The following is a 54,937-nucleotide window of genomic DNA, read 5'->3' as shown; positions in this document are numbered from 1 at the left end:
CGTCACGGCGCTCGAAGGGCAAGGAGCCGGCCGGCTGGATGGGGTGCGCTATGTCAGCGGCGGCCGGGCGGCGCATCTGGCCTGCGAGACGCTGCTGCTTCACCAGGGCGTGATCCCGAGCGTCAACCTCGCCAGCGCGGCAGGCTGCGCGCTCGCCTTCGATACCGATCAGCATGCCTTCGCTCCACGGATCGACGAGTGGTTCGCCTCATCCTTGCCGGGCATCGCCATCGCCGGTGACGGGGCCGGCATCGGCGGCGCCGAGAGCGCGGCGCTGCGGGGCGAAATCGCGGCCTTCGGCGCAGCCTGCCGGCTCGAGCGGTTGAGCCCCAGCCGGCGTGACCGGGAATCGGCCGGTTTACGCGCCGCTCTCGCGCGAAGCCTGCGGGGCCGGCGCTTCCTCGATCGGCTCTACAAGCCAGCGCCGCAGTTCCTCGCGCCGCCGGATGACGCCACGATCGCCTGCCGCTGCGAGGAGGTCACCGCGGGCCAGGTCCGCGATGCCGCAACCCGCCTCGGCGTCACCGGCCCCAACCAGATGAAGGCCTTCCTGCGCTGCGGCATGGGGCCCTGCCAGGGCAGGCTCTGCGGGCCGACCGTGGTCGAGCTGATCGCGCAGGCGCGCGGCACGACGCCCGCCGAAACGGGCTATTACCGGCTGCGCACGCCGGTGAAACCGGTGACGCTCGCTGAGCTCGCCGCGCTGCCCGCGACCGAGGAGGCGGTGAAGGCGGTGGCGCGCTGAGCGCCACCAAGCTGCGCCGGAGGTTTCCTGGCGGCCTCAGAAGCGCTGCTCGGCCAGATCGCGGGCGCGGGCTTCGGCCGAGCGCTCGGAGGCGGGGCCGTAGCCGCCGGCGCCCGGCGTGATGATCGCCACGATCTGACCCGGCTCCAGCGAGCCGTCGCCCTTCACGAAGGGTTCGACGCCCTCGCTGAAGACATAGGAGCCGCCCTGCCCTTCCCCGCCGCCAGCGATACCCCAGGGGCGCGATTGCAGACGGGAATTGTCGACGTTAAGCCGGCACGGCGCCTCGGCGCGGTAGACGCGGCGCAGACCCATGCCGCCGCGATGGCGGCCCTCGCCGCCCGAGCCATCGACGAGCTCGTAGCGCAGCAGGGTCAGCGGGTATTCCAGTTCCAGAGCCTCGACCGGCAGGTTCGAGGTGTTGGTCATGTGGACATGCACGCCGTCGAGCCCGTCCTTGGTGGCGCGCGCGCCGGAGCCGCCGCCGATGGTTTCCAGATAAACCCAGAGCTCTCCCGTACCCGGCTGGGCGCCGGCGAAGGTCATGGCCGTCGCCGTACCGCAGCAGGCCGCGATGACGCGATCGGGGACCGCCTGGGCGAGGGCGCCATGGATGAGATCGACCACGCGCTGGCAGGAGGCGATGCGGCCGTTGACGGCTGCCGGATGGACGCAGTTCAGGACCGTGCCCTCCTTCGCGACGACCGTCAGCGGCCGGGCCAGGCCGGAATTGGGCGGGATCGTCGGATCGGAAACCGTCTTCACCGCATAATACACCGTCGAAAGCAGCGCGGTGTAGACCATGTTGAAGCCGGCCCGCGCCTGCGGCGGCGAGTCGAAGGCGAGCCGCATCTCGTCGCCGGCGACGGTGATCTCGACGGAGAATTTCAGCGGCGTCTCGATCTCGGGATTGTCGAAGAAATCGCTGAAGCGGTAGGTGCCGTCCGGGATCGAGGCGATGCCGGCGCGCATCTTGCGCTCGGCGTAGTCCTGAAGCGCCTTGCCGGCGGCGAGCACCGTGGCCTGGCTGTATTTGTCGCAGAGCGCCCGCACCCGCTCGACGCCGAGGCGGTTGGCCGCCATCTGGGCGCGCAAATCGGACAGGCGCTCGCGCGGGACCTGGCAGTTCAGCAGGATCAGTTCCTGCACGTCCTTCATCAGCACGCCGCCGTCATAGAGGCGGATCGGCGGGATGCGCAGGCCCTCCTGATAGATATGGGCGTGGCCGCGGTCGGCGAAATCCGAGTGATGGGCGGTGTTGACCGCCCAGGCGACCATCCGGCCGTCATGGAAAACCGGCTCGGCCAGCACGATGTCGGGCAGATGGGTGCCGCCGCCCTCATAGGCGTCGTTGCCGATGAAAACGTCGCCCGGCTTCATCTCCTCGACCTTATGCCGCTTCAGGATATGCGGGATGATGCCGATGAAGGAACCGAGATGCATCGGGATGTGCTCGGCCTGGCAGAGCGTCTGGCCGTCGATGTCGAAGAGCGCGGTCGAGCAGTCGCGGCGCTCCTTGATGTTGGTCGAATAGCTCGCCTTGACCAGCGCCTCGCCCATCTCCTCGGTGATCGAGGCGAAGGAGGAGCCGATGACCTCGACGGTGATCGGATCGATGGTGACGGGGGTGACCGCGTTCATCACGGCGTCTCCAGGATCAGGTTGAGATAGGGCTCGACGGTCGCGATCATGCCCGGCAGCAGCACGGTGGTGGAATCCATCTGCTCGATGATCGCCGGGCCCTCGATGCGATTGCCGGCCTTCAGCCTGTCGCGCTCATAGATCTTGCAGTCGACGAAACCACCCGCTTCCGGAAACCAGACCTCGCGGCTGCCGATGATCGCATGGTCGGAGGCCGGGCCGGCATCGGGCTGCGGCCGAAACTGCGCCTTCGGCACGAGGCCGATCGCCTCGACGCGATAGGTCACCAGCTGCACGGTCTCGCCTTCGGCGACGAAGCCATAGAGCCGTCGATGGGCCTCGGCGAAGCCTTCGGCGAGCGCCGCGATGGTTGCGGGGCCGATCGGGCCTGCCGGCACGTCGATGGCGAGCTCGTAATTCTGGCCCTGGTAGCGCAGATCCGCCGTGCGGCGCAGGCGCCGGTCGCCAGCGGCGACGCTCTCCTCGGCGAACCAGTGCTCGGCCTGCGCTTCGAGGCCCGCGAAGGCCTCCGCCATGGTGGGGACGAGCGCGTCGGAGAGCGGCGCCAATCGCGTCGTCGCGAAATTGGCGCGCAGATCGGTCAGCAGCAGGCCGAGCGCGCAGCCGATGCCGGGATTGCGCGGCACGATGATGCGCTTCATCTCCAGCTCGCGCGCCAGACGCGCGGCATGCAGCGGCCCTGCCCCGCCGAAGGCGACGAGCGCGTAATCGCGCGGATCATGCCCGCGCTGCACGCTGATGACGCGGATCGCCTTGGCCATGTTCGCGGTGACGACCGAAATGATTCCCTGTGCCGTCGCCATCAGGTCGAGGCCGAGCTGTTCGGCGATCCTGCCGATGGCCTGCTTGGACAGCGACTGGTCGATCGGCATGCGCCCGCCGAGGAGATGGGTGGGGTTGAGCGTCTGGAGCACGACGTTTGCGTCGGTGACGGCGGGTTCCGTCGCGCCGCGCCCGTAGCAGACGGGTCCCGGATCGGCGCCGGCCGAGCGCGGGCCGACCTTGAGCAGCCCGCCGGAATCGATCGCGGCGAGCGAGCCGCCGCCGGCACCGACGGTGTGGATGCCCAGCATCGGCGCCTTGATGGGATAGCCGTGGACGATCGCGTCGCTCGCCGATTTCGCCTCGCCGCCCCGCAGCAGCGCGACATCCGAAGAGGTGCCGCCCATGTCGAAGGTGATGACGTTCTCGATGCCCGTCATGGCACCGATGGCCTGCGCCGCGACGACGCCGGTGGAGGGGCCCGAGAGCACGGTGCGAACGGGGAGGCGCGCGGCCATGTCGAAGCCGATCACGCCACCATTGGACTGGGTGAGATGCGGGGTCGCCTTGAGGCCCAGCTCCTTCAGCCGCTCGGCGAGGCGGCGGATATAACCCTGCATCACGGGGCCGAGATAGGCGTTCACGGCGGCGGTCGAGATACGCTCGTACTCGCGGAATTCCGGCGCGACTTCATGCGAGCAGCAGATGAACGCCTCGGGAAACTCCTCCTCGACGATGCGCTTGGCGGCCTGCTCGTGCTCGGGACGCACGAAGCCGTAGAGAAAGCCGATGGCGACGGCCTTCACGCCCGCCGCCTTGAGCGCGCGGGCGGCCTCGCGCACGCCGGCCTCGTCGAGCGGGATCTCGACGGAGCCGTCATGGCGCACCCGCTCCTTCACGCCGAAGCGCAGATCGCGGGTGACCAACGGCGGCGCCTTGTCGACCTGCAAGTCATAAAGATCGGGCCGCTTCTGCCGGCCGATCTCGAGCAGATCGCGGAAGCCGTCCGTGGTGATGAGCCCCGCCTTGACGCCGCGATGCTGGATCAGCGCATTGGTGCCGACGGTCGTGCCATGGCCGAAGAAGGTAACTTCGGAGGGCTGGGCGCCGACGCGCTCGGTGCCCTCCTGCGTGCCGCGGGCGATGGCGCGGGATGGATCGTCCGGCGTCGAGGGCACCTTCCAGACCGCGACCTCGCCACTGGCGTCGTCGAAGAGACAGACATCGGTGAAGGTTCCCCCGGAGTCGATCCCGATCCGCCAAGCCATTCCCGTTCTCCTGCCATGGACCGCCATGCGGCCGGGCTTTCGCGCCCTCCGGGAGCGCTGCCGAAACGAGCCGCCCAGCCGCAGGATCGACGGCCTCGCCGGATGGCCGCTTTCAGCGGTTGAATTGGTATACACCAATCACCTATACCAATGGCTGTCAACCGCGCCCGATCCGCCCTTTCGGCCTGATCGACCGGGCGCTAACAAGGATGGAGATGCGCCCCTGAGCGAGCCGAGCGAGATGGCCGACCCCGGAAATGCCCGCAAGCCGATCTATGTCGAGGTGCAGGATTTCCTCCTCGACCTGATCAACGGGCCCGATTACGGCCCGGGCGACCGCATTCCCTCGGAGCGGGCGCTGGCCGATACGCTCGGCATCAACCGGATGACCGTGCGCAAGGCGATCGACAGGCTGGTCGATCGGCATGTGCTGGAGCGCAACGGCACCAGCGGGACGCGCGTGCCGCTGGTGCAGGTGACGCGCCCGGTCGAGCTGCGGCCCAGCCTCGGGATCACGCGGCTGGTGCGCCATGCAGGCGCCAATCCGGGCACGCGGCTGCTGCATTTCGCCGAGGAGCCCGCCAATGAGAGCGTGGCGCGGCGCCTCGCCGTTCCGACGGGTACGACGCTGGTGATGGTCAGGCGGCTGCGCAGCGTCAATGACGAGCCCTTCTGCCTTGAAACCAGCTATCTGCCGGCCGAGCGCGTGCCGAGGCTGGTCGCGGAGGATCTCATCGCCGGTCCGTCGCTGCACGATCTGCTGCGCGAGCGCTACGGGCTCGCCATTGCGATGGATGAGCGCGAGATCTCGGTGGGGACGGCGACGGAGATGGAAGCGCGCCAGCTCGCGCTGAAGCCGGGCTCGCCCACGCTGGTGCTGCGCCTCGTGGCGCATGACGCCGAAGGGCGGCCGATCGAATACATGAAATCGGTCAACCATCCGAATCATGTCGTGTTTCGCAGCAGCGGCGCGCCGCAGGCGGAGCACGCGCCGGAAACGCATCTGGAGCAGGGGGACGACTGATGGGCATCACCATCGAGACGATCGAGCCCGATGAGAGCCTGCCCGCAGCCAGCGAGGTGGTCGTCATCGGCGGCGGCATCATCGGCATCACCACCGCGCTGTTCCTGGCGCGCGAGGGCATCCGCGTCACCGTCTGCGAGAAAGGCGAGATCGGGCACGAACAATCCGGCCGCAACTGGGGCTGGGTGCGGGTGATGGGGCGCGATCCCGGCGAAATTCCCCTGGGCATCGAGAGCATGCGGCTCTGGGAGGAGATGGACCGGCTGGTTGGCGGCGAAACCGGCTTCACCCGCTCCGGTATCGTCTATGTCGCCGATACACCGGCCAAGCTCGCCGAGCACGAGGCGTGGCTGGAGCATGCCAAACAGTACCAACTCGATTCGCGGCTGCTGAGCGCGCGCGAGATCGAAGCCGTGCTGCCCGGCGGCAGACGAGCCTTCGCCGGCGCGCTCTTCACGCCGAGCGACGCGCGCGCCGAGCCGCAGAAGGCCGTGCCGGCCATGGCGCGGGCGCTGCGCCGGCAGGGCGGAACCGTGCTGACGCGCTGCGCGGTGCGCGGGATCGAGACGGCGGCGGGTCGCGTCAGCGCCGTGGTCACGGAACGGGGCCCCATCCCCTGCCAGCGCGTCGTGCTGGCAGGGGGCGCCTGGTCACGGCTGTTTCTCGGCAATCTCGGCATCGACCTGCCCTCGCTCAAGGTGCTCGGCTCGGTGTTTCGCACGAAGCCGCTGGAGGGGCCGCCGGTCCATGCCGTCGGTGCCTCCGACTTCGCCTTCCGCAAGCGGCAGGATGGCGGCTACAGCATCGCCCATCGCGGGGCGAGCGTGGCGGAAATCGTGCCGGACAGCGTCCGGCTGATGCGCGATTTTCTGCCCTCGCTGCTGCGCCAGCGGCACGAATTGCGGCTCAGTCTCGGGCAGCGCTTTCTCACCGAGGCGCGCACGCCGAAACGCTGGAGCCTCGACGAGACGACGCCGTTCGAGCGCGAGCGCATCCTCGATCCGGCCCCCTCGCAATCCATCCTCGACGAGGCCAAAGCCCATCTCGTCGCTGCCTTCCCGGCCTTCGCAGGGCTCGAAGTGGCGCAGGCCTGGGGCGGGCTGATCGACGCCACGCCGGATGCGGTGCCGGTGATCGGCGAAGTGCCGCGACTGCCGGGGCTGTTCCTCGCCTGCGGCTTCTCGGGCCATGGTTTCGGCATCGGCCCTGGTGCGGGCCGGCTGGTCGCCGATCTGGTCTCCGGCCGGACGCCGCTGACCGATCCCGCGCCCTTCCGGCTGGACCGTTTCGAGCGTCTGCGCCGCACGACGGCGGCTTGAGCGCTTCGTCCTGCTCAGGCTCTGCCCGCGCTTCTAAAAGATAGAATTTCGGGTCGCAGCGTCGCTCCGGGATCCATCGTAGAGCTCCAGCGCCCATGGATGGATCCCGGGGCAAGCCCGGGATGACGACCCGTTTCCGTGCAGACCGCGTCCCGTCCGGCTCAAGCCAGCGCGGTCTCCTCCATCGAATAGGCGGAGAAGAAGTTGGTGCTGCCGGGATAGCTCTTGAAGCCGGTCACGCCCTTCACCATGCCATAGCCCTGCGAGCGCCAGGCCAGGCCCACCAGCGGCGCCTGCTGGAGCGCGAGGGTCTCGAGCTCGGCATAGATCGCCTTGCGCTTGGCCGGGTCGAACTCGGCCCGGCCCTTGGCGAAGAGGGTATGGATTTCGGGCGTGGGCAGCTGCCAGCTGCGATTCATGTTCGGGGCGAGGTCGCCGTCGAGCAGCGGAGCGAGGCCGTCCGGGTCGTTGTTGTCGGCGGTCGTGCCCTGCACCATGAATTCGTAGCGGCCCTGGCCCGCCGCGTCGACGCGGCCGGCCCAGTCCGGCAGATTGAGCTTCACCTCGATCCCGATCTCCGAGAGATGCGCCTGGACGATCTCGGCCGTGGATTTATGCATTCCGTATTGGGCGGTGGAGAGCAGCGTGCAAGAGAAGCCGTTGGCGACGCCGGCCTCGGCCATCAGCTTCCTGGCCTTGTCCTTGTCATAAGCCCAGTATTTCGCACGTCCCTCGTCGGACCACGGGCTGCCGGGAGAGATCGGAATTCCTTCGAGCTTGCTGCCGCGCCCGAAGAACGCCGCCTGCACGATCTCCTCGCGGCGAATGGCATGGGCCACGGCCTGGCGCAGGCGCACATCTTTGAACGGCCCGCTGCCGCCATTGAAGTTCAGTCCCATGAACGGGCCGTCCGAGGCCACCAGAGCAAGGCGCGGATCCTTTTCGATCGCGCTCATATGCTGCCAGGGCACATATTCGATGAGGTCGACATCGCCCGCCTGCAGCGCCGCGACGCGCAGGTTTTCGTCGGCATAGGCGGTGAGCTTGACGCCGGCGAGCTTCGGCAGGCCGGGCTTGTAGTATTTGTCGAATTTGGCGACCTCGATCGAGACGCCGCGCTCCTGGGTCTTCAACGTGAACGGCCCGGCGCCGATGCCGAGGCCCGCCCGCCCCTCGATCGAATCCTTGGCGACGATCGGCATGTGCGGGCTCGCCAGCCAGATCGGCAGCGTGACCGTGGGCTCCTTCATGACGATGCGGACGGTGCGCGGATCGGGCGTCTCGATCTTGTCGACGCCGCCGAACTCGGCCTTCATGAAAGCGGTCGAATTGGGAGCCGCGACCTGCTCCAGCGTCCACTTCACATCCTCGGCCGTGACCGGCTTGCCGTTGTGGAAAGTGGCCTCGCGCAGTTTGAACACCCAGCCTGTCGGCCCGTCCTGCGTCCAGCTCTCGGCCAGCTCCGGGCGCACCTCGCCCTTTTCGTCGAAACCGGTCAGGCCGCGGAAGATCAGCAGCTTGACGGTCAGCGCGGCCGTGCCGGTGTGCATCCAGGGCTGCATGCTTGGCGGGAAGCTCGACAAGGCGAAGCGCAGCACCTTGCCGGAGGCCTGCGCGCCGGCACGCATGTTCAGCAGCGGCAGGCCGGCGGCGGCGGCCAGCAGACTGCGACGAGAAATCGAAACCATCTGATACCCCTCGTTATGATGGCGGCTCTCATGGCCGATGGGGCAGCATCGTTTGGTATATACCACCTTGTCAACGGCTGCCGCACCCGCCCGATCGGCCTCCGGCACAGCTTGCAAAACCCTTGCCGCCAGCCGAGCTGTCACGGCCGATTTTGCCGTGCCAAGCATCAAAGATGCGCCGATTGCAGCCGGAGAATGCTTGACAGGGCGATGCCGCCCCAATGGTATACTCCAGACAGTCGCCCTTCGGCCGTTGCGGCCCGCGAAAAACGCGCCCTTCGGCCCACTCCGATGGACGCGAATGTTCGGGAGCGATCCGCCCGCAGGCGGGAGGCGACGCAGGTCCAAGCCCGGCCGATCCGGGCTTTCGGGCCATGATCAGGAGTTCTGGACCATGTTGTCTCCCGCCGGGCGCGTCATCCTGGTTTCCGGCGCCAATCGCGGCATCGGCCGAGCGGTGGCGGAGCGGCTGCATCGCGAGGGCTACGACCTCAGCCTCGGCGGGCGCGACCTCCCTTCCCTGCGCGCGATGACGGCGGGATGGGACGCGGCGCGCGTCCACCTCGCCCGCTACGACGCTGCGGACTGGGCGAGCCATCGCGCCTGGCTGGAGGCTGCGGCGCAGCGCTTCGGGCGGGTCGACGGACTCGTCAACAATGCGGGGATGCACAGCGCGATGACCTTGCGTGCGCCGGACGAAGCGGCTCTGGACGCGATCTGGGCGGCGAATTGCAAGGGGCCGTTCCACCTCATCCATTGCGCGCTTCCTCATCTGGAAGCTTGCGGGAGCGGGCGCATCGTCAATGTCGCCTCGCTTTCGGGCAAGCGGGTGCGCAACGACCATGTCGCCTACAACATGACCAAGCATGCCATGGTCGCACTGAGTCATGCGGCGCGGCGCATCGGCTGGGACAAGGGCGTGCGCGCGACGGCGCTCTGCCCCTCCTTCGTGCGCACGGACATGACCGCGACGAGCACCGCACTGGCGCCCGGCGCCATGTCCCAGCCGGCCGATCTGGCGGAACTCGTCGCCACGCTGCTGGCACTGCCGAATACCGCCAGCATCGCCGAACTCCTCGTGAATTGCCGGCTGGAGGACATGTTCTAAAGCGGATTTACCCCGGGCCTCGAGGCGGGAGGAGCACGCCGGAGCCGATCAGCGGGGCGGGGGCGCCCGTGTTTACCATGACCCTAGGTGATCCCGGAATTTACGCAAAGTCAGCGATCGTTTTAAGATTGCCGAAACGACACAACTCTTAGCTGGCAGCGGTCTACCCACTGCGCGGCACCATGTCATGATCGCTCGTATCCTCGGGCTGCTCTCCCGCTTTCAAAGCCATGAGCGCGGCAACGTCCTGATGCTTTTCGCCTTTGCGCTCATCCCGATCCTGGGGGTCGTTGGCGTGGCGATCGATTACGGGCGGGCCAGCCAACTGCGCACCGAGCTCAACGCCGCGGCCGACGCCGCCGCCTTGAGCGCGACGTCGAACACCGCGATCCTCAAGCCCGTCGCCGAGGCCAAGGCCGCTGCAGAGAAGCTGTTCGACGATAATGCGGCGGCGCTCGGCGCCACAGGGGCCAGTCGCACGGTGACGGTGACCGAGAACGGCCTGATACGCACCGCCGTGGTATCCTACAAGACCACCTACCAGACCAGCCTGCTGCCCCTTCTCGGCTTCAGCGCCATCGACCTCGCCAACTCCGTGACCGCCACCGGCTCACGTGCGCCCTATATCGATTTCTATCTGCTGCTGGACAATACGCCGTCCATGGGCGTGGCGGCGACGCAGGCCGAGATCACACGCATGGAAGAGGCGACGAAGAACACGCGCCGCTGCGCCTTCGCCTGTCACGATCTGAACAATCCGAACAATTTCTACAATCTCGCGAAGAAGATCGGCATTCAGATGCGGATCGACGTCGTGCGCAAGGCCTCTCAGGAACTGATGGATACGGCCTCGAAATCGGCCAAGGTGCCGGGCCAGTACCGCATGGCGAGCTATACGATGGGGGCCTCCTGCCAGGGCGCGAAGCTGACCGAGGTCGGCAGCCTGACCGAGAACATGGCGACGGCCAAACAGAAGGCCGAGGCGATCGACCTCATGACCATCCCCTACGATCAGTACAACTCCGACATGTGTACGAACTTCAACGCCGCGCTCGACGCCCTGAACGCGGTCATCCCCGGCGCCGGCGCGGGCGCCGACAAGGACCGTCCGCAGAAGGTCGTCTATTTCGTCTCCGACGGAGTGACCGATTACTCCAATGCCAATGGCTGCGCGAAGCCCGTGGCCGGCTCCGTCCGCTGCCAGGAGCCGATCAACACGAAATACTGCGAGGCGCTGAAGCAGCGCGGCATCAAGGTCGCGGTGCTCTACACCACCTATCTGCCACTGCCCTCGGATGGCTGGTACAATAGCTGGATCAAGCCCTTCGCCAGCCAGATCCCGACGAACATGCAGAGCTGCGCCTCGCCGGGCCTCTACTTCGAGGTGGGGATGAATGGCGGCATCTCGGACGCGATGACCGCGCTCTTCCAGAAGATCGTGCTGAACTCGTACCTCTCGCAGTGAGGCCCCGGCAAGCGAATCAGGCGCCTGCGCCATGACCGCGCCAGCATGCCACACGGCGATATCGACGGGAGCACCAGGCGGGTGTTCGGCTCTACAGCCCGAACGGCCGGCTCTGTCAGGCTGTCGGACTTGAGATCGGCGAGGCGACTCGATAGGTCATCGCCACGCTCGCCGCCTCACCCTCCATCGGTGCCGCGAGGATCGAAAGCGGGATCGACAGCAGGATGACAGATCCGCACATGGAGCAGCAGGAGGTCCGCGCCTGCGCGGGCGTCGTGCTGTACAAACCGGATATCGGGCTGTTGGCCCGGCAGGCTGCCGGCCTCGGCGGCCGCACGCTCTTCGCCTTCGCCAACGGGCCTCTCGATGACCAGGCCCTCGCTGCGCTTGCGACCGTGGACCTTCGCCTGATCCGGAGCCCTGCGAATGTCGGTCTCGGCGTCGGCCTCAATGCGGTGACGCAAGCGGCCGCGCGCGACGGCTTCAGCCATATCATGCTGCTCGATCAGGACAGCGAACCCTCTGCAGCTCTGCTGGACAGGCTGACGGCCCGCTGTCTTGCGCGCGAGGCCACCCAGCCCGTCGCGGTGCTCGCTCCTCTGCTCGTCCCGCCTGCGGAAGGGTTCTACAAGCCGATCCGCTATGAGCGCCGTGGGCCGAGCGAAGACGGGCTGGTCCCACTCGATTTCGCGCCGACCTCCGGCTCCCTGCTCCCGCTCGCGGCCTTCGCTGCGGTCGGTCCGTTTCGGGAGGATTTCTTCATCGCCGGGATCGATGTCGAATGGGGCTTCCGTGCCTGGTCGCTGGGCTGGGCCTCCTATCTCGCCGCCGATCTGCACATGCCGCATCGCTGGGGCGAGGCTGTCAGCGGGGAGGAACTCGGCAAGCCGCAGATCCTGCGCCATTCAGCGCTGCGCAACTACTATTACGCCCGCAATGTCATCGCGACCGCGCGGCTCGGCCATGTGCCGTGGCGATGGCGCCTGAAATCCTGCCTTGCCCTCGCCGCTCAGAGTGCCGTGCTGGCGTTGCGGGGCGAAGGCGGCTCGCTCGCACCGGTGCAAGCCGGGCTCATGGACGGGCTGGGCGGTCGGCTAGGCCCTGCGCCCGCCCACTGGACGCGCTGATCCGGCCGATCCACCACGCCTTCACATCAGGCGGCCATCGAGATCGCGCACGCTGAAGCCGTCCGCCCAGGCCGCGATGGTAAAGCAGCGCTCGATCGCGTGATGCAGCGTTCCGTCGAGCTGGCCCGCCTCCGGCTCGAAATCCTCCCATGACAGGCGCAGATCACGCAGCCTGGCCAAAGCCGTGGGCCTGAACCAGAACATCGACCCCTCGAAAAAGCCTAGGCGCAGTTGCGCGGCCGGAACGCCCATGCGTTCCGCGATCACCCTGACGCGGGCTTCGTTGCCCATCCAGTAGGGCGGTGCTTGCCGATAACAGGCCTCCCAACCCACCAAGCCGGTCTGCGGATTCTCGAAGGAGGCCAGGAGCCGCCGCGTCGCATGGGGCTCTCCGGCCAGCATCGTGAACAGCAGCCTGCGGCGGATTTCGCCGTCCAGCAGATGTGGGCTGCGCTTGGTGTGGAGCTTCAGCACCGCATCATAGGGTTCGAACACCCCGGCATTGAGCAGGGCCACGAAGGGCCCGATATCACGGCCCCGGTTCCGGCTGGGGTGGAGGACCACCTCCGGCGTCTCCCCGACGGCCTGCCGTGCCTGCTCGATCCGATCCTCCGGCACCGTGAGATGCAGCCGGCTGCCGGCCGGCAATTGCGCCCGGCACTCCAGGATCTCGGGCAGAAGATCGATATAATAGAGATGGGCGACAAGGCCGAGCTTCAAAGCAGGCGGCGGAGCCGGGCGGCGAAACCGCGCCAGGCTTCGGCGGATCGCGCGGCCGGGCTCCGAGACGAACACCGCCCCCAGCGTCAATGCGGCGATCTTCTGCCAGACGTGGCGGGCAAAAGCGCGGGAACGAGGGCCCAAACGGCCGGCGGCCTTCAAGCGCGCGGGTAAAGCCATGGGCCTGACCTTGTGGCAGATGAAAAATGGCGCGCCCGAGGGTGCGGCACCGGTTCGATAATCAGATTTACGTAGAAATTCCAAGGATGGCTGCGACCGAGCCCTGCCGACGGCCGGCCGGGCGCAGAATGGCGAGGCGCCTCATGGCGGCGGATAGGCATGGCGCCGGCCGTGCCTGTCTTCCACCTGCGCCTCCACGCCGGGCGTCGCCGCGGCGTTGAGGAAGGACGGGCCGACCGGGATCTTTCCCGCGCCACCGGGGATGTCGAGGATATAGGTCGGCTGGCACAGGCCGGAGAGGTTTCCGCGCAATTGCCGCACCAGCGCCTGGCCTTCTTCGAGTGTCAGGCGGAAATGGGACGTGCCGGGCGCCAGATCGGGATGGTGCAGGTAATAGGGCTTCACCCGGTTTTCGACGAAGGCGCGCATCAGCGCCGATAGCGTCTCGACATCGGCATTGACACCCTTCAGCAGCACCGACTGGCTGAGCAGGACATGGCCGGCATCGGCGAGGCGGGCGATCGCGGCGCGGGCGGCCGGCGTGAATTCGCGCGGATGATTGGCGTGGATGGCGACATAGCTCGCCTTTCCGGGAACCTTCAGCGCCCTGGCGTACTCGGCGGTGATCCGCGCCGGATCGATCACCGGCACGCGGCTGTGCCAGCGCACGATCCTGATATGCGGGATCGCGGCGAGACGCTTGGCCACCTCGCGCAGGCGCCGCGCGGAGAGGATGAGCGGATCGCCGCCGGTCATCACGACCTCCCAGATCTGCGGCTGCGCGGCGAGATAGGCGAAGGCGGCGTCCAGCTTGTCGCCGGTCAGCGCATCGCCCCCGGGGCCGACCATTTCGCGGCGGAAGCAGAAGCGGCAATAGACCGGGCAGGCATGGACGAGCTTGAGCAGCGCGCGGTCCGGATAGCGATGCACCACGCCCTCGACCGGCGAATGGGCCCCGTCGCCGATCGGATCGGCGAGCTCCTGCGGCAGCGTCGTCAGCTCCGCCGCATCGGGAATGAACTGCCGCGCGATCGGATCGGCCGGATCGGCCGGATCAATCAGAGCCGCCATGGCGGGCGTCACCGAGACGGCATAGCGCGCCGCGACGGCCTCCAGAGCGTCCCGATCGGCGGCCCCGATGAAGCCGGCCTGTCGCAGCGCCTCGATACTGCGCAACGGCGCCGCGTGGGCCGTTCCTTCCTGCCCTTCTGCCTGAAGCCGCTTCACAGAGGTGGAGAGGGTCGTCATGCCCCTCCCCCGCCCGGCGGTGCGACCGGCGTCCAGAGCACGTCCTCGATGCGGCGCGCGCCGGTGCAGAGCATCACCAGACGGTCGAAGCCGAGGGCGATGCCGGACGCGGTCGGCATGCTCTCCAGCGCGGCTAGAAAATCCTCGTCGATCGGGTATCGCTCGCCATAGATGCGCTCCTTTTCGGCCATGTCGGCTTCGAAGCGCCGCCGCTGCTCGGCCGGATCGGTGAGTTCGCCGAAGGCATTGGCAAGCTCGACGCCGCAGGCATAAAGCTCGAAGCGCTCGGCCACGCGCGGATCGCCGGGCTTCGGGCGCGCAAGGGCAGCCTCGCTGATGGGATATTCGCACAGGATCGTCGCATGGCCGCGGCCGAGATGCGGTTCGATCCGCTCCGACAGAACGCGGCTGAAGATGTCGGACCAGCTGTCGTCGGGCACGACGCGAAGGCCGGCCTCGAGGGCATCGGCGGCCAGGGCGCCGCGGTCGACCTCGCCATCGGCGGTCACGGTGCGCAGCAGATCGATGCCGGCATGGCGGGCGAACGCCTCCTGCAGCGTCAGCCGCTCGGGCTCGGCGGCCGGATCGACCTCGGTGCCGCGCCAGCGCAGCACGGATGTGCCGGCGGCGGCGGCGGCCTCCGCGAGCAGCGCAGCGCAGTCCCGCATCAGCACCTCGTAATCCTCGCCGACGCGATACCATTCCAGCATCGTGAATTCGGGATGGTGCAGGGCGGTGCGCTCGCGATTGCGGAAGACGCGGGCGAAATCGAAGATGCGCTTCTCGCCCGCCGCCAGCAGCTTCTTGGCGGCGAATTCCGGCGAGGTGTGGAGATAATAGGGGTGTGGCCGGGCGGCATCGTCGACGAGGGTGGTGCCGAAGCCGTGAAGATGCGTCTCGTTTCCGGGAGAGACCTGCAGGATCGCGGCCTCGACCTCGGTGAAATCCCGCGCCTCGAACCAGCGCCGCAACGCGGCCTTGATCCGCCCGCGCGCCAGCAGGGCCGGGCGCCGGTTGGCGTGGATATCGGGCCGCCAGAAAGGCGGCGGGGATGGGGGCGTCGAATCCACGTCTGGAAACCGTCGTGAAGCTTTCGTTTCGCGCGCAAATGCGGTAGTGGCGCGGCGAAGGACTTCGCATAGAGCATTGCGCGGAAAAGCGAGAGCGCGTTTTTCGCCGGCGCCCTGCTCGGCCAATCAGGAATCGCGCGGAAGCCGCGCACCAGAAGGACATCTCACGTGGTCAAGGTCATCGCCTCCTCCGTCCGCAAGGGCAATGTTCTCGAGCTGGACGGGCATCTTTGCACCGTGATCTCGGCCGAGAGCTTCTTCCCCGGCAAGGGCACCCCGACGACGCAGATCGACATGCGCCGCATCTCGGACGGCACCAAGATGACCCAGCGCTACAAGACGACCGAGCAGGTCGAGCGCGCTTATGTCGAGGACCGCGATTTCACCTATCTCTATCAGGATGGCGAGCAATACGTCTTCATGAACCCGGAGACCTACGACCAGATCCATGTCGACAAGGACGTGGTCGGCGATGCGGCGCCCTATCTCCAGGAGAACATGAAGGTCTCGCTCTCGGTGTTCGAGGACAAGGCCGTCGCGATCGAATTGCCCCAGCGCGCGGTGCTCGAAGTCGTCGAGACCGAGCCGGTGACCAAGGGCCAGACGGCGTCCTCCTCCTACAAGCCCGCGATCCTCTCCAACGGCGTGCGCAGCGCGGTTCCCCCGCATATCGGCGTCGGCACCCGCATCGTCGTGATGACGGCGGACGGCTCCTATGTCGAGCGCGCGAAGGACTGACCCTCCCGCGAGGCAGGGGACAGCGCGGCGTTCTGCGCTACAGTGATGCGAGCGGGCCCTTTTCCGGGCCCGCTTTCGTTTGGAGAACCCGCATGCCGCTTACCGTCCAGGCCGCCATCCTGTCCGGCTTCGTGCAGACGCTTCGCGCGCTCGATGCCATTCTCGACAAGGCCGTCGAACAGGCCGATATCCGCAAGATCCAGCCTGATGTGCTGCTGAACGCGAGACTTGCGCCCGATATGCTGGCCTTCACCCGCCAGATCCAGCTCTGCTGCGACTTCGCCAAGAACGCGGTGGCGCGGCTTTCGGGTGGCGAGAATCCGCGCTTTCCGGACGAGGAGACGAGCTTTCTCGAGCTCAAGGAGCGCATCGCCAGGACTCTCGCGTTTCTCGAAGCGGCGAATGGCGCGGCGCTCGATGCCGGGCTTGCCCGCGACGTGACCTTCCCGCGCGGCCCTTCCGCGACCGTGACGATGACGGGCGAGGCCTATCTGACCCGCTTCGCCCTGCCGAACTTCTATTTCCACGCCACGACGGCCTATGCGATCCTGCGCGAGAACGGCTTCCAGATCGGCAAGCAGGACTTCCTCAGGGGCGTTTTCGACGCCTGAGGAAGGGGCTCCCTCGAAAATTGCGCGGCGGCCTTGAAAGCGCCGCATGGCCCTCCCATATCGGGATCACGACGATGTCGAGGGCGGCCTGACCGTTCTCCATCTCGTTGTAGACGGCCATGGGTCGAACGTTGACGCCGGATGTACGCGCACCGTTCCACTGCATGGCCGTTGGCGTTTCTGGGCGCTTGGCGCCCCTCCCCTCAGGACGCGGCGGCGGGTCGGTTCCACGGCATGCGGGCGAGCAGCATCGCGAGCCCGCACCAGCCGGTAAGACCCGCGATGGCGAGCATCGCCCCCATCAACCCGGCGATGGCGAAGCCGGGGGTCCAGCCGGCGAAGCCCAGCGCGACCAGCAAAGCGACGGCCGCGCCGACGATCATCTGCACCTGCCGGAAGATCGAGACCCCTGCAGATGCGGCGCCGATCACGGGCAGCCCGGCCTGACGCCAGGCCGCCAGCCCGCCCGCGAGATTGGCGACATCGGTCCGCCCTGATGCCACGGCCACGGCACAGGCGCTTTCGCCGCGAGCCCCGCGCTCGCACTGAAAGATGATCCCCCTCTCCGCCGGCAGGCGAGCCAGCACCTGCGGAAGTTGCGACAGCGGGACCGACATCGCCTCGGCGATGTGGCCCGCAGCGAACTCCGCAGGCTCCCGAACATCGAGCAGGATCGCATCGCCTGTGCCGATCGCGGCGGCGGCCTCCTGCGGCGTCACCTTGCGGATCATGCTTCGTCCCCCTGACAGAAATGAGCGTAAAGCACCGCCATCAGCTCGAGCACGGCCGGGTGGGCGATGGCGTAATGCAGGTTGCGGTGCTCGCGCCGCGCGTCGACGATCCCCTCCGCCTTCAGCTTGGCGAGGTGCTGGGACATCGAGGTCGGCGCGATGCCGGTCTGCGCAATGAGCTCGCCGACCGTCTTTTCGCCCTGTGCCAGCGCACAGAGCACCAGGAGGCGATGCGGGCTGGCGAGCCCCTTGAGAAACTCGGCGACACCCTCGGCCTTCTCGCTCATCGAGCCCAAAGCCACGGTTTCGGAGGCATCTTGATAATTCATATTTTTATGATATTAGAAAAAGGTGAACTGTCAACAGGAGGCCGACATGGCCAAGGATTATCGCAACCTGACGCAGGACATCTCAGCCTATATGCGCGAGCTCAGGACCCTCCAGCCGGACGCGATGAAGGGCTTCGGCGCCCTCGCCCAGGCGGCGGGCGCGGAAGGAGCCCTGGACAAGAAGACGAAGGAATTTCTCGCGCTCGCGATCGGCATCACGCAGCGCTGCGACGGCTGCATCGGCTTCCATGCCAAGGCGCTGGTCGAGCTGGGCGCGACCCGGCAGGAGGTGGCCGAGGTCGCGGCGATGTCGGTCTATATGGGCGGCGGGCCGGCGCTGATGTATGCGACCGACGCGCTCAGGGCCTATGACCAGTTCGCCGCGCCGGCTGCGGCCTGACTCGGCGCGTCAACCCTGCAGATAGGGGTTGTTGGCACGCTCCTCGCCGAGCGTGCTCGCCGGGCCGTGCCCCGGGAGGAACTGGACGTCGTCGCCCAGCGGCAGAAGCTTGGTCCTGATCCCGGAGATCAGCGTGGTGTGGTCGCCATAGGGGAAATCGGTGCGTCCCACCGAGCCCGCGAAGACGGTGTCGCCCGCCAGCAGAAAGCGCAGATCCTTCTGAAAAAAGGTGACATGGCCGGGCGAATGGCCCGGCACATGTGCCACCGCGAAGGTGAGATCGCCGAGCGAGACGGTGTCCCCGTCCTTCAGCCAGCGCGTCGGCGTCACCGCCCGCATGTCACGGATGTCGAAGCGCAGTCCGGAGGTCGGCAGATCGTCCAGCAGGAACTTGTCCCCCTCATGCGGCCCGATGATCGGGATCGAAAGCGCTTCGGCCAGTTCCGTGGCGCCGCCGGCATGGTCGAGGTGCCCGTGGGTGAGCCAGATCGCGACGGGTGTGACGCCGGTTTCCTTCAACGCGGACTGGATCATCGCGACATCGCCGCCCGGATCGACGATCGCCGCCTGCTTCGTCTTCGTCTCCCAGAGAATGGAGCAGTTCTGCTGGAACGGCGTCACGGGGATGACGGCGATCTGGAGCGGCGGCTGCGGCTGGTCGGTCATGGGGCCCTTCGACAATCCAAGTGCCGCTCCCGCGTCATTGCGAGCGCAGCGAAGCAATCCAGAAAGACAAGCGCGCGTTCAACCCAGTCTCTGGATTGCTCCGTCGCTTCGCTTCTCGCCGTGACGGTGCAAGCTCACCGCCCGCCACAGCGATTGGCGATGAGGGCGCGGTAGTCCCTGAGGTCGGAATCCATTTCGGCGACGTTGCGCTCGCGCTCGGCGCCGCTCTGGCAGGTGGCGAAGACGGCGCGGGATTTCTGCAGATAGCCGACATGCTCGCGATAGGCGCGGCACTGCGTCGCCTGATCGGCGGTGGCGACGGCGGCGAGGCGCGTCTGCTGCTGGCGCAGGCCCGCCTCGTTCTGAAAGAGATCGCGCGAGCACGTCGCCGGGCGCGCGCTCTGGGCGACGGCAGGCCCGGCCAGCAGCAGCGCCGCGAGGGCGAGAGCCGACCTCATCCGAGGTTGAGCTCCTTGAAGAAGTCGTTGCCCTTGTCGTCGATGACGATGAAGGCGGGGAAATCCTCGACCTCGATGCGCCACACGGCCTCCATGCCGAGTTCCGGATACTCCAGAACCTCCACCTTGCGGATGCAGTCCTGGGCCAGGCGCGCGGCCGGGCCGCCGATCGAGCCGAGATAGAAGCCGCCATGGGCCTTGCAGGCCTCGCGAACCGCCGCCGAGCGGTTGCCCTTGGCGAGCATCACCATCGAGCCGCCGAAGGACTGGAACTGGTCGACGAAGGAATCCATGCGGCCGGCCGTGGTGGGGCCGAAGGAGCCGGAGGCGAAGCCCTCCGGCGTCTTGGCCGGGCCGGCGTAATAGACCGGATGGTTCTTGAAATAATCGGGCATGCCCTGCCCGCTTTCCAGCCGCTCGCGGATCTTGGCATGGGCGGCGTCGCGGGCGACGATGATCGTGCCGGTCAGTGAAAGCCGCGTCTTGACCGGATATTGCGTCAGCGTCGCGAGGATCTCGCTCATCGGCCGGTTGAGATCGACCTTCACGACGTCTCCGCCGAGCGAGGCGTCCTCGACCTCCGGCAGGTATTTCGACGGATCGGTCTCCAGCGCCTCCAGGAAGATGCCGTCCCTGGTGATCTTGCCCTTGGCCTGGCGGTCGGCCGAGCAGGAGACGCCGAGGCCGATCGGCAGCGAGGCGCCGTGGCGCGGCAGGCGGATGACCCGCACGTCATGGCAGAAATACTTGCCGCCGAATTGGGCGCCGACGCCGAGCGACTGTGTGAGCTTGTGGACCTCCGCTTCCATCTCGAGATCGCGGAAGGCGTGGCCCGAGGGCGAGCCCTGGGTCGGCAGCGCGTCGAGATAGCGCGTCGAGGCGAGCTTCACCGTCTTCAGGTTCTGCTCGGCGGAGGTGCCGCCGATGACGATGGCGAGGTGATAGGGCGGGCAGGCCGCCGTGCCGAGCGTCAGGATCTTCTCCTTGAGGAAAGCGATCATGCGCTCCTTCGTCAGCAGCGAGGGCGTCGCCTGGAAGAGGAAGGTCTTGTTGGCCGAGCCGCCGCCCTTGGCGACGAAGAGGAATTTATAGGCGTCCTCGCCCTCGGCATAGATATCGATCTGCGCCGGCAGGTTCGTCGCGGTGTTCTTCTCCTCGAACATGGAGAGCGGCGCGACCTGGGAATAGCGCAGATTGCGCTTGAGATAGGCGTCGTAGACACCCTCGCCCAGCGCCTGCTCGTCCTGTCCATCCGTCCAGACCTTGCGGCCCTTCTTGCCCATGATGATGGCGGTGCCGGTATCCTGGCACATGGGCAGCACGCCGCCGGCGGCGATGTTGGCGTTCTTCAGGAGATCGTAGGCCACGAACTTGTCGTTCGAGGTGGCCTCGGCATCGTCCAGGATCTTGGCGAGCTGGGCGAGATGGCCGGGCCGCAGCAGATGGTTGATGTCGATGAAGGCCTGCTCGGAGAGCTTCCGAATGGCCTCGCGCGACACGCTGAGCACCTCGCGATCGCCGATCCGTTCGACGCTGACGCCTTCGCTGCCGAGCGAGCGGTAGGGAGTGGTATCCTCGCCGAGCGGGAAGAGATCGACATGCGTGTAGGCCATGGCCAGCGGCTCCGAGCAAAGCGCGCCGCAGCGTCATGCGTCGTGCGGCACCGTCAGGCGCGGGTCATAGCCCCTCGCGGGCGCGGGTCCAAGCAGTCTTTAGAAGATCCAATTCGCAAAGACGCCGTGCCGCGGCCGGCGGCCGCTTGCGCCGGTCGCTCAGGCGGCCTGCGCGGCCGATTCGGACAACAGGGCGAAAATCGCCTGCGGATCGCGGATCCGGCGCACCTGCTCCAGGACGGTCTGGTTGCGCAGCACGCGCGCGACCCGGGCCAGAGCCTTGAGATGGTCGGCGCCTGCGCCTTCCGGAGCGATGAGGACGAAGACGATGTCGACGGGCTGCCCGTCCAGCGCCTCGAAATCGATCGGGCGATCGAGGCGGGCGAACAGCCCGACGAGGCGGTTGATCCCCGCCATGCGGCCATGGGGAATGGCGATGCCGTCACCGATGCCGGTGGAGCCGAGGCGCTCGCGCTGGAGCAGCGCCTCGTAGAGCTCCCGCTCGGGAAGCCCGGTCAGGCCCGCCGCGTGCTGAGCCAGCTCCTGCAGCGCCTGCTTCTTGCTGTTGGCCCTGAGCGGCGCGATCACCGCTTCGGGGCTCAGGAGATCGGTCAGCGTCATTCGCCAGTCCATGCACGTCCCATGCCGGAGCAGCGCCGGCACGGGACAGGAGCGTTCTACCGGCCGCAACTACACCGGTTTCAGGACAGCGATGCCGGCGGGTCGATCCAGCCGATATTGCCGTCGCGGCGGCGATATACGACGTTCATGCGGTCATTGCCAGCATGGCGGAAGACAATCACCGGCGCGCCGGTTATGTCGAGCTCGGCGACCGCGTCCCCGACCGTCATGCGATGGAGGGATTTCGTGCTTTCCGCCACGATCACCGGATTATCGGCGTCGGAACCGGCCTCGATCTCCTCGATCTCGTCGTCCGGGGCCGCGATCACATAGCTGGGGATTTCGATTCCGGCATCGCGTCCCTGGCCCGCCGAGCGGTCCTTCAAACGGCGCTTGTAGCGGCGGAGGCGCTTTTCGATGCGCTCCGCCATCTTGTCCAGGCTGGCATAGGCATCGTGCGCGGTGGCCGAGGCCTCCAGGGTGATGCCCGACGACAGGTGCAGCACCGTATCGGTGCGGAAAGCGGAACCGTCCTTGTCGACCGTGACGTGCCCCTGATAGCCGCCCTCGTAATATTTGGAGACGGCTGCGGCGACCCGTGTCTCGGCCTGTCCCCGCAGGGCTTCGCCGACATCGAGATTCTTGCCGGAGATACGCAAGCTCATGGAGTGCTTCCCCTTTCAGTCATGGCCAGTGAGCGGCCATCAATGAGGAGGTAAGAACTGCGAGTCGGCTCTGTCAATGCGCCGGCGCAAGAAGCACGGCGAAGCGTCACAGGGCGAGGAAGGCGCGGATCGTCATCGGTCTGTCATATGAGGCCCCCTTTAAAGCATGCCTCAATTTCGACTCAAAACAGGATTGTGCCGTGTCGCCTCTGCTTCGCCCCGCCCATCGGGCCGCGCTCGCCTCGGTGGGCCTCGCCGCCCTGGTGGCCGCCTCGCTGACGGTCCGCGAGGCGAAGGCCCAGAGCTTCACGATCGCTCCCGGCCAGACGGTGACCACGCAGCGCACGCTGAGCGGCACGAACACCGGAACCATCGCGAATACAGGAACCCTCAGCGTCGGCGGGAACACCGTTTCCCTGCTCATCAACGGACCGGCAACCGGCGTCACGCTCAACAATGACGGCACGCTGACGCAAACCGGCACGGGCCGGGCCATCGACATCAGCGGCGGCAGCACGACGCGCAGCTTCACCATCACCAACAGCGCGACTGGCATCATCCGCTCGACGGCCAACGACACCGTCCGCGTCAACACCGCGGTCACCGGCAGCACGATCACCATCGACAATTCCGGCCTGATCCAGTCGGGCGGCACCGGTTATGCCGGGCTCGGCCAGGCGCTCGACCTGCGGGCCATCACCGCCACGAGCGGCAACACCGTCAGCATCCTCAACCGCGCCGGCGGCATCATCGAGGCGCTGACGGACGATGCGGTGCGGCCCGGCCAGAACGTGTCCATCCAGAACTGGGGCACGATCCGCAGCTTCGGCGCCAATACCTCCGGCGGCAGCAACGGCACGGCGGACGGCATCGACGCAGGCGGGCGCACGGGCATCACCGTCACCAACAATGCGGGCGCGCTGATCTCCGGCGCGCGCCACGGCATCACCGCCGACACCGACATCACCGTCACCAATTTCGGCACCATCACCGGCCGCAACGGCTCCGGCGTCGGCTCGGACGGCAATGGCACCGTCACCAATTACGGCACGATCACCGGCGCTTATGCGGGCGCCGGCAACATCTTCAACTCGGACGGCACGGCCTCGCTCAACGGCGACGGCGACGGCGTCGATATCGACCTCATCGGAACCGTGCGCAATTTCGGCATCATCCAGGGCATCGGGGCCGGCGGCGTCGATTCGGGCGGACGCCCGAACGGCTCGGAAGGCATCGCGATGGGCGGCGGCACCATCGAGAACAATGCCGGGGCCCTGATCTCGGGCGCGGCGCGCGGCATCCTGATCGACGACGGGGCGCTCGGCCCGGGCGTGGCCGCGACCACCATCACCAATGCCGGCACCATCCAGGGCCTGGGCGGCGCAGCCATCGGCATGGTCGGCAACTACGCCAACAGCATCACCAACAGCGGCACCATCAGCGGCGCCGGCACCGAAGCCGCGATCTTCATCAACGGCAACGGCAACAACAGCATCGTCAACAGCGGCACCATCAGCACCAGCGGCAGCGCGCAGGCGCTGTTCCTGAACGGCAGCGGCAACAACAGCCTGACCAATAGTGGCACGATCGCGACCAGCGGCCCCGGCGTCGCCGTGCAGTTTGGAGACGGCAACAATACGGTCACCAGCTCGGGCAGCATCAACGCGGGAAGCGCCTCAGGCACCGCGCTGCGCTTCGGCAACGGCAACAACAGCCTGACCATCCAGGGCGGCAGCATCCTCGGCGATGTCGTTGCCGGCAGCGGCACCAACGCCCTCACCTTCGCGCTGGGCAGCGGCAACTTCGTCCTCGGCGGCAGCTATTCCGGCTTCACGACGGCGGTGGTGCAGTCGGGCCGGTTGTCGGTCAATGGCAGCCTGCAGGCCGTCAACGGGCTCACGGTCGCCTCGGGAGCCACGCTGGGCGGCACCGGCAGCGTGCCTTCCACGACGGTGTTCGGCACGATCGCGCCCGGCAACTCGATCGGCACGCTGACGGTCAACGGCAATCTGACGCTGGCGAATTCATCCACCACCGTCATCGAGGTGCAGGGCGCCAGCAGCGACCGCATCGTCGTCAACGGCACGGCGACGCTCGGCGGCAGCCTGAAGATGGTTTCTCTCGGCTCCGGCCCCGTTTTCGCGACGCCCTATCAGATCGTCTCCGCGAGCAATGGCATCTCCGGCCGTTTCGCGAGCTTCACCGCCGATAGCGGCTTCGGCATCGCGGTGCTGCCGACGCTGGGCTATAACGCGGGCAATGTCAGCCTGACGCTGGCGCCGGCGCCGCTGGTAGCGTCGCTGTCTGCGGCGACGGCCGGAGCAGCGCCTGTGCTGGGCGCGGCGGCCAGCCGCAATGTCGCGGCGGTCGGCCTGGCGCTCGACCGCGCCGCCGCCTCGGGCGCGAATGTCTCGCCGCTCTATCCCGTCTACGCCTCCGCCAATCGCGCCGATCTGGTGGCGGCTCTCTCCAGCCTCTCGGGCGAGGTCCATGCCTCGGCCCCGGCGCTCGGCTACCGGCTGTCCGACAGCTTCCTCAAGATGATGCTCGATCCCACCGCCGCCGGCCGCAGCGGCGCGCTCATCGGCGGCGGGGCGAGCGACTTCACCGCCGACCTGCCCGCCGGCAAGAGCCGCACGCCGAGCGCCGCCCCGATCGTTCGGGTTGAGCCCAATTACAATGCCTGGGCCGCTGTCTCGGCCCAAAGCGGGCGCGTCGACGGCCAGGCGCTGCGCCTGGGCACCGCCGATACCCGCCTGACCGACGGCTCGGTGGCGGCCGGTGTCGATCTGCGGCTGATGCCGGGCAGCTTCGCCGGCTTTGCCCTCTCGGGCGGCCGCGCAGAGAGCAAGCTCTCGGGCGGCCGCGGCTCGGCCGATGGCGACGTGTTCCAGGCCGGTCTCTACGGCACCACGCGGCTCGGGCCCGTCGATCTCTCGGGCGCGCTGTCCTATGGCTCTCTCTGGGTCGAGACGCGGCGCGCCATTCCCGTGCTGGGGCAGAGCGCCAGCGCCGACTACCGCGCCGATGTGTTCGCCGGGCGCCTGCAGGCGAGCTATGCGCTGGTCTCGGGCGCGGGCTACGCCCTCTCGCCCTATGCCGCCCTGCAGGCCCAGAGCATGCGGATGCCCGGCTTCCGCGAAGTCGGGGGCACCGGCAGCCTGACCGGCTTCGGCCGCGACGCCACGGCGCTGCGTTCCGAACTCGGCCTCAAGGGGCAGGTGGCGACGCAACTCGGCGGGCGGGCCCTGACCCTGTTCGGCGAGGTCGCTTGGGCCCATGACTTCCGGCGCGACCTGACCTTTTCCGGCGCGCTCACGGCGATCCCCGCCGCCAGCTTCACGGTCGCCGGCGCGCGGCGCGAGCGCGATGCGGCGTTGGTCGGTGCCGGCTTCGATTACCGCCTCGCTCCGAACGTGACGCTGGGCGGCCGGCTGGACGGCAGCCTTGCCGCCGACAGCCGCAGCTTCGGAGGCACCGCCTCGCTCAAGGTCAGCTTCTGAGCAGCGCCGCAAACGACCGGCGCCCCGCTGGCGCCGGTCGATCCTCCAGCACGGTCTCAGAGCGCCGTGATCGCGTCCGTTGGGACGCGCGATGGTCTAACGCCCGGCATGGGCCATCGCGACCTTTTCGCGACGGCGCTCCATCGAGGAGGGGATGCGCAGGGATTCGCGGTATTTCGCGACGGTGCGGCGGGCGATGTCGATGCCTCCGGCCTTCAGCTTCGCCACGATCGCGTCGTCGGACAGCACATCCGCCGGGCTTTCCTCGTCGATCATCTGCTTGATGCGGAAGCGCACCGCCTCGGCCGAGTGGGCCTCGCCATAGCCGGTGGCGGCGATGGCGGCCGAGAAGAAGTACTTCATCTCGAAGACGCCGCGCGAGCAGGTCAGATATTTGTTCGAGGTGACGCGCGAGACGGTCGATTCATGCATGCCGATCGCGTCGGCGACGGTCTTCAGATTGAGCGGACGCAGATGCTCGATGCCATGGGCGAAAAAGCCGTCCTGCTGGCGCACGATCTCGCTGGCGACCTTCAGGATCGTCCGTGCCCGCTGCTCGAGCGAACGGGTCAGCCAATTGGCGGTCTGCAGGCATTCGGCGATGAAGCTCTTCTCCTCGTCGCTGCGGGCGACCTTGGAGACGCGGGCGTGATAGGTCTGGTTCACCAGCAGCCGCGGCAGCGTGTCCGGGTTGAGATCGACGAGCCAGGAGCCGTCCGGCGCGGCACGGATGAAGACGTCCGGCACCACCGTCTCGGCGGCCGAGCCTCCGAAGGCGCGGCCGGGCTTGGGATCGAGCCGGCGCAACTCGGCGACCATGTCGGCGACATCCTCGTCATCGACGCCGCAGAGGCGCTTCAGCGCTGCGAAATCGCGCTTGGCGACGAGCGGCAGATTGGCGACGAGGGTCTGCATCGCCGGGTCGAACCGGTCGCGCTCGCGCAGCTGGATCGCCAGGCATTCAGCGACGTTGCGCGCCGCCACGCCGCAGGGATCGAATCCCTGCACCACCGCCAGCACGGTCTCGACGCGGGCGACCGGCACACCCAGGCGCAACGCGATCTCGGCGAGAGGCTCCGCCAGGTAGCCGGAATCGTCGACGGCATCGACGAGATGGCGTCCGATCATACGGTCGGCCGGATCGGTGACGGCGAGGTCGAGCTGGGCCAGCAGATGGTCGTGCAGCGACAGCTCGGTCGCGAGGTTGCTCTCATACCCGTCCGGCCCCTCGTCGAAGGAGCCGCCGGAAGCGCCATAGCTGCCGCCGGTGATGGGCAGGCTGTCGGGGCCGGCGGCCTCCGCCCGCGCGGGCACCGGCTGCTCGGCGGGAAACACGTTGTCGAGCCCGGTGCCGAGACGGGTTTCCATCCCGTCCTGGGTATTCAGGCTTTCGGCGCGGGCGAAGCTCTCCGCATCGGCCGCGAGCGGACCGGCCGGCGCATCGCCGGCGAAGGGGCCCTCGCCCGCCTCGTCGCGCTCCAGCAGCGGATTGCGTTCCAGCTCACCCTCGACGAAGCTCTGAAGTTCCAGATGCGAGAGCTGGAGCAGCTTGATCGCCTGCAGCAATTGCGGCGTCATCACCAGGGATTGCCCCTGGCGCAGCTCCATGCGTGGCATAATCGCCATGCGGCTCAGGCCCTCCAGCGAGCGGGCCGCGGCGGCACGCTTCTTGCTTATCGGGCGACTCTAGCCTTCGATCCGCCCCGCGTCAAAGGGGCAGCAAGACGATCCATGCGCTCAGGTTAACGCAGGGCGAACCCATCTCGCAACCGCGAGATGACGGGAGCTGGGACATGACCAGGGCTGCGGTGCACGCGGCCCGGTCAGAGACGGAAATCTTCGCCGAGATAGACCCGCCGCACATCGGGGTTGGCGATGATCTCGGCCGGGGAGCCCTCGGTCAGCACGCGGCCCGAATGGATGATGTAGGCGCGGTCGACGAGCCCCAGGGTCTCGCGGACATTGTGGTCGGTGATCAGCACGCCGATGCCGCGATCGGTCAACTGACGCACCAGCGCCTGAATGTCCCCGACGGCGATGGGATCGATGCCGGCGAAGGGCTCGTCCAGCAGGATGAAGGAGGGCTTGCCGGCCAGCGCGCGGGCGATCTCGCAGCGGCGGCGCTCGCCGCCGGACAGGGCGATGGACGGGGCCTTGCGCAGTCGCGCGATGCTGAACTCTTCCAGCAGCTGGTCGAGCTGGCGCTCGCGCGCCTTGCTGTCGGGCTCCACCACCTCCAGCACCGCGCGGATGTTGTTTTCGACCGAGAGGCCGCGGAAAATCGAGGCCTCCTGCGGCAGATAGCCGATGCCGAGGCGCGCCCGCTGATACATCGGCAGCGGCGTGATGTCGTTGCCTTCGAGCGAGATGACGCCGAGATCGGCCGCGACCAGCCCGGTGATCATGTAGAAGATCGTCGTCTTGCCGGCGCCGTTGGGACCCAGCAGGCCGACCGCCTCGCCCTGCCGCAGATGCAGGCTGGCATCCGACACGACCGTGCGCCCGCCATAGCTCTTGCGCAGCCCCGAAACGGCGAGGATGCCCGGCCCGCCGATGGCGGCCGCGATGGCGCGCGGATCGCCAGGGCGCGCCTTGGCGCCGCCGCCGAAGACGGAGCCCAGGCGCGACAGCAAGCCCGGCGCCGCCGGGCTGCGGGCGCGCGTTTTCAGCGCGGCATCGGCGGCTGCGGGCCGAGGGCGAGCGGGAGGCGTCGGGCGAGAAGGCGGCTGGGGAACGGTCACGTCGATCCGGCTTGCGAGAAGCTATCAGTTGGTCGCGGGCTTGGCGCCGGCGGCGGGGCGGCCGGTCTTGGCGTCCGCCTTGTTGGGATCGGCCGCGTTGGGCACGAAGAAGCCCTGGACGCGCCCGCCCTTGCTGCCGGGATCGACATTCGCCACGCCGGTCACGGTGTCGTAGACGAGCCTCTCGCCCCGGGTGATGTTCGGCCCGTCATTGAGGGCCACATTGCCGGTCATGATGACCTTGTTGTTGGCGCGATCGAATTCGGCATTGTCGGAGGTGGCGGCCTGCGTCTTCGAGACGACCGTCACCGGCCCGCGACAGAGGATGCGCTTGATCGAGGAATCGTTGCTGTTCGGCGCTCCGCCGGCAGCAGCGGGTGTCGCGGCGGCGCCCGACTTGCCACCTGCAGCGCCCTGCCCGCCCCTGCCCTCGTAGAGCACGGTCATCACGGTGCAGCGCACGGTGGTTTCACCCTGGACGGCGACGACATTGCCGGTGAAGACCGCCTTGTTTTCCTTGTCGAGCACGTCGAGCTTGTCGGCGTCGATCTTGATCGGCTCCTTGCTGTCGCCGCCGAGGCCGCCGAGGCCAGAGGAAGCGCCTGCCGCCTTCTGCCGGCCCTGGGCGAGAGCGGCATCGGACGCGACGAGCGGCAGCAGCAGACCGGCGGCCAGCAGAGCCGCGGCACAGCGGCGGACGGTCGATATCGGCACGGGCTTGCTCATCTCAAGGCCTCTTCTCGTTGCCGGGCTGCCCGTCGGAGCCAGCCGGTGCGTTCCGGTTCGCGTTCAGCAGTTCCGGCATCGGCGTGCTGCCTTCGCGCTCGGGCCCGGCGAGCGTGCCGGCGGGAGCGTTCTTGATCAACACCCTGACACGCCCCTCGAACACGATGAGTTCACCGTTGTTCTTCACGTCGAGGGAGTTCGCGTCAACCGTCGTCTGATCCATATGGACGGTGACGGGCTCCTTCGAGACCACGGTGCCGCCCTTGAAGTCCACATCGGCGGTGCGCATGCTCATGTCATGGCCGCTTTCGGTGCGGATCTTCACATCGTCGACCAGCTTGAGCCTTTCCTTGGCGGTGTCGAAGAGGCCGGTCTTCGCATTCACCGTCACCCAGCCCTCGCGCTCCATCTGGATCCGCGCGGTGAGCCTCTGCAGCTCGATCTGCGTCGGATTCCTGATCTCCTGAAAGGCGTTCTCGGCGGTGACCTGGTAAGGCTTGTTGTCCTTGCGGTAGCCGGAGAGCTTGGGCGTCTCCATCCGCACCTTGCCGCCGGTAATGCCGACCGCGCCGATCGAGACATTCGCCAGCCGGCCGCCCAGCGGGTTGAGGAACGGCACGACGATCAGACCGCACACGGCGAGGATCGCCGCGGCCGGGATGACGCGGCGCAGCACCTTCACCACGCGGGTGTGGCGCCTCGCGGCCGCGAAGGCCTGCTGGCGCCGCCGCAGATGCGCCGCGAGGTCGGACGCCGGGTCTGAATAGGTCGTCGCCAATGTCATCCCCGCGCCATCGCAGCCGCTCACGGCTTTTTTTTGTTCCCGTGCGAAGACGCATCGCCCCGCGCACCAGCGACCGGGTGCAGATTGGGGCGAACTACCTTCGATTTCGTCAAGTGTGAGCGAAGATATCCGTCTCCGGCCAGCCGGCAAGGTCGAGCTCGGCACGGGTGGGCAGAAAATCGAAACACGCTTTCGCGAGGTGGCCGCGGCCTTCGCGCGCCAGCGACGCCTCGAGCTTCTGATGCAGCGCGTGCAGATGCAGCACGTCCGAGGCCGCATAGGCCAGCTGCGCGTCGCTCAGCGTCTCCGCCCCCCAATCGGAGGATTGCTGCTGCTTGGACAGCTCGATGCCGAGCAGTTCGCGCACGAGATCCTTGAGGCCGTGCCGGTCGGTATAGGTGCGGGTCAGCTTCGAGGCGATCTTGGTGCAGTAGATCGGCGTCGTCACCACGCCGAAGGCATGCCGCAGCACGGCGATGTCGAAGCGGGCGAAGTGGAAGAGCTTCAGCACCGCCGGATCCTGCAGCAGGCGGATCAGATTCTCCGGCCGCGGGCCGTCCTTGACGATCTGCACGATGTCGGCGCTGCCGTCGCCGCGCGAAAGCTGCACCACGCAGAGCCGGTCGCGATGCGGATTGAGGCCGAGGGTCTCGGTGTCGATCGCGACGCTGCTGCCGGCATGATAGCCGTCCGGCAGATCGCCGCGGTGGAAACGGATGGTCATGTTCGAAACCCCATGCCGGCCGTCATGCCGGCCGGCTTCTGCAACGTACCGCGATGGGAAGGCCGGGCCGGAGCCGGCCCGCCTCCGGCAGCTAACGGACGGGCCGGCGCTCTTCAAGCGGTTTCGCAACGCGGCCAAGCGGTTGGCGATCACGTTAACCTTTTATTCACCATAAGCTTCAACCATTCGTTAGGACATGCGACAAGGGCAGCATCGGAGGCTCCCATGTCCCTGTTCCGCCTGTTCTGCGATTTCGAGGGCCGCATCGGCCTGCGAACCTTCTGGGCTGCGAGCGCTGCCATCGCGCTGACGCTGTTCGCGACCCAGCGCATCGCGCCGCTGCTGCTCACGCCCCAGGAGGCTCGGTTGCTGAGCGCCTTCCTTGGCGCCTTCGCGCTGTTTCCCTGGGCGGCGCTGGCGGCCAAGCGAGCGGTGGATCGCGGCGGCTCGTCGCTGTTCGGGATCCTGCTCGTCTGTGCCATCGTGGTGCCGGACATGCTGCGGCCGCATCTGCCCTTCGGCTGGCGGCCCTCGCTGGAAGCGATCGCGACGATCGCCTGGCTCATCGCTCTCGTCGATCTCGGGCTGATGCCGTCCGCCCAACGCGACGAGCCGGCTCTTGCAGGCCCGGCTGGCGCTGCTAAACCGGCGGAATGACCACCGCTTCCACTCCTCTCCCGCTCGATCCGACCGACCCCGTCGCCCTGACGCAGGCGCTGATCCGCTGCCCCTCGGTAACGCCGAGCGAGGGCGGAGCGCTCGCTCTGCTGGGCGCCCTGCTGGAGCAGGAGGGGTTCGAGGTCCATCGCCCGGTTTTCAGCGAGGCCGGGACGCCGGATGTCGAGAATCTCTATGCCCGCATCGGCGATTCGGCGCCCGTCTTCGTCATCGCGGGCCATAGTGACGTCGTGCCGGTCGGAGACGAGGCGGCGTGGACGCGCCCGCCCTTCGCGGGCACGATCGCGGACGGCATGGTGTATGGCCGGGGCGCCTGCGACATGAAGGGCGGCCTCGCCGGCATGATCGCCGCCGCCATCCGCTACCGCCGCGAGAACCCGCAGGCGCCGGGCTCGATCGCCGTGCTGGTCACCGGCGACGAGGAAGGGCCGGCGGTCAACGGCACGGTGAAGCTGCTGGACTGGGCGAAGACGCGCGGCGAGCGTTTCGACCATTGCCTGCTCGGCGAGCCGACCAATCCCGCCGCGATGAGCGACATGATCAAGATCGGCCGGCGCGGCTCCCTGACTGGCCAGATCGTCGTTCATGGTAAGCAGGGCCATGTCGGTTATCCCCACCTCGCCGAAAACCCGATCCGCGGCATGGTGCGCCTGCTTGCGGCGCTGGATTCCGCCCCTCTGGACCAGGGGACGGCGCACTTCGACGCCAGCAATCTGGAGGTGACGACGCTGGATGTCGGCAACCCCTCCTCCAATGTGGTGCCGTCGCAGGCGAAAGCGGTCTTCAACATCCGCTTCAACGATCGATGGACGCCGCAGACGCTGGCCGCGGAGATCGAGCGGCGGCTGCGGGAAGCGGCCGGCAACGCCGTGCGCTTCGAGGTGAGCTTCCAGCCGACCAATGCCGTGGCCTTCCTGACCGCGCCCGGCCCCTTCGTCGAGATGGTCGCCGAGGCGGTGGCGGCCGAAACCGGCAAGCGCCCTGCCCTCTCGACCACGGGCGGCACCTCCGATGCGCGCTTCATCAAGGATTACTGCCCGGTCGTCGAATATGGCGTGGTCGGCAAGACCATGCATCAGGTCGACGAATGCGTCGCCGTCGCCGATCTGCTGGCTCTGGAGCGCATCACCCACGGGTTGCTGACCCGCTATTTTGCAGTGCAACATCAGACTTGACAGCGCCGAACCGTGAGGCATGATCGCCCTTAGACGAAAGTCTAACGGGAGCGCATGCGGCCATGGGTCTGGCGGCTGACGACATCGCCCGGTCCCTGCGCGGATCCTGGCGCCTGATGAACGACGGCGCCGCGGCGCTACCCGATCTCGACCTCAGTCGGCACGGCTTCTGGCGCTCGTTTCTGGCGCTGGCGCTGATGCTGCCGGCGATGATCGCGCTGCTGGCCGCGACCCGGCTGCAAGCGGGCCTCTCCAACAGTGCCGGCCTTTTCGCTGCTCCCGAACTGGCCGCGACCGTGGCGGGCGCGCTGCTGCTCGCGATCCTGATCGTCCCGGCCTTTCTCGTCGCCCTTCGGCCGGAGCTGGCGCGCGAAGGCCGCTTCACCAGCTTCGTGATCGCGTGGAACTGGGCCGGCATCGTCTCGGCCAGCCTGATGGCCGTGCCGGCGGCGGTGTTCGCGCTGGGCTGGTCGACGCCGGATCTCGCCGCGGTGCAGGCGCTAGCCTTCGGCCTGATCGTGCTGAGGCTGCGCTATGGCGCGGCGCGGGCGACCTTCGGGGATGGCGGCGCGGCCTTGCTGATCGCCCTCTCCAGCCTGCTGCTCGATTATGGCGTGGCGCGGCTGTTCGGCCTCGCCTGAGCCCGTCTCAGTAATCGACGCCGGCGAGATAGAGCCCGCATGAGGGCGCCAATGCCGCGCATTGCGCGCGCTCGCGAGCGGCGAGAATCTGCCCGATCTTCGCCTCCGGCCAGCGACCCATGCCGACCATCTTCAGGCTGCCGACGATCGAGCGGACCTGATGGTGCAGGAAGGAGCGGGCATGGGCATAGACCACCACCTCGGCCCCTTCTCGCACCACGTCGAGCCGGTCCAGCGTGCGCAGCGGGCTGTTGGCCTGGCATTCGGCGGCGCGGAAGGTGGTGAAGTCGTGATGGCCGAGCAGCGCCTTGGCGGAGCGGTCCATCGCCTCGTGATCGAGTTTGACCGGAACATGCCAGACGCGGCCCCGGTCCAGCGCAGGCGGAGCGCGGCGGTCGAGAATGCGGTAGATGTAGTAGCGCCGCCGGGCGGAGATGCGCGCGTCGAACGCATCGGAGACGATTTCGGCGCTCAGCACGCTCACCGGCACCTGCGATTTCAGGCGGGCATTGGCGGCGTCACGCACCACGTCGGTTCGCCATTCCCGCGCCAGATCGACATGGGCGACCTGATGGGTCGCATGGACACCGGCATCGGTGCGCCCAGCGCAATGCAGGCGAACGGCATGGCCGCAGAAGGCCTCGATCGCCTCCTCGACGCTCTGCTGCACCGAAGGGCCGTTGAGCTGGCGCTGCCAGCCGGAAAACGGCGTGCCGTCATATTCGATGACGAGCTTGTAGCGCGGCATCAGAGCCTGTCGCCCGCCCCGAGCCGCGCCCCGCGCAGGAACTCCGCACCGCTCATCGGCGCCTTGCCGGCACGCTGAACCTGCAGCAGCTTCACTGCGCCCTCGGCACAGGCGACGGTGCCATCCTCGTCGAGCAGCGTGCCCGGCTCGGCGGCTCCGCCCGCCAGCGCCGTGCGCAGGATCTTGAGCCGCTCCGGCCCCTTCCCGCGATCGATCTCGGCGAAGGCGCCGGGAAAGGGGGAGAGACCGCGCACCAGATCATGCACCTGCCGGGCCGGCCGGGCCCAGCTCAGCCTGGCTTCGGCATTGGCGATCTTGGCGGCATAGGTGACGCCCTCCTGCGCCTGAGGGGTGAACTGCAGCCCGCCACGGCCGAGCGCCGCGAGCGCGCGGACCATCAGATCGGCGCCTAGAAGGCTGAGCTTGTCGTGCAATTCGCCGGCATTCATGTCGGGCCCGATGGCGAGGCGCTCCACCATGCCGACCGGGCCGGTGTCGAGGCCGGCCTCCATCTTCATGACGCAGACGCCGCTCTCCACGTCCCCCGCCATGATCGCGCGCTGGATCGGCGCGGCGCCGCGCCAGCGCGGCAGCAGCGAGGCATGCAGGTTGAGGCAGCCGAGTTCCGGCAGGTCGAGGATCGCCTGCGGCAGGATCATGCCATAGGCGACGACCACGGCGACATCGGCCTCATGGGCCGCGATGGCCTGCGCCGGTTCCGGCCCCTTCAGGCTCGCAGGGGTGAAGACCGGGATGCCGAAGCGCTCGGCGGCCGCATGAACCGGCGAGGGCTTGAGCGCGAGGCCGCGCCCGGCCTGCGCCGGGGCGCGGGTATAGCAGGCGACGACCTCGTGCCCCTGCCCCACGATCTCGGTGAGAACCGGCACCGCGAAATCGGGCGTGCCCATGAAGATGACGCGCAAGCTCATCGGCTCGATCTGTCTCCGTAACGGCAGTCTTCCCGGCGCCGAGGTCCGGACCGGGGTTGCGGAGCCTTCAGGCTCCCTGGCCGGCCCGGCGCGGAAGGTCGCACGCGGGCCTCGAAGCCTTCAGGCCGCCGAGCGCTTGGCAGCCTTGGCGAATTTCTTGGTGACGCGCTCGCGCTTGAGCCGCGAGAGATGGTCGATGAACAGCACGCCGTCGAGATGGTCGATCTCGTGCTGCAGGCAGGTGGCGAGCAGGCCGTCGGCCTCGATCTCGCGGGTGGCACCGTCCAGATCCATGAACCGGACCTTGATGCGGGCGGGGCGCTCGACCTCCTCGTAATATTCGGGGATCGAGAGGCAGCCTTCCTCGTAGACGTTCAGCTCCTCGGAGGACCAGGTCACCTGCGGGTTGATGAAGACCTGCGGCTCCTTCGGCGCGGGCGGCTCGCCCTCTGGCGCGGGCTTGGACAGGTCGATCGTCACGACGCGGACGGGCTCACCGATCTGGATCGCCGCCAGCCCGATGCCGGGGGCGTCATACATCGTCTCGAACATGTCCTCGACCAGCGTCCGGATCGCGGGCGTGACCGCCTCCACCGGCTTCGAGACGAGGCGCAGCTGGGAATCGGGCAGGATGACGAGCGGGCGAAGGACCATGGGTTTCCGCAGGACAGGAGCTGACAGCCGGCGACATAAGCTTTTGTGGGCGAGCGGTCAAACTGTTCCGCTTTCGTTCGCGTCGCAGCGACAAATCGGCTAGGATGGCGCCATGGACGCGATCGCCTTCACCCTGCTCGGCCATTCGATCACCTGGGCGCAGGCCGCGATCGGCTGCGCCGGGACGGCTCTGCTGCTTCTGGCGGCGACGGCCCGCGCCGTCTGGCGGATTGGGCAGAACCGGGGGCTGGAAGCGGCGGTCGCGGCCGAGCGGGCCCGCGAGATGGACGACAAGGTCTCGGAGATGAACCGGGCCCAGGCGGAGCTTTCGGGCCGGCTGCAATCGATGGCCGAGATCCTGGCCTCCAGGCAGGGCGACCTCGCGCGGCTGATGGCCGAGCGGATGGACGGGCTGCGCCAGCAGGTCGGGGCCGGGCTGGAGCGCAATGTCCAGCAAACCAACGAGAACCTCGGCAAGCTGCAGGAGCGGCTGGCGGTGATCGACGCCGCGCAGAAGAACCTGACCGACCTCACCAGCGAGGTGGTGACGCTGAAGGACGTGCTCGCCAACAAGCAGGCGCGCGGTGCCTATGGGCAGGGCCGTATGGAGGCGATCATCAAGGACGGGCTGCCGGCCGCCTTCTACGTCTTTCAGCCGCAGCTTTCGAACGGGCGCCGGCCGGACTGCCTGATCACCCTGCCGGGCGACGGCCGCGGGCTGGTGATCGACGCCAAATTCCCCCTGGAGAGCTTTTCCCTGCTGCGCGAGGCGCGCGGCGAGGACGCTCGCAAGGCGGCCGCACAGCGGGTGCGCGGCGATGTCGCCGTGCATGTGAAGGACATCGCCGAACGCTATTTCCTGCCGGGGGAGACGCAGGACATCGCGCTGCTGTTCGTGCCCTCCGAGTCGATCCATGCCGATCTGCACGAGCATTTCGACGATGTCGTCCAGCGCGCGCACCGAGCCCGGATCATGATCGTCTCGCCCTCGCTGCTGACCATGGCGATCCAGCTGATGCAGTCGCTGGTACGCGACGCGCGGATGCGCGAGGAAGCGCGGGTGATCCAGACCGAGGTCGGCCGGCTGCTCGACGATGTCCGCCGGCTCGGCGAGCGGGTCGACAAGCTCGACGGGCATTTCCGCCAGGCCCAGGACGATGTGGCGCAGATCAAGACATCGGCTGGCAAGGTCACCAGCCGGGCGGAGCGGATCGCGGCGCTGGAATTCGAGGAGCCGGATCGCGCACCCACCCTGCCCGGCGTGATACCGATGGGGCGGGCCGCGGAGTGAGACCGCCGCAGGAGCGACGCCCTGCAAGCCGTTCCGGCTCCCGGCCCCCCGCATCGTCCGGGCGATGGCGGGGATGGTTGGTGGCCGCGGCGATCAGGCCGGCAGCACGTTCAGCGAGGCCGAGAGCGCCGGCTTCACATTGAGGGTCTGGAACACGACGCAATAGCGCTCCGTCAGCCTCAGCAGCGTGTCGAGCTTCTCCTGCGGCGCATCGGTGTCGACATCGAAATCGAGGCGGATCGCGGAAAAGCCGACGGGAGCGTCCTTCGCCACGCCGAGCGTTCCACGGAAATCCAGCTCGCCCTCGGCCCGCACGGTCGCCGCCCTGAGGTCGATCTCGAGCGCGGTGGCGACGGCCTTCAGCGTCACGCCGGCGCAGGCGACCAGCGCCTCCAGCAGCATGTCCCCCGAACAGAGCTCGGCTCCCGATCCGCCCGTCGCGGGGTGAAGGCCCGCCATCGCGATCGCGCGGCCGGTCTCGACCTTGCAGGCGATATGCGCGTCGTCGAGCGTGCCGCGCGCCTTCAAGGTGACGATGCCCGCCTGCGGATCGGCCCGGTAGGCATCCTTCAGCGGCGCCTGCAGCGCCCGCAAACTGTCGACATCCATGGTCACGCTCCTCGCCCTCGGCCGGTTTTGCGGCATGGTGATAGACCGGGGCGGCGGCCGATGCGAGGCCCGCCCTCTCCGCAAGGGATGCAAAGCGCGCTGCCCCGACGCGGCCGGGCGTGCTAGAAGAGCGGCGAACGCCGAATCCGAGCCGATCTTGCAGACCCAGACAACCCGCCTCGACCTGCCCCTGCCCGAGATGCTGCATGATGCGCAGGACGGCGCGCGGCGCCTGCTCGATCTGCTGCGCCCGCGCGAAAAGGCAGAGCAGCGGCTGATCCTGACCGGGGCGCTGCGCCAATTGCTGGCGGACGGGCATGAATCGGCACGCGCCATTCTGGCGACGCCGCGCAGCGGTCTCGCCTGCGCGCAGCGCATCTCGGCGGTGATGGACGCGGTGATGCAGGCGCTGCATGTCGCGGCGACGGGATATTTCTACGCCGTCGACAACCCGTCCCAATCCGAGCGCATCGCGGTCGCGGCGGTCGGAGGCTATGGACGCGGCACGCTGGCGCCGGGGTCGGACGTCGATCTCCTGTTCCTGTTCCCGCACAAGCAGACGGGCTGGGGCGAAAGTGTCGTCGAATCGATGCTCTATCCGCTCTGGGATCTGAAGCTGAAGACCGGCCATTCGGTGCGCTCGGTCGAGGATTGCGTGCGCGAGGCCCGCGCCGACATGACGATCCGCACCGCTCTGCTGGAGGCCCGCTTCCTGGCCGGAGACAAGGCGCTGTTCAACGAGATGATGCGCCGGTTCGGCGAGGAGGTGGTGGAGGGCACCGCCGTCGCCTTCACCGAAGCCAAGCTCGCCGAGCGCGAGACGCGGGTGCAGCGGGCCGGCGCCTCGCGCTATCTGGTGGAGCCCAACGTCAAGGACGGCAAGGGCGGCCTGCGCGACCTGAACACCCTGTTCTGGATCGCGAAATATGCCTATCGCGTCCATGATCCGCGCGAACTCGTGGCGGCCGGGCTGTTCGACGAGCCGGAAATGCAGATGTTCGAACGCTCGGAGGAATTCCTCTGGCGCGTGCGCTGCTGGATGCATTTCATCACCGGGCGCGCCGAGGAGCGGCTCTCCTTCGACCTCCAGCGGCAGGTCGCCTCCGCCATCGGCTATGCCGGACGTCAGGGACAGGCCCCTGTCGAGCGCTTCATGAAGGCCTATTTCCTCGTCGCCAAGGATGTCGGGGACCTCACCGCCATCGTTTGCGCGGCCTTGGAAGCGCGCCAGCAGAAGCCGCGGGCGAGCTTCACGCGGCTGCTCGGTTCCTTCGCCAAGCGCAAGCGCGTGCGCGCGCTCGGCCATGCCGATTTCACCCTGCGCAGCCAGCGGCTCACCGTGGTCGACGACAGCGCCTTCGAGCGCGACCCGGTGAACCTGCTGCGTCTTTACCAGATCGCATCGCGGGAAGATCTGGCGATCCACCCCGATACCAGCCGGCTGGTGACGCAGTCGCTGAAGCTGGTGACGCCCGCCTTGCGGGCCGATCCCGACGCCAACCGGATCTTCCTCGAGATCCTGACCGGGCGACGCTCGCCGGAGGTCGTGCTGCGGCGCATGAACGAATCGGGGCTGCTCGGCCGCTTCGTCCCGGATTTCGGCCGCGTCGTGGCGATGATGCAGTTCAACATGTATCACCACTACACGGTCGACGAGCACCTGATCCGCGCGATGGGGGTGCTTGCGGAAATCGATGCCGGGCTGCTCGAGGCGGAGCATCCGCTCGCCAACGAGATCATGCCGACGATCGCCAACCGGCGCGCCCTCTATGTCGCGCTGTTCCTGCACGACATCGCCAAGGGCCGGCCCGAGGATCACTCTGCGGCTGGCGCCAGGATCGCGCGCAAGCTCGGCCCCCGTCTCGGGCTGACGGCCGGCCAGACCGAGACCGTCGCCTGGCTGGTGGAGCACCATCTCGACATGTCGACCGTCGCGCAGAGCCGCGATCTGGGCGATGCCAAGACGATCGAGAGCTTTGCGGCGACGGTGCAGACGCTGGAGCGGCTGAAGCTGCTGCTCGTGCTCACCGTGGCGGATATCAAGGCCGTGGGACCGGGCGTCTGGAACGGCTGGAAGGGACAGCTGCTGCGGACCCTCTATTACGAGACCGAGCTGGTGCTCGCCGGCGGCCATTCGCTGGTGGAGCGCAAGGCGCGCGTCTCGCGCAAGCAGGACGGGCTGCGCGAGCGCCTGGCCGACTGGAGCGAGGCCGAGCGCGAAGCCTATATCGCCCGGCATTATCCCGCCTACTGGATCAAGGCCGACCCAGCCCAGCAGGAGAGGCATGCGCGCTTCCTGCGAGAAGCGGAACAGGCCGGGGACATGACCGCGACCATGGTCGAGACCGACCAGTTCCGTGGCGTGACGGAGTTGACCGTGTTGGCGCCCGACCATCCGCGCCTGCTGGCGATCATCACCGGCGCCTGCGCCGCGGCAGGGGGCAACATCGTCGACGCGCAGATCGTCACCACCACCGACGGGCTGGTGCTGGACACGATCGCGGTTTCTCGCGCCTTCGAGCGGGACGATGACGAGCTGCGACGGGGCGAGCGGATCGCGAGCGCGATCAAGCGTGCGCTCAAGGGCGAGATCAAGATCGCCGATCTGGTGGCGCAGCGCCGGGCGCCGCCGCCCCGCGGCCAGACCTTCCAGCTGGCCCCCGAGATCATCATCGACAACGTGCTCTCGGCCCGCCACACCGTGCTGGAGGTGTCGGGGCTCGACCGACCGGGCCTGCTCTACGATCTGACCACCGCGATCGGAAAGCTCAATCTCAACATCGCCTCGGCCCATATCGCGACCTTCGGCGAAAAGGCGGTGGACGTGTTCTATGTCACCGATCTCACCAATGCGAAGATCGTCTCGACCGCGCGGCAGCTGGCGATCCGCCGGGCGCTGCTCGACGTGTTCGAGCATGAGGAGGCGAAGGCCTCGCCCGCAAAGGCCAAGCTCGCCGCACGCGCTTGATTTCGGCGCGGCAAGGCCCGATATCGACGGCGAAAGCGACCGCGCTGCGGTCGTGACCCGATAGGAGGCGGCGATGGCCGTCCCCCTTCATGATGGACTGGAAGAGGCGATGACGCAGAACCCTGCGACCGAAGATCCGAACCTCGAAGCCGGAACCGAGCAGCAGCAGCCCATGGCCGAGACCGCAGCGGCCGACCCGCAGGCGGCGCTGCGCGCCGAGCGCGACGATCTCAAGGACAAGCTCCTGCGCACCCTGGCGGAGATGGAGAATCTGCGCCGGCGCACCGAGCGCGAGATCGCCGATGCGAAAGCCTATGCCGTGACGAGCTTCGCGCGCGACATGCTCGGCACCTCCGACAATCTGCGCCGTGCGCTGGAAAGCGTGCCCGAAGAGGCCAAGACCGCCGCCGACGCCGTGTTCAAGGCCCTGCATGAAGGGGTGGAGCTGACCGAACGCGACCTGCTGAAGACGCTGGAGCGCCACGGCGTTCGCAAGATCGACCCGCAGGGCGAGAAGTTCGACCCGAACCTGCATCAGGCGATGTTCGAGGCGCCCGACGCGGGCGTGCCGAAGGGCATGGTCTCGAAGGTGGTGCAATCCGGCTACAAGATCGGTGAGCGCGTGCTCCGCCCGGCCCTGGTCGGTGTGTCCGCCGGCGCCCCCAAGCCGGCCGAAGCCCCCGGCTCCGAGACCGGCAACGGCCCGACAGGCCATTGAAGGCATGTTCGAGGGGGCCGGCGTCGCCGTTTTCGCGCTGACCGGCGCTCTCGTGGCCGCCCGCAAGGGCATGGACCCGCTCGGGTTCATCCTCCTCGCCACCGTGACCGGCGTCGGCGGCGGCACATTGCGGGAGCTGGTGCTCGGCCACAGCGCGCTGTGGGTGCGCGAACCCTCCGACGTCATCATCTGCACGCTCGTCGCGCTCGGCGCCTGGACGCTGGCCTACTTCAGACCCGGCATGCTCGAAGGCTGGGGCGGGCGAAAGCTGCTGATCTGGGCCGATGCGGCGGGTCTTTCGCTATTCGCCGTCGTCGGAACGCTGCGCGGGCTCGATGCGGGCGTACCGGTGATCTCCGCCGTGGCACTCGGCGCCATGACCGCGACCTTCGGCGGCGTGATCCGCGACGTGCTGGCGGGTGACCGTCCGATGGTGCTGTGGAGCCGAGACTTCTACGTCACCGCCGCCACGGCGGGCGCGGCGGCGGCCGCCCTGCTCGCCGGCCTCGGCCTGCCCGGTCTCGTCGTGATGCTGGGCGGTATCGCCGCGGCCTTCATCCTGCGGGCGGGCTCGCTGCTGTTCGGCTGGTCCTTTCCGAAGCTGCCGGGCAAGGCGGATTAGGCCCCCGCTCACCCTGCTCAGTCTGGCTTCGTCACCCTTCGCAGCGTCAGATTGATCCGTCCGCCTTCCGGCAGGAGAGTGGAGGAGCCGGACAGGACACGGTCGATGCCGTGATAGGCCAGCCGGGACGGGCCGCCGAAGATCAGCACGTCGCCGGAGGCGAGCTTGAGGGAGGTGGTCTTGCCGCCGCGCGTGGTTCCGCCGATGCGGAACAGCGCCGCATCGCCGAGCGAGACGGACAGGACCGGCGCCTCGAACTCCTGCTCGTCACGGTCCTGATGCAGGCCCATCTTCGCCGCCGCGGCGTAGTAATTGACCAGGCAGGCTTCGGGCGGGTGCGGATAACCGGCGAGTTCCTCCCACAGCGCCAGCAGCGGCGCCGGCATCAGCGGCCAGGGTTCGTTCGTCTCCGGATGCAGCGGCTGGTAGCGATAGCCGCGCTCGTCGGACACCCAGCCGAGCGGACCGCAATTGGTCATGCGGACTGAAAAGGGCTTGCCCGTCTTCGGCATGCGCGGCTGGAAAAACGGCGCCTGCCGCGCCACGGCGCGCAGCTCGGCCAGCAGGGCCTCCTGCTCGCCCTGCGACAGGCGGCCCGGCCAATGCACGACGCCGGGAGCGATGGCGATGCGGGTCATCGCTCAGAGCGTGTCCAGGCCGAGCACATCGGCCATGGAGTAGAGACCGGGCGGCTTGCCCCTGCCCCAGAGGGCGGCCTTGACCGCGCCCTGGGCGAAGAGGCTGCGATCCTCAGCGACATGGGCCAGTTCGAGCCGCTCGCCCGCGCCGGCGAAGATGACCTTGTGGTCGCCCGTCACGGTGCCGCCGCGCAAGGTGGCGAAACCGATCGCGCCCGGCTCGCGGGCGCCGGTGATGCCGTCCCTCACCGCCACGCGGGCCTGCGCGAGTTCGACCTCGCGCCCCTCCGCAGCAGCCTCACCGAGCATCACGGCCGTGCCCGAAGGGGCATCCACCTTCATGCGGTGGTGCATTTCCAGGATCTCGATGTCCCAGTCGGTGCCGAGCGTGGCAGCGACCTTGCGCACCAGCGCCGCCAGCAGATTAACTCCGAGGCTCATATTGCCGGAGCGGATGATCGGCGTGCGCAGGGCCTCTCCGGCGAGGCTCGCCAGATGCGACGGCTCCAGCCCCGTCGTGCCGACGACATGCAGGATACCGGCATCGGCGGCGAGCTTGGCGAATGCGACGGTGGCCGCCGGCGCGGTGAAATCGAGCACCGCATCGGCACCGGCGAAGGCGGCAGCGGCATCATCCGTGACCGGCACGCCCAGCGACGGCAGTCCGGCGAGAATACCGGCATCAGCGCCGAGAGCCTCGGACCCGGGTCGCTCGACGGCAGCGACGAGACGGCAGCCTTTCGTTTGCGCGATAGCCCGGATCAGCATGCGCCCCATCCGGCCGGCAGCACCGACGACGACGAGACTCATGTCATTCATGGGAAGGCTCCGGCAGGCGGTCTTGACGATCCTCTTCCGCTATAAAGCGGTTTTCGCGCCCGCGACACCCGATAAAGCAGCGCCCGGCGCGCGCCGTGCCGTTTTCGGCGGCGAAGGACGAGACAGGCGCCACCGAAACGGCGGGTGTCAGGCATCAGGCCCGGTCGGCTGCACAGCGCCAACGAAAAACGGCCGGGTCGCCCCGGCCGTCCAAATGGTGTTACGTCAGGTTCAGTTCGACTGCTGGATCGCGGAGAGCTTCCACTGGCCGCCACGCTCGCGCTGGAAGGTCCAGTATTCCTTCACCTCCTGCGGGCGGTTGGCGTCGCCCTCGACGAGCGCGCCCGTCTTGCGGTCGTACATCGCGTTGATCAGGCTGAAGCGCATCGCGACCGTGGCGTAATCGAAGCCGTTCTCGTGCCAGGCCTGGGCGAGGTCGCCCTGCAGCAGCTTGACGTCCGAAACCCGGTCGGCGACGCCGCGGCGGACATTCGCCGTCAGATCCTCGTCGAAATACCCGAACATCTCGGGCGTCACGCGCTGGCGCAGCCCCGCCTCGTCCTCGTTCGAATAGGCGGCGTTCACCTCGCCCAGCAGGCGCTCGAAGGCGTTGAAGTCGTCGCCCTGCAGCTCGATGGGCTGCGGCTGCACGGCCGCGCTGGCGGCGCCGGCGCCGCCCAGCATGCCCATCCGCGCCGCGCTGTTCTGCGGCTCGGGGCGAAGACCGTCACGCGGCACCGGCGCGCCCGCGCCGGCCAGCTGAGGCTCCGCGCGGCGGCGGAAGAAACGCAGCACCAGCCAAATCGCGCCGGCGATCAGCGCCGCCTGGAAGAGCAGGCCGATGAAGCCGGCAAGCCCGCCGAAGCCCGCGCCCGACAGCAGGCCGAACAGGCCCGCGCCGAGCAGGCCCGCGCCGATGCCCATCATGAGATTGCGCGCGAAAGACGGGCGCGCCGCCTGAGCGGCCGCGGCACCGGCGGCCGGGGCACCCATCGAGGGAGAGGGCGCGCTGCGCTGGAACGACTGGCCGCCACCGGGCGTGGTCGCCGTCGGCGGGGGCGCCTCGCGGGAAAGGCCCCCGCGGCTGCCCATGCTCTTGCCACCGCCCGGACGCGCCTCGGCGGCGAGCGGCATCACCATCAGGACGCCGGCCACGAGGGCGAGCGCACGACCACGGCGAGCAAGCGAGATCAGAGACATTGTTCCTCCCGGAGCCCCCATCGGGCTCGAACGGCAGGAATATGGTGCAGCTCGGCGCGCGCCGCAAGGCCGACCATGGCTAACGATTTGGATTCCTTACTCTTTCCTAAAACTGCATAATCCGCGATCATAAACGGACCGCTCCGGCATCGAGGCGGTCCTCGCGCAGCGGCGAGGACCGCCGGCAGACCCCGAGATACGACAACGCCGCCGGGACATTGCCCGGCGGCGCGGTTCTGAAGGCTTTTGCCCTCGAGATTTTCGGAAGGCTCCGGCGGTCCTTGCGACGTCGAGATCGCCCGTCGTCAGAACGCTCCCAACACGATCGCCATCATGAACACGAAGGCCGCGCCCATGAGCCACCGGTCGAGACGTAGCGTGAGACTCATCACACCCTCCTGCTGTCATTGACCTGTCATCCACGGTAGCAGAACCAGCGGGGGCCGCAAGGGGGCGCAAATGTGGCATCATCCGGGCAAAAGGAATTTCATGTTTAAAACGGCATTAAAATGCCGGGCCAGGGAGCGCATGGGCTATGTCATACGCTCATCCTTGATCCGTTTGAGACCACCGATGCGCCCCCCGCGCCCTGTTTATGTTTTGCCGGACCAGCTCTATTCTTGGATCGACAGGACGATGGGAAACATTGGTATAGTCTAGCGAAGCTCAGCCCCGACGTCTCAACGCTGGAGAGCCGGCCGGTCATTGAAGCCGGGAAGGACGTCTGGTAACGTCGATCATCGTCCGCCGGGCCTCCTCGATCATGACCCTCGCGCCTCTCGCCGCCGCTCCCGCGGTGATCCAGCTTCATGTGGCGAGCACGCTGCTCGGCCTGCTCGCAGGGGGGGACCGTCATGGTCTTCCGCAAGGGAACGGGCTGACACCGGCGGGTGGGCTGGCTGTTCGTCGCGGCCATGACGGTGGTAGCGGTCTCGTCGCTCTTCATCCTGCGAAACGGCCAATACAGCGGCATCCACCTGCTGACGGTGCTGGCGCTGGTCTCGCTGCCTGCCGGCATCGCCGCGCGCCGCTATGGCCGGATCGCGATGCATCGGCAGGCGATGGTCGGGCTCTTCATCGGGCTGGCCATGGCCGGCGCCTTCACGCTGAAGCCCGGGCGCCTGATGAACCAGGTGGTGACCGGCGCGCCCGGCGCGGCCCCTTAAGCCTCGGTTAACCGCGTCGGCAAACTTCGCCCCGCTGTGGCCGGCGGAGCGCAGGCGGTTGAGGAAGCGTTCACCCAACCCTTCGCATTTGAGGGGCATGAGACGCTCGAACCTCGCTCTCGTCGCCCTGGCCCTGGCCGGCGCAGCCGGCCTGGCCGGCTGCGGCAAATTCCAGAAGCCGCAGCGCGCGCCCTGGCGCGACCAGGCCGAAGCCCAGTGCATGGCCTCCGGCCAGGTGCCGCTGTCGAGCTATGTCAGCCTGCGCGGGAAGCCGATCGACGGGCCCGGCGTCTGCGGCATGCAGCAGCCGCTCAGGGTGACCGCTCTGCAGAACGGCAGCGTCGGCCTGACCAGCCCGGCCCTGCTGGCCTGCCCCGTCGTCGCGACGACCGACCAATGGTTCACCGAGGTGGTGCAGCCGGCGGCGATGAACGTTCTCGGCGCGCAGGTCATCGAGATCCGCGCCGGCTCCTATTCCTGCCGGGCCATGAACAACGGCACCGGCACCAGCCGCACCTCCGAGCATGCCTTCGGCAATGCCGTGGACGTCTTCTCGTTCAGGCTGGGCGACGGGCGCGTGGTCACGGTGAAGGAGGGTTGGCGCGGCGCTCCGGAGGAGCAGGCCTTCCTGCGGGAGGTCTTCCTAGGCGCCTGCAACTATTTCGGAACGGTGCTCGGGCCCGGTGCCGACCCGATGCATTACGACCATCTCCACATCGATCTGGCCCGCCATTCCAAGGGGCGGCATGTCTGCAAGCCGATCATCAAATACACCCCGAACTACAACCTGCCGCCGCCGGATCCGGGCCGCGTGAATTCCGCTCAGGCGCCGCGCCAGCAGGCGCCCTCGGCCAATGCCTATGCAGGCGGGCCGCTGCTGCGGCAGCCGGCGGATGGCTTGCGCCCGCCAGGCGCCGTGCAGAGCGGCGGCTACCCTGTCGCCCATTCCGGGCGCCAGAACAGCCTCGATGCGCAGCAGCGCTTCCTGCAGGACTATGATCGCCGCCAGGGCCAGGCGCAGCAGAGCTACCGCCCGGCGCCGCTGCCCAGCGAGCAGCGCGGCCCGCTGACCCTTCCGGGGGCGGTCGAGCCGACCGAGGAAACCGCGCTCGGCGACGGCGAGACCGGCGGCGTCGTGGATCAGCACGGCATGGAGGAAGCCCAGCCGATGATCACGCCGCAGAACGATCCCTTCGCCTATAGCTCCGGGCGGACGGCGCGGCGGCGCTGAGGCGCCGCAGCCCGGTCAGCCATCGCGCGGGTCGGTCCCGCAGTGGTTCCGACTCTTACGCGACCCTGCCCTCACGGGGCCGCCAGAACCTGCCGGCATTCGGGCGGCAAGGCGTCGAGTCCCATCGGCGGCTTGGGCTTCGGCTTGGGGCCTGGTTTCGGCTTTGGCGGGTTGAAGATCGCGTCATGCTGGCGCTCGACCCAGCCGGTCAGTTCCGCGCCGCAGCCATCGCCGAAATTCGGCGGCTCCTGCCCTTGGCAGCTCGCCATGCCCGCCGGGCAGGCGAGGCGGATGTGGAAATGGTAGTTGTGGCCCCAGATCGGCCGCACCTTCTCGAGCCAGCTGCGATCGCCCGGCTCGCGGCACAGCGCGACCTTGATCGCGGGGTTGACGAAGATGCGCTCCACCTTCGGATCGGCCGAAACGGATTTCAGCAGCCGGACATGGGAAGACGTCCAGTGGCGCGGGTCGACATCGCGCCAGTCGGAGCGGGCCATGTTGACGGCGGGCATGTTCTCGCGCTGCTCGCGGGACAGGCCGCCGCGCGGCATCGGCGTCAGCCAGATATCGGCATCGAGGCCGATCTGGTGCGAGGCGTGGCCGGTCAGCATCGGGCCGCCGCGCGGTTGCGACATGTCGCCGATGAGCAGGCCGTTCCAGCCCGTGATGCGGGGCACATCGCGGACCAACTTCTCCAGATAGTCGATCAGGACCGGATGGCCCCAGTTGCGATTGCGATTCAATCGCATCACCTGCCAGCTTGGGCCGTCCGTCGGCAGCGCCTGCCCGCCGGCGAGGCAGCCGCGCGCATAGGAGCCGATGGCGCGGGGCGCCAGCGTCGAGGCCGGCGTGGTCTTCTGCCCGAAGAGCGAGCGGGCGGCCTCGGGGTGAGCGGCGATGTTGGCGGCGCGCGTCTTAGCTTCCTGATCGGCCGTGGACTGGCCCCATGCCGGCTGGGTCGAGGCGAAGCCCAGGGCGGCGAGCGCGGCGATGATTCGGGCTGCATGCGTCATGGCGGGGAGCATCGCGGGAGCGAACGAAGCGGGTCAAGGGCGCCGCCTCTGGACAAGAGCCGCCGGCGATTGCAGCCTGTCGCGCAACGGCACGCGGGACGACCGCCAAGACGGCCGGTGACGAGAGGAAACGACCATGCCTGCACCCATCGACCGCCGCGCCCTCCTGGCCGGCGCCGGCGCCACGCTGCTGGCCGCCCGCCCCAGCTCAGCGCAGCAGAACTGGCCGCAGGGGCGGCAGGTGAAGCTCGTCGTCCCGTTCACGGCCGGCGGTGCGACCGACGTTCTCGGGCGGCTGATCGCCGACAAGCTGGGCCAGAGCTGGGGCAGCACCGTCATCGTCGAGAACCGGCCGGGCGCGGGCAGCAATATCGGCATCGAGGCCGTGGCCAAGAGCGAGCCGAACGGGGACACGCTGCTGATCGCCTCGGTGGGCCTCGCCACCAACCGCTATCTCTACGCGAAGGTGAATTACGACCCCGTCAAGGATCTGGCGCCGATCACCATGGTGGCGCTGGTGCCGAACCTGCTGGTGGTGCGCGACGACCTGCCGGTGAAGAACGTCGCCGAGCTGGTCGCCTATGCCAAGGCCAATCCGGGGAAGCTGACCTTCGCCTCCTCGGGCGTCGGCACCTCGCTGCATCTGGCGGGCGAGCTGTTCCAGAAGCTGACCGGCACCAAAATGGTGCATGTGCCCTATCGCGGCTCGGCGCAGGCGATCCAGGACCTCACGGGCGGGCGCGTCGATCTGATCTTCGACAACATCACCTCCGCTTTGCCGCATGCAAAGGCCGGCACGATCCGCGCGCTCGGCGTCACGACGCTCAAGCGCGCGCCGACCGCGCCCGACTACCCGCCGATCGCTGAGACGATCCCCGGTTTCGACGTCTCGTCCTGGTTCGCATTGTTCGCACCGGCCAAGACGCCCCAGCCGATCGTCGAGAAGATCTATCAGGACACCAAGGCCGGGCTCGCGGACCCGTCGCTGCGGAGCAAGATGGATGCGCTGGCGGCCGAGCCCGGCGGGTGGACGCCGGAGGAACTCGGCAGGTTCCGGCAAAGCGAGCTGAAGAAATGGGGCGACCTCATCCAGGAAGCCGGGATCAAGGCCGAGTAAACGGGAACTTCGCCTTCGCCGCATGGGTTGTCCCCTCCGACAGACGCCGCACGGCGCTCACGGAGGAGACATCCATGTCCACACTCGTCATCGTCCTGCTCGTGATCCTGCTGCTCGGTGGCGGCGGCTATTACGGGCATCGCAGCTATGGCACGGCCGGCCTCGGCGGCGCGGTCGGCCTCGTGCTGGTGGTGCTTCTGGTGCTGTGGCTGCTCGGCGCCCTGGGCGGCGGGGTCGCGCCGCGGGTCTGATCCCTATGGCTCAGCCGCCGGTGCCGTGTTCCCAGGCGGCGACGGCGGCGGCCAGATCCTCCAGCGCGACGCCGACCGATTTGAACAGGGTGATGCCGCCACCTTCCGGATGGCCGCCGATCCGGCCATGGCACAGATCGGCGAGCGTGCCGGCCACCTTGTCGGCGCTGTAGCTGCCCTCGGCGATCGCGATGGCGACGTCGCCGCCCTCCTCGATCGCCTTCGCCGAATCCACCACGACATGGGCACGGTGCAGCGCATCGGCATCGGCCTCGCGCATCTGCATGGTGAAGGCGCCGATGAGATCGAGATGCGCATCGCGCTTCAGCCAATGGCCATGGATCAGCGGCGCGGTCGCATTGGTGGCGCAGGAGATGATGTCGGCCGTGCGGGCCTCGCCCTCGAGGTCGGTGGTGGCCCGCGCTGCAATGCCGTCCTTCGCCAACTCCACGACAACCGCTTCGGCAGCCTCGGGGCGGCGGGCCCAGATGGCGATGTCGGTCAGCGGCCTTACGGCCCGGTGGGCCTTGACGATGAAGGGGGCCAGCGCGCCGGAGCCGACCATCAGCATATGGCTGGCCTGCGGGTTGGACAGATAGCGCGAGGCCAGAGCCGAGGCCGCCGCCGTTCTCCAAAGCGTGAGACGATTGCCGTCCATCACCGCCAGCGGCATGCCGGTGGCGCCGTCCATCAGCAGATAGGCGCCGAGCACACCCGGCAGGTTGCGCTTGCCGTTGCCGAAGAAGACGGAAAGGATCTTGGTGCCGATATAGGGCTTTTCGGCTCCCGGCCCTGTCCAGGCCGGCATGGTCAGCAGAACGGCGGGGTCCTCGCCCGGGCGCTCGATCTGGTACTGGCCGCGCTTGGGCGCGACGACCTCGCTGCGGAAAGCGTCGTCGAGGATATCGATCAGCGAAGGATAGCTCAGCGCACCGTCGAGCGCGGCAGCATCGAACAGGCGCATCAGTTGCGGCCGCTCGTCAGGGCCGGCAGGGCCGAATCCGGCACGGCCGAACGCAGGGCCTGCGTCTCGCTGCGGAGCGTCTCGGCCTCGCGCCGATGCCGCCGCGCCGCCTTGCGGTGCTTGCCCTGCGCGAACCAGGCGGCGATACCGCCGACGATCACGCCGAGGAAGACCGCGGCCAGCACGATGGCGAAAAGCGGCACGTCATAGGACAGCGTCGGCAGGTCGCGGCTGAAAGGATCGAGCGATACGCGGACCGAGCCACGATTGGCGACGGAGAACAGCACGATCACGAGCGCGATCGGCACCAGTATCAACGCCTTGAAAAAGGCTTTCATCGCAGTCTCCGTGCCGGCGCCGGCCACGAAGCCAGGCGCCGTCTGATAGCGGGATTCAGGCCTTGCCGTTGAGCCGCAGGCGCAGCTCCTTGCCGGTCTTGAAGACCGGGACGAACTTCTCCTCGACCTCTACCGCATCCCCGGTGCGGGGATTGCGGCCGATGCGGGCGGAGCGCGCCTTGCGCGAAAAGGCTCCGAAGCCTCGCAGCTCGACCCGGTCGCCCCGCGCCAGCGCCTTGACGATCTCGTCGAGGATCGCCGAGACGATGTTCTCGATGTCGCGCTGGTAGAGATGGGTGTTGCGGTCGGCGATCCGCTGGACGAGCTCGGACTTAATCATCGCTGGATCATAACCATTTGTATCAAAATCATTTTTCAGCGACAGGCTGCCAGAGCGCCAGTGGCTCGTCAAGCCGCAAGCCGACCGGCTCCTGCGCCGCGCGCGCGATCGAGGCGGCCACACCGTCGAGCCCTGCGAGGCGCGCGGATATCTCGGCGAGGCTCCAGAGATTGAGGCCCGAATTGCTGCTCTTGGGGCGCCAGTCGCGCACCTTGAGCTCCTTGGCGACGCCCTTTTCCTTCTCCAGCCAGGCAATCGCCTCGCGCTCGCCGCCGAGTTCGTCGACCAGCTTCATGGCCACCGACTGACGGCCCGAAAAGACGCGCCCGTCGGCGGCCTTCTCGACCTGCGCATCGTCGAGACGGCGCCGGTCATGCACCATCTGCTTGAACCAGCGGTAATTGTCATCGACGACGCTCTGAAGGGCCGCCCGTGCCTCCGGCGAGGTCGGCTCGAAGCCGTTGGGCGCCGCCTTCAGCGGGCTCGACTTCACCTCCTCGACCTTGACGCCGACGGTGTTCAGCAGCTGGCTGACATTGGGGAACTGGAAGAGCACGCCGATCGAGCCGACCAGCGAGGTCTCGCGGGCGACGATGTGATCGGTGCTCAGGGCCGCGATGTAGCCGCCCGAGGCCGCCAGACCGCCCACCACCGTGACCATCGGCTTCTTGGCGGCGAGATCTCGCAGGGCGATGTGGAGCGCTTCGGCGCCGGATGTCGTGCCGCCCGGGCTGTTGACGTTCAGAACCACGGCGGAGACGGTCCTGCTCTCCTCGACGGACTTGATCAGGTCGAGCGTGCGCCGGTCCCCCGAGATGAAGCCGGAGATGGTGATGCGCGCGATATGTGGGCCGGAGCCACCCACAGAGACATCGCCGCGCCAGGCCAGCCCGCCGATCACGATCGCCACGACGACGCCCAGGCCGGCGAGGACGCGCCAGAGGGTGAGCTTGCGCCGCAGGTTGCGGCGGTCGGCGAGCAGGTCGGCATCGGACGACATGGGAAAGCTCCAGGCGGCGGGGCCCGTGATGTAGCCCCGCCGCGCCGAGCGGGCAAGGCAGCGCAGGCGGATCAGGCGGCGGCAGATGCCCGGGCGCGATCGAGCGCGAGCAGAGCGAGGCCGCTCGCCACCGAGCGGAAGGCATCCCCGATATGAAGACGCCCCGCCCCGAAGCGCCGCTCGAACAGGCTGCGCACCGCCGGCACATAGGAGGTGCCGCCGGTCATGAACACGGCCTCGATGCTGGCGGGCGCGACGCCGGCCTCGGCCAGCGCCCGATCGAGCGCCGCCTCGATGGCGGCGACATCCTCCGCGATCCAGCGCTCGAACAGGCTGCGCGTGATGCGCTTCTCGATGACGACGCCCATCTGGTCGAAGCGCAGCACCGTCTCGTCCCGGTCCGAGAGCGCGACCTTGGCGGCCGAGACAGCGCGGTAGAGCTCGTAGCCGAGATCATATTCGATCACGGTCAGCAGATCCTCGAGCTTGCCGGGCTCGACCGCGTCGCGGATCAGCGCGTTGAGTTCGGCCAGGGTTTCGCGGCTCTTCATCAGCGAGAGCTTGTGCCATTGCGCGAAGGCGGCGTGATAATGCGCCGGCACCGGCAGGAACTTGCCGAAGGAGCGGTAATCCGTGCCCTTGCCCAGCGCCGGCGAGACCGCATGCTCGATGATGCGGTAGTCGAAGGTGTCGCCCGCCACGCCGACACCGGCATGGGAGAGCGGGATCGCCTCCAGCCCGCCGCGTGCGCCGGGCTCGAAGCGCATCACCGAGAAGTCGCTGGTGCCTCCGCCGAAATCGGCGACGAGCATCGTCTGCGGGGTCTTCAGCTCACGCGCGTACCAATAGGCGGCGCCGAGCGGCTCATAGGCGAAATCGACCTGAGGCATCTGCGCCTTGCCGTAGGAGGCGCGCAGGCGGTCCACCGCCAGGGCTTCGTCCGGGCGCTCGCCGGCGAAGACGACCGGGCGGCCGGAGATCAGGGGCAGCGTGCCCGCCTGGTCGAGGCCGGCGGCCAGATCCGTCAGGAAGACCGCAATCAGATCCTCCAGCCTGAAGAGCTTGCCGAACAGCCGCGTCTCCTGAAAGGCGCGGCTGGAGAGATGGGTCTTCAGCGATTGCAGGAAACGGTGCTCGCTGGTCATGCCGAGCGCCATGTCGAGAGCGTCCGGGCCGCTGACATGGGCGATATGCGTCTGCGGCGGCCGGCCCTCGCGCCAGAACATCAGCGCCGAGCGATAGGCATCGACCGCGCCCTGCCGCGTGGCGAAGGAGCGCGTCACGACGGTTCCCTCGGTATCCGCCAGAGCGACGACGCTGTTGGTGGTGCCGAAGTCGATGCCGATGGCGGCGGGGGTCATAATGCACCTCTTTTCGCGTCAGGCGAGTCGGACCCTGGAGGCACAGACGCCGTCATCCTGGGCGCCCGCAGGGCGTCCCGGAATAACGGCGAGGGTGAGAGATCCCCAGGAACAGAAACAAAAGCCCGCGCGGATTTCTCCGCGCGGGCTGGGTTGGATATCCGGCCGCCGGAGCGGCCGAAACCTCACTTCTTGTCGGTGGCCTTCTTGAGCGCGGCGCCCAGGATGTCGCCGAGCGAGGCACCGGAATCGGCGGAGCCGTACTGGGCCATCGCCTCCTTCTCCTCGGCCATTTCCAGAGCCTTGATCGAGACCTGGATCTTGCGGGCCTTCTTGTCGAAGAGCACGACGCGGGCATCGACACGCTCGCCGGCCGCGAAGCGCTCGGGGCGCTGCTCGGCACGGTCACGGGCCAGTTCGGCGCGCTTGATGAAGGTCATCATGTCGGTATCGGCGATCTTCACGTCGAGACCGGACTCCTTCACCTCGACCACCTCGCAGGTGACGATCTGACCCTTCTTGAACTCGCCGGCATCCACGAAGGGATCGCCGCCGAGCTGCTTGAGGCCGAGCGAGATGCGCTCCTTCTCGACGTCGACGTCGAGAACGACCGCCTGAAGGACGTCGCCCTTCTTGTACTCCTCGATCACCTGCTCGCCCGGACGGTTCCAGTCCAGATCCGACAGGTGGATCATGCCGTCGATGTCGCCTTCCAGGCCCAGGAACAGACCGAACTCGGTCTTGTTCTTGACCTCGCCCTCGACCGTCGAACCGGCCGGGTGCTGCTCGGCGAAGACTTCCCACGGGTTGCGCAGGGTCTGCTTGAGGCCGAGCGAGATGCGGCGCTTGACCGGATCGACCTCGAGGATCGCGACGTCGACTTCCTGCGAGGTCGAGTCGATCTTGCCGGGGTGGACGTTCTTCTTGGTCCAGGACATCTCGGAGACGGGGATCAGGCCTTCGATGCCCGGCTCCACTTCGACGAACGCGCCGTAGTCCGTGATGTTAGTCACGCGGCCCTTGAGGCGGGTGCCGACCGGATAACGCTCGGCGATGCCGTCCCACGGATCGGCCAGCAGCTGCTTGATGCCGAGCGAGATGCGGTGCGTGTCCTGGTTGATCTTGATGATCTTGACCTTGACCGTCTGGCCGATGGTCACGACCTCGGACGGGTGGTTCACGCGGCGCCAGGCCATATCGGTGACGTGCAGCAGGCCGTCGATGCCGCCGAGGTCAACGAACGCACCGTATTCGGTGATGTTCTTGACGACGCCGTCGATGACCTGGCCCTCTTCGAGCGAGGCGACCAGCTCGGAACGCGCCTCGGCGCGGGTCTCTTCGAGGACGGTGCGGCGCGACACGACGATGTTGCCGCGGCGGCGATCCATCTTGAGGATCTCGAAGGGCTGCGGCTGACCCATCAGCGGGCCGACGTCGCGGATCGGGCGGATGTCGACCTGCGAGCGCGGCAGGAACGCCACGGCGCCGTCGAGGTCGACCGTGTAGCCGCCCTTGACCTGGTTGAAGATCACGCCCGTGACCTTCTCGTTGGCCTCGAAGGCCTTCTCGAGCTTGACCCAGCTCTCTTCGCGGCGGGCCTTGTCACGGCTGATGACGGCTTCGCCGAGCGCGTTCTCGATCCGGTCGAGATAGACCTCGACCTCGTCGCCCACCTTCAGGGACTGGTCGCGGCCGGGGCCCATGAATTCCTTGAGGGCGACGCGGCCCTCGGTCTTCAGGCCGATGTCGATGACCGCGACATCTTTCTCG

Annotated in this window: 53 protein-coding genes (1 of these 53 cut by a window edge); 21 read left to right on the top strand and 32 right to left on the bottom strand. The window is 68.1% G+C overall.

Annotation, left to right across the window (positions count from 1 at the left end; genetic code table 11):
• Positions 1 to 745 carry the 3' portion of an FAD-dependent oxidoreductase gene (locus ACOJTB_RS02530; RefSeq protein ID WP_420100941.1) on the top strand. It extends 710 nt beyond the left edge of the window, so 745 of the gene's 1,455 nt are visible here — the last part of the coding sequence; the start codon falls outside the window, past its left edge; the stop codon is at positions 743 to 745.
• Between the two features lie 36 nt (positions 746 to 781).
• On the opposite strand, the gene ACOJTB_RS02525 is transcribed toward ACOJTB_RS02530, so the two are convergent.
• Together ACOJTB_RS02525 and ACOJTB_RS02520 are read right to left on the bottom strand one after the other, a co-directional pair.
• Complete coding sequence (locus ACOJTB_RS02525) at positions 782 to 2,386, bottom strand: hydantoinase B/oxoprolinase family protein (RefSeq protein WP_420100940.1); 1,605 nt, start codon at positions 2,384 to 2,386, stop codon at positions 782 to 784.
• A complete protein-coding gene (locus ACOJTB_RS02520) occupies positions 2,386 to 4,437 on the bottom strand; it encodes a hydantoinase/oxoprolinase family protein (RefSeq protein WP_420100939.1) in 2,052 nt (683 codons plus the stop codon). The genes ACOJTB_RS02525 and ACOJTB_RS02520 overlap by 1 nt, the downstream gene beginning before the upstream one ends.
• Positions 4,438 to 4,678: 241 nt before the next feature.
• Here ACOJTB_RS02520 and ACOJTB_RS02515 point away from each other — a divergent pair, with 241 nt between their 5' ends.
• Both ACOJTB_RS02515 and ACOJTB_RS02510 read left to right on the top strand, forming a co-directional pair.
• Positions 4,679 to 5,461, top strand: a complete 783-nt coding sequence (locus ACOJTB_RS02515; RefSeq protein ID WP_420100938.1) for a GntR family transcriptional regulator — start codon at positions 4,679 to 4,681, stop codon at positions 5,459 to 5,461.
• Complete coding sequence (locus tag ACOJTB_RS02510; protein WP_420100963.1) at positions 5,458 to 6,780, top strand: NAD(P)/FAD-dependent oxidoreductase; 1,323 nt, start codon at positions 5,458 to 5,460, stop codon at positions 6,778 to 6,780. The genes ACOJTB_RS02515 and ACOJTB_RS02510 overlap by 4 nt, the downstream gene beginning before the upstream one ends.
• A gap of 161 nt (positions 6,781 to 6,941) precedes the next feature.
• Here the strand turns inward: ACOJTB_RS02510 and ACOJTB_RS02505 are convergent, their stop codons facing one another.
• Positions 6,942 to 8,468, bottom strand: a complete 1,527-nt coding sequence (locus ACOJTB_RS02505) for an ABC transporter substrate-binding protein (RefSeq protein ID WP_420100937.1) — start codon at positions 8,466 to 8,468, stop codon at positions 6,942 to 6,944.
• Positions 8,469 to 8,862: 394 nt separating this feature from the next.
• On the opposite strand from ACOJTB_RS02505, the gene ACOJTB_RS02500 reads away from it, so the two are divergent.
• The 3 genes from ACOJTB_RS02500 (at position 8,863) to ACOJTB_RS02490 (ending at position 12,168) form a co-directional block, all read left to right on the top strand.
• The gene (locus ACOJTB_RS02500) at positions 8,863 to 9,576 is read left to right on the top strand and encodes an SDR family NAD(P)-dependent oxidoreductase (RefSeq protein ID WP_420100936.1); all 714 of its coding nucleotides are present in this window, start codon (positions 8,863 to 8,865) and stop codon (positions 9,574 to 9,576) included.
• 187 nt (positions 9,577 to 9,763) lie between these two features.
• A complete protein-coding gene (locus ACOJTB_RS02495) occupies positions 9,764 to 11,041 on the top strand; it encodes a TadE/TadG family type IV pilus assembly protein (RefSeq protein WP_420100935.1) in 1,278 nt (425 codons plus the stop codon).
• A 224-nt stretch (positions 11,042 to 11,265) separates the two neighbouring features.
• Entirely contained in the window at positions 11,266 to 12,168 is a 903-nt protein-coding gene (locus ACOJTB_RS02490; protein WP_420100934.1) for a glycosyltransferase family protein, read from the top strand.
• 21 nt (positions 12,169 to 12,189) lie between these two features.
• Here the strand turns inward: ACOJTB_RS02490 and ACOJTB_RS02485 are convergent, their stop codons facing one another.
• The 3 genes from ACOJTB_RS02485 to epmA all read right to left on the bottom strand — a co-directional run bounded on the left by ACOJTB_RS02485 (position 12,190) and on the right by epmA (position 15,386).
• A complete protein-coding gene (locus tag ACOJTB_RS02485; RefSeq protein WP_420100933.1) occupies positions 12,190 to 13,032 on the bottom strand; it encodes a rhamnan synthesis F family protein in 843 nt (280 codons plus the stop codon).
• Between the two features lie 177 nt (positions 13,033 to 13,209).
• Positions 13,210 to 14,316, bottom strand: coding sequence for a lysine-2,3-aminomutase-like protein (locus tag ACOJTB_RS02480; protein WP_420100932.1), 1,107 nt, complete (start codon positions 14,314 to 14,316; stop codon positions 13,210 to 13,212).
• Positions 14,313 to 15,386, bottom strand: a complete 1,074-nt coding sequence (gene epmA, locus ACOJTB_RS02475) for an EF-P lysine aminoacylase EpmA (protein WP_420100931.1) — start codon at positions 15,384 to 15,386, stop codon at positions 14,313 to 14,315. The genes ACOJTB_RS02480 and epmA overlap by 4 nt, the downstream gene beginning before the upstream one ends.
• A 168-nt stretch (positions 15,387 to 15,554) precedes the next feature.
• On the opposite strand from epmA, the gene efp reads away from it, so the two are divergent.
• Positions 15,555 to 16,124: an elongation factor P gene (gene efp / locus ACOJTB_RS02470; RefSeq protein WP_420100930.1), complete on the top strand. Its 570-nt coding sequence runs from the start codon at positions 15,555 to 15,557 to the stop codon at positions 16,122 to 16,124.
• A gap of 92 nt (positions 16,125 to 16,216) precedes the next feature.
• Positions 16,217 to 16,735 (top strand): DUF1993 domain-containing protein, encoded by a 519-nt coding sequence (locus ACOJTB_RS02465; protein WP_420100929.1) that lies wholly within the window; start codon positions 16,217 to 16,219, stop codon positions 16,733 to 16,735.
• 203 nt (positions 16,736 to 16,938) lie between these two features.
• On the opposite strand, the gene ACOJTB_RS02460 is transcribed toward ACOJTB_RS02465, so the two are convergent.
• Together ACOJTB_RS02460 and ACOJTB_RS02455 are read right to left on the bottom strand one after the other, a co-directional pair.
• Positions 16,939 to 17,466, bottom strand: a complete 528-nt coding sequence (locus tag ACOJTB_RS02460) for a rhodanese-like domain-containing protein (RefSeq protein WP_420100928.1) — start codon at positions 17,464 to 17,466, stop codon at positions 16,939 to 16,941.
• Positions 17,463 to 17,795, bottom strand: coding sequence for an ArsR/SmtB family transcription factor (locus tag ACOJTB_RS02455; RefSeq protein ID WP_420100927.1), 333 nt, complete (start codon positions 17,793 to 17,795; stop codon positions 17,463 to 17,465). The genes ACOJTB_RS02460 and ACOJTB_RS02455 overlap by 4 nt, the downstream gene beginning before the upstream one ends.
• A gap of 46 nt (positions 17,796 to 17,841) precedes the next feature.
• On the opposite strand from ACOJTB_RS02455, the gene ACOJTB_RS02450 reads away from it, so the two are divergent.
• Positions 17,842 to 18,195, top strand: coding sequence for a carboxymuconolactone decarboxylase family protein (locus tag ACOJTB_RS02450; protein WP_420100926.1), 354 nt, complete (start codon positions 17,842 to 17,844; stop codon positions 18,193 to 18,195).
• Between the two features lie 9 nt (positions 18,196 to 18,204).
• Here ACOJTB_RS02450 and ACOJTB_RS02445 read toward each other — a convergent pair whose 3' ends face one another.
• The 5 genes from ACOJTB_RS02445 to hpf form a co-directional block, all read right to left on the bottom strand.
• On the bottom strand, positions 18,205 to 18,861 hold the full coding sequence (locus ACOJTB_RS02445) for an MBL fold metallo-hydrolase (RefSeq protein WP_420100925.1): 657 nt from the start codon (positions 18,859 to 18,861) through the stop codon (positions 18,205 to 18,207).
• A gap of 134 nt (positions 18,862 to 18,995) precedes the next feature.
• Positions 18,996 to 19,319 carry a hypothetical protein gene (locus ACOJTB_RS02440; protein ID WP_420100924.1) on the bottom strand — a complete coding sequence of 108 codons (324 nt, stop codon included), beginning with the start codon at positions 19,317 to 19,319 and terminating at the stop codon, positions 18,996 to 18,998.
• Positions 19,316 to 20,932, bottom strand: coding sequence for a fumarate hydratase (locus tag ACOJTB_RS02435; protein WP_420100923.1), 1,617 nt, complete (start codon positions 20,930 to 20,932; stop codon positions 19,316 to 19,318). The genes ACOJTB_RS02440 and ACOJTB_RS02435 overlap by 4 nt, the downstream gene beginning before the upstream one ends.
• A gap of 159 nt (positions 20,933 to 21,091) precedes the next feature.
• Positions 21,092 to 21,553, bottom strand: a complete 462-nt coding sequence (gene ptsN / locus ACOJTB_RS02430; protein ID WP_420100922.1) for a PTS IIA-like nitrogen regulatory protein PtsN — start codon at positions 21,551 to 21,553, stop codon at positions 21,092 to 21,094.
• An 80-nt stretch (positions 21,554 to 21,633) separates the two neighbouring features.
• Entirely contained in the window at positions 21,634 to 22,218 is a 585-nt protein-coding gene (gene hpf / locus ACOJTB_RS02425) for a ribosome hibernation-promoting factor, HPF/YfiA family (RefSeq protein ID WP_420100921.1), read from the bottom strand.
• A 200-nt stretch (positions 22,219 to 22,418) separates the two neighbouring features.
• On the opposite strand from hpf, the gene ACOJTB_RS02420 reads away from it, so the two are divergent.
• Entirely contained in the window at positions 22,419 to 25,721 is a 3,303-nt protein-coding gene (locus ACOJTB_RS02420; protein ID WP_420100920.1) for an autotransporter domain-containing protein, read from the top strand.
• A 96-nt stretch (positions 25,722 to 25,817) separates the two neighbouring features.
• Here the strand turns inward: ACOJTB_RS02420 and rpoN are convergent, their stop codons facing one another.
• From rpoN to ACOJTB_RS02395, 5 genes are all read right to left on the bottom strand, one after another.
• The gene (gene rpoN / locus ACOJTB_RS02415) at positions 25,818 to 27,347 is read right to left on the bottom strand and encodes an RNA polymerase factor sigma-54 (RefSeq protein ID WP_420100919.1); all 1,530 of its coding nucleotides are present in this window, start codon (positions 27,345 to 27,347) and stop codon (positions 25,818 to 25,820) included.
• Positions 27,348 to 27,544: 197 nt separating this feature from the next.
• Positions 27,545 to 28,390: an LPS export ABC transporter ATP-binding protein gene (gene lptB, locus ACOJTB_RS02410; RefSeq protein ID WP_420100962.1), complete on the bottom strand. Its 846-nt coding sequence runs from the start codon at positions 28,388 to 28,390 to the stop codon at positions 27,545 to 27,547.
• Between the two features lie 96 nt (positions 28,391 to 28,486).
• Positions 28,487 to 29,188: an LptA/OstA family protein gene (locus tag ACOJTB_RS02405; RefSeq protein WP_420100918.1), complete on the bottom strand. Its 702-nt coding sequence runs from the start codon at positions 29,186 to 29,188 to the stop codon at positions 28,487 to 28,489.
• A gap of 1 nt (position 29,189) precedes the next feature.
• Complete coding sequence (gene lptC, locus ACOJTB_RS02400; RefSeq protein ID WP_420100917.1) at positions 29,190 to 29,972, bottom strand: LPS export ABC transporter periplasmic protein LptC; 783 nt, start codon at positions 29,970 to 29,972, stop codon at positions 29,190 to 29,192.
• Positions 29,973 to 30,081: 109 nt separating this feature from the next.
• The gene (locus ACOJTB_RS02395) at positions 30,082 to 30,696 is read right to left on the bottom strand and encodes a ribonuclease D (protein WP_420100916.1); all 615 of its coding nucleotides are present in this window, start codon (positions 30,694 to 30,696) and stop codon (positions 30,082 to 30,084) included.
• A gap of 225 nt (positions 30,697 to 30,921) precedes the next feature.
• Between ACOJTB_RS02395 and ACOJTB_RS02390 the strand changes: the two genes are divergently transcribed.
• From ACOJTB_RS02390 to ACOJTB_RS02380, 3 genes are all read left to right on the top strand, one after another.
• Positions 30,922 to 31,353 (top strand): DUF805 domain-containing protein, encoded by a 432-nt coding sequence (locus ACOJTB_RS02390; protein ID WP_420100915.1) that lies wholly within the window; start codon positions 30,922 to 30,924, stop codon positions 31,351 to 31,353.
• A complete protein-coding gene (dapE, locus tag ACOJTB_RS02385; protein WP_420100914.1) occupies positions 31,350 to 32,549 on the top strand; it encodes a succinyl-diaminopimelate desuccinylase in 1,200 nt (399 codons plus the stop codon). The genes ACOJTB_RS02390 and dapE overlap by 4 nt, the downstream gene beginning before the upstream one ends.
• 62 nt (positions 32,550 to 32,611) lie before the next feature.
• Positions 32,612 to 33,190: a hypothetical protein gene (locus tag ACOJTB_RS02380; protein WP_420100913.1), complete on the top strand. Its 579-nt coding sequence runs from the start codon at positions 32,612 to 32,614 to the stop codon at positions 33,188 to 33,190.
• 7 nt (positions 33,191 to 33,197) lie between these two features.
• Here the strand turns inward: ACOJTB_RS02380 and truA are convergent, their stop codons facing one another.
• From truA to def, 3 genes are all read right to left on the bottom strand, one after another.
• Positions 33,198 to 33,938: a tRNA pseudouridine(38-40) synthase TruA gene (gene truA, locus ACOJTB_RS02375; RefSeq protein WP_420100912.1), complete on the bottom strand. Its 741-nt coding sequence runs from the start codon at positions 33,936 to 33,938 to the stop codon at positions 33,198 to 33,200.
• Positions 33,938 to 34,867, bottom strand: a complete 930-nt coding sequence (fmt, locus tag ACOJTB_RS02370; protein ID WP_420100911.1) for a methionyl-tRNA formyltransferase — start codon at positions 34,865 to 34,867, stop codon at positions 33,938 to 33,940. Before fmt ends, truA begins: the two co-directional genes overlap by 1 nt.
• A gap of 120 nt (positions 34,868 to 34,987) precedes the next feature.
• Entirely contained in the window at positions 34,988 to 35,521 is a 534-nt protein-coding gene (gene def, locus ACOJTB_RS02365; RefSeq protein WP_420100910.1) for a peptide deformylase, read from the bottom strand.
• Between the two features lie 112 nt (positions 35,522 to 35,633).
• Here def and ACOJTB_RS02360 point away from each other — a divergent pair, with 112 nt between their 5' ends.
• A complete protein-coding gene (locus ACOJTB_RS02360; protein ID WP_420100909.1) occupies positions 35,634 to 36,812 on the top strand; it encodes a DNA recombination protein RmuC in 1,179 nt (392 codons plus the stop codon).
• A gap of 93 nt (positions 36,813 to 36,905) precedes the next feature.
• Here ACOJTB_RS02360 and ACOJTB_RS02355 read toward each other — a convergent pair whose 3' ends face one another.
• Positions 36,906 to 37,421 carry an OsmC family protein gene (locus ACOJTB_RS02355; protein WP_420100908.1) on the bottom strand — a complete coding sequence of 172 codons (516 nt, stop codon included), beginning with the start codon at positions 37,419 to 37,421 and terminating at the stop codon, positions 36,906 to 36,908.
• Between the two features lie 199 nt (positions 37,422 to 37,620).
• Here ACOJTB_RS02355 and ACOJTB_RS02350 point away from each other — a divergent pair, with 199 nt between their 5' ends.
• From ACOJTB_RS02350 to ACOJTB_RS02340, 3 genes are all read left to right on the top strand, one after another.
• On the top strand, positions 37,621 to 40,389 hold the full coding sequence (locus ACOJTB_RS02350; protein WP_420100961.1) for a [protein-PII] uridylyltransferase: 2,769 nt from the start codon (positions 37,621 to 37,623) through the stop codon (positions 40,387 to 40,389).
• 109 nt (positions 40,390 to 40,498) lie between these two features.
• Positions 40,499 to 41,107, top strand: coding sequence for a nucleotide exchange factor GrpE (grpE, locus tag ACOJTB_RS02345; protein ID WP_420100960.1), 609 nt, complete (start codon positions 40,499 to 40,501; stop codon positions 41,105 to 41,107).
• A gap of 4 nt (positions 41,108 to 41,111) precedes the next feature.
• Positions 41,112 to 41,729 carry a trimeric intracellular cation channel family protein gene (locus ACOJTB_RS02340; RefSeq protein WP_420100907.1) on the top strand — a complete coding sequence of 206 codons (618 nt, stop codon included), beginning with the start codon at positions 41,112 to 41,114 and terminating at the stop codon, positions 41,727 to 41,729.
• A gap of 17 nt (positions 41,730 to 41,746) precedes the next feature.
• Here the strand turns inward: ACOJTB_RS02340 and ACOJTB_RS02335 are convergent, their stop codons facing one another.
• The 3 genes from ACOJTB_RS02335 to ACOJTB_RS02325 all read right to left on the bottom strand — a co-directional run bounded on the left by ACOJTB_RS02335 (position 41,747) and on the right by ACOJTB_RS02325 (position 44,386).
• Positions 41,747 to 42,367: an alpha-ketoglutarate-dependent dioxygenase AlkB family protein gene (locus ACOJTB_RS02335; RefSeq protein ID WP_420100906.1), complete on the bottom strand. Its 621-nt coding sequence runs from the start codon at positions 42,365 to 42,367 to the stop codon at positions 41,747 to 41,749.
• Positions 42,368 to 42,370: 3 nt separating this feature from the next.
• A complete protein-coding gene (dapB, locus tag ACOJTB_RS02330; protein WP_420100959.1) occupies positions 42,371 to 43,177 on the bottom strand; it encodes a 4-hydroxy-tetrahydrodipicolinate reductase in 807 nt (268 codons plus the stop codon).
• A 240-nt stretch (positions 43,178 to 43,417) separates the two neighbouring features.
• Complete coding sequence (locus ACOJTB_RS02325) at positions 43,418 to 44,386, bottom strand: Tim44 domain-containing protein (protein WP_420100905.1); 969 nt, start codon at positions 44,384 to 44,386, stop codon at positions 43,418 to 43,420.
• 890 nt (positions 44,387 to 45,276) lie between these two features.
• Here ACOJTB_RS02325 and ACOJTB_RS02320 point away from each other — a divergent pair.
• Both ACOJTB_RS02320 and ACOJTB_RS02315 read left to right on the top strand, forming a co-directional pair.
• Positions 45,277 to 45,552, top strand: a complete 276-nt coding sequence (locus tag ACOJTB_RS02320) for a DUF2306 domain-containing protein (protein ID WP_420100904.1) — start codon at positions 45,277 to 45,279, stop codon at positions 45,550 to 45,552.
• A gap of 97 nt (positions 45,553 to 45,649) precedes the next feature.
• Positions 45,650 to 46,783: an extensin-like domain-containing protein gene (locus tag ACOJTB_RS02315; RefSeq protein ID WP_420100903.1), complete on the top strand. Its 1,134-nt coding sequence runs from the start codon at positions 45,650 to 45,652 to the stop codon at positions 46,781 to 46,783.
• Between the two features lie 71 nt (positions 46,784 to 46,854).
• Here the strand turns inward: ACOJTB_RS02315 and mepA are convergent, their stop codons facing one another.
• On the bottom strand, positions 46,855 to 47,796 hold the full coding sequence (mepA, locus tag ACOJTB_RS02310) for a penicillin-insensitive murein endopeptidase (RefSeq protein WP_420100902.1): 942 nt from the start codon (positions 47,794 to 47,796) through the stop codon (positions 46,855 to 46,857).
• Between the two features lie 136 nt (positions 47,797 to 47,932).
• On the opposite strand from mepA, the gene ACOJTB_RS02305 reads away from it, so the two are divergent.
• Both ACOJTB_RS02305 and ACOJTB_RS02300 read left to right on the top strand, forming a co-directional pair.
• The gene (locus ACOJTB_RS02305) at positions 47,933 to 48,913 is read left to right on the top strand and encodes a Bug family tripartite tricarboxylate transporter substrate binding protein (RefSeq protein WP_420100901.1); all 981 of its coding nucleotides are present in this window, start codon (positions 47,933 to 47,935) and stop codon (positions 48,911 to 48,913) included.
• 74 nt (positions 48,914 to 48,987) lie between these two features.
• Positions 48,988 to 49,164, top strand: a complete 177-nt coding sequence (locus ACOJTB_RS02300) for a DUF3309 family protein (protein ID WP_420100900.1) — start codon at positions 48,988 to 48,990, stop codon at positions 49,162 to 49,164.
• 10 nt (positions 49,165 to 49,174) lie between these two features.
• Here ACOJTB_RS02300 and lhpI read toward each other — a convergent pair whose 3' ends face one another.
• The 6 genes from lhpI to rpsA all read right to left on the bottom strand — a co-directional run.
• Positions 49,175 to 50,128, bottom strand: a complete 954-nt coding sequence (gene lhpI / locus ACOJTB_RS02295; protein WP_420100899.1) for a bifunctional Delta(1)-pyrroline-2-carboxylate/Delta(1)-piperideine-2-carboxylate reductase — start codon at positions 50,126 to 50,128, stop codon at positions 49,175 to 49,177.
• Positions 50,128 to 50,466 carry a lipopolysaccharide assembly protein LapA domain-containing protein gene (locus tag ACOJTB_RS02290; RefSeq protein WP_420100898.1) on the bottom strand — a complete coding sequence of 113 codons (339 nt, stop codon included), beginning with the start codon at positions 50,464 to 50,466 and terminating at the stop codon, positions 50,128 to 50,130. The genes lhpI and ACOJTB_RS02290 overlap by 1 nt, the downstream gene beginning before the upstream one ends.
• Positions 50,467 to 50,521: 55 nt before the next feature.
• On the bottom strand, positions 50,522 to 50,806 hold the full coding sequence (gene ihfB, locus ACOJTB_RS02285) for an integration host factor subunit beta (RefSeq protein WP_076441707.1): 285 nt from the start codon (positions 50,804 to 50,806) through the stop codon (positions 50,522 to 50,524).
• A 28-nt stretch (positions 50,807 to 50,834) separates the two neighbouring features.
• Entirely contained in the window at positions 50,835 to 51,806 is a 972-nt protein-coding gene (gene sppA, locus ACOJTB_RS02280; RefSeq protein ID WP_420100897.1) for a signal peptide peptidase SppA, read from the bottom strand.
• Positions 51,807 to 51,877: 71 nt separating this feature from the next.
• A complete protein-coding gene (locus ACOJTB_RS02275; RefSeq protein WP_420100896.1) occupies positions 51,878 to 53,167 on the bottom strand; it encodes an Hsp70 family protein in 1,290 nt (429 codons plus the stop codon).
• Between the two features lie 185 nt (positions 53,168 to 53,352).
• Positions 53,353 to 54,937, bottom strand: a 1,585-nt coding sequence (gene rpsA, locus ACOJTB_RS02270; protein WP_420100895.1) for a 30S ribosomal protein S1, incomplete at its 5' end; no start/stop codon positions are given.

This window comes from Allobosea sp., assembly GCF_048595345.1.
Classification (GTDB): domain Bacteria; phylum Pseudomonadota; class Alphaproteobacteria; order Rhizobiales; family Beijerinckiaceae; genus Allobosea.
The sequence above is the reverse complement of the archived record's forward strand: the minus strand, read 5'-3'. Positions and strand labels throughout refer to the sequence as shown.

Excerpts from the sequence above, each read along its gene's own strand:
- ACOJTB_RS02315 (WP_420100903.1), top strand. The coding sequence starts at position 45,650 with ATGAGACGCTCGAACCTCGCTCTCGTCGCCCTGGCCCTGGCCGGCGCA.
- dapB (WP_420100959.1), bottom strand. The coding sequence starts at position 43,177 with ATGAGTCTCGTCGTCGTCGGTGCTGCCGGCCGGATGGGGCGCATGCTG.
- ACOJTB_RS02435 (WP_420100923.1), bottom strand. The coding sequence starts at position 20,932 with ATGGCCTACACGCATGTCGATCTCTTCCCGCTCGGCGAGGATACCACT.
- ACOJTB_RS02490 (WP_420100934.1), top strand. The coding sequence starts at position 11,266 with ATGACAGATCCGCACATGGAGCAGCAGGAGGTCCGCGCCTGCGCGGGC.
- ACOJTB_RS02525 (WP_420100940.1), bottom strand. The coding sequence starts at position 2,386 with ATGAACGCGGTCACCCCCGTCACCATCGATCCGATCACCGTCGAGGTC.
- ACOJTB_RS02290 (WP_420100898.1), bottom strand. The coding sequence starts at position 50,466 with ATGAAAGCCTTTTTCAAGGCGTTGATACTGGTGCCGATCGCGCTCGTG.
- sppA (WP_420100897.1), bottom strand. The coding sequence starts at position 51,806 with ATGTCGTCCGATGCCGACCTGCTCGCCGACCGCCGCAACCTGCGGCGC.
- fmt (WP_420100911.1), bottom strand. The coding sequence starts at position 34,867 with ATGAGCTTGCGCGTCATCTTCATGGGCACGCCCGATTTCGCGGTGCCG.
- ACOJTB_RS02455 (WP_420100927.1), bottom strand. The coding sequence starts at position 17,795 with ATGAATTATCAAGATGCCTCCGAAACCGTGGCTTTGGGCTCGATGAGC.
- ACOJTB_RS02335 (WP_420100906.1), bottom strand. The coding sequence starts at position 42,367 with ATGACCCGCATCGCCATCGCTCCCGGCGTCGTGCATTGGCCGGGCCGC.
- ACOJTB_RS02460 (WP_420100928.1), bottom strand. The coding sequence starts at position 17,466 with ATGATCCGCAAGGTGACGCCGCAGGAGGCCGCCGCCGCGATCGGCACA.
- hpf (WP_420100921.1), bottom strand. The coding sequence starts at position 22,218 with ATGAGCTTGCGTATCTCCGGCAAGAATCTCGATGTCGGCGAAGCCCTG.
- ACOJTB_RS02450 (WP_420100926.1), top strand. The coding sequence starts at position 17,842 with ATGGCCAAGGATTATCGCAACCTGACGCAGGACATCTCAGCCTATATG.
- mepA (WP_420100902.1), bottom strand. The coding sequence starts at position 47,796 with ATGACGCATGCAGCCCGAATCATCGCCGCGCTCGCCGCCCTGGGCTTC.
- ACOJTB_RS02495 (WP_420100935.1), top strand. The coding sequence starts at position 9,764 with ATGATCGCTCGTATCCTCGGGCTGCTCTCCCGCTTTCAAAGCCATGAG.
- ACOJTB_RS02500 (WP_420100936.1), top strand. The coding sequence starts at position 8,863 with ATGTTGTCTCCCGCCGGGCGCGTCATCCTGGTTTCCGGCGCCAATCGC.
- grpE (WP_420100960.1), top strand. The coding sequence starts at position 40,499 with ATGACGCAGAACCCTGCGACCGAAGATCCGAACCTCGAAGCCGGAACC.
- ACOJTB_RS02340 (WP_420100907.1), top strand. The coding sequence starts at position 41,112 with ATGTTCGAGGGGGCCGGCGTCGCCGTTTTCGCGCTGACCGGCGCTCTC.
- ACOJTB_RS02405 (WP_420100918.1), bottom strand. The coding sequence starts at position 29,188 with ATGAGCAAGCCCGTGCCGATATCGACCGTCCGCCGCTGTGCCGCGGCT.
- rpoN (WP_420100919.1), bottom strand. The coding sequence starts at position 27,347 with ATGGCGATTATGCCACGCATGGAGCTGCGCCAGGGGCAATCCCTGGTG.
- ACOJTB_RS02520 (WP_420100939.1), bottom strand. The coding sequence starts at position 4,437 with ATGGCTTGGCGGATCGGGATCGACTCCGGGGGAACCTTCACCGATGTC.
- ACOJTB_RS02465 (WP_420100929.1), top strand. The coding sequence starts at position 16,217 with ATGCCGCTTACCGTCCAGGCCGCCATCCTGTCCGGCTTCGTGCAGACG.
- lhpI (WP_420100899.1), bottom strand. The coding sequence starts at position 50,128 with ATGCGCCTGTTCGATGCTGCCGCGCTCGACGGTGCGCTGAGCTATCCT.
- ACOJTB_RS02505 (WP_420100937.1), bottom strand. The coding sequence starts at position 8,468 with ATGGTTTCGATTTCTCGTCGCAGTCTGCTGGCCGCCGCCGCCGGCCTG.
- ACOJTB_RS02440 (WP_420100924.1), bottom strand. The coding sequence starts at position 19,319 with ATGAGGTCGGCTCTCGCCCTCGCGGCGCTGCTGCTGGCCGGGCCTGCC.
- lptC (WP_420100917.1), bottom strand. The coding sequence starts at position 29,972 with ATGACATTGGCGACGACCTATTCAGACCCGGCGTCCGACCTCGCGGCG.
- ACOJTB_RS02350 (WP_420100961.1), top strand. The coding sequence starts at position 37,621 with ATGCTGCATGATGCGCAGGACGGCGCGCGGCGCCTGCTCGATCTGCTG.
- ptsN (WP_420100922.1), bottom strand. The coding sequence starts at position 21,553 with ATGACGCTGACCGATCTCCTGAGCCCCGAAGCGGTGATCGCGCCGCTC.
- ACOJTB_RS02305 (WP_420100901.1), top strand. The coding sequence starts at position 47,933 with ATGCCTGCACCCATCGACCGCCGCGCCCTCCTGGCCGGCGCCGGCGCC.
- def (WP_420100910.1), bottom strand. The coding sequence starts at position 35,521 with ATGGTCCTTCGCCCGCTCGTCATCCTGCCCGATTCCCAGCTGCGCCTC.
- ACOJTB_RS02445 (WP_420100925.1), bottom strand. The coding sequence starts at position 18,861 with ATGACCGACCAGCCGCAGCCGCCGCTCCAGATCGCCGTCATCCCCGTG.
- ACOJTB_RS02480 (WP_420100932.1), bottom strand. The coding sequence starts at position 14,316 with ATGACGACCCTCTCCACCTCTGTGAAGCGGCTTCAGGCAGAAGGGCAG.
- ACOJTB_RS02300 (WP_420100900.1), top strand. The coding sequence starts at position 48,988 with ATGTCCACACTCGTCATCGTCCTGCTCGTGATCCTGCTGCTCGGTGGC.
- truA (WP_420100912.1), bottom strand. The coding sequence starts at position 33,938 with ATGCCGCGCTACAAGCTCGTCATCGAATATGACGGCACGCCGTTTTCC.
- ACOJTB_RS02380 (WP_420100913.1), top strand. The coding sequence starts at position 32,612 with ATGGGTCTGGCGGCTGACGACATCGCCCGGTCCCTGCGCGGATCCTGG.
- ACOJTB_RS02360 (WP_420100909.1), top strand. The coding sequence starts at position 35,634 with ATGGACGCGATCGCCTTCACCCTGCTCGGCCATTCGATCACCTGGGCG.
- ACOJTB_RS02325 (WP_420100905.1), bottom strand. The coding sequence starts at position 44,386 with ATGTCTCTGATCTCGCTTGCTCGCCGTGGTCGTGCGCTCGCCCTCGTG.
- ACOJTB_RS02275 (WP_420100896.1), bottom strand. The coding sequence starts at position 53,167 with ATGACCCCCGCCGCCATCGGCATCGACTTCGGCACCACCAACAGCGTC.
- ACOJTB_RS02355 (WP_420100908.1), bottom strand. The coding sequence starts at position 37,421 with ATGGATGTCGACAGTTTGCGGGCGCTGCAGGCGCCGCTGAAGGATGCC.
- ACOJTB_RS02395 (WP_420100916.1), bottom strand. The coding sequence starts at position 30,696 with ATGACCATCCGTTTCCACCGCGGCGATCTGCCGGACGGCTATCATGCC.
- ACOJTB_RS02390 (WP_420100915.1), top strand. The coding sequence starts at position 30,922 with ATGTCCCTGTTCCGCCTGTTCTGCGATTTCGAGGGCCGCATCGGCCTG.
- dapE (WP_420100914.1), top strand. The coding sequence starts at position 31,350 with ATGACCACCGCTTCCACTCCTCTCCCGCTCGATCCGACCGACCCCGTC.
- ACOJTB_RS02515 (WP_420100938.1), top strand. The coding sequence starts at position 4,679 with ATGGCCGACCCCGGAAATGCCCGCAAGCCGATCTATGTCGAGGTGCAG.
- ihfB (WP_076441707.1), bottom strand. The coding sequence starts at position 50,806 with ATGATTAAGTCCGAGCTCGTCCAGCGGATCGCCGACCGCAACACCCAT.